The organism is Dermacoccus sp. PE3 (assembly GCF_001021715.1).
Classification (GTDB): domain Bacteria; phylum Actinomycetota; class Actinomycetes; order Actinomycetales; family Dermatophilaceae; genus Dermacoccus; species Dermacoccus abyssi.
Genome location: NZ_LDCM01000003.1, coordinates 1 through 57,671, shown reverse-complemented (window position 1 = coordinate 57,671; position 57,671 = coordinate 1). Strand labels below are relative to the sequence as shown.

The 57,671-nt window shown below is 68.5% G+C and carries 51 protein-coding genes, 1 pseudogene and 1 riboswitch (1 of these 53 running past the window's edge); of the genes and pseudogenes, 15 read left to right on the top strand and 37 right to left on the bottom strand.

Annotated elements, in window-relative coordinates:
• From AA983_RS08150 to shbA, 8 genes are all read right to left on the bottom strand, one after another.
• On the bottom strand, positions 1-270 hold the 5' portion of the coding sequence (locus tag AA983_RS08150) for a DUF3817 domain-containing protein (RefSeq protein WP_047311793.1). The gene continues 87 nt to the left of window position 1, outside the view; only the first 270 of its 357 coding nucleotides appear in the window; the start codon lies at positions 268-270; its stop codon lies off the left edge, out of view.
• A complete protein-coding gene (locus AA983_RS08145) occupies positions 267-1,118 on the bottom strand; it encodes an SURF1 family protein (protein ID WP_052946999.1) in 852 nt (283 codons plus the stop codon). Before AA983_RS08145 ends, AA983_RS08150 begins: the two co-directional genes overlap by 4 nt.
• Positions 1,119-1,148: 30 nt before the next feature.
• The gene (locus tag AA983_RS08140; protein ID WP_047311792.1) at positions 1,149-2,870 is read right to left on the bottom strand and encodes a GMC family oxidoreductase; all 1,722 of its coding nucleotides are present in this window, start codon (positions 2,868-2,870) and stop codon (positions 1,149-1,151) included.
• Positions 2,867-4,441: a succinic semialdehyde dehydrogenase gene (locus AA983_RS08135; protein ID WP_047311791.1), complete on the bottom strand. Its 1,575-nt coding sequence runs from the start codon at positions 4,439-4,441 to the stop codon at positions 2,867-2,869. The genes AA983_RS08140 and AA983_RS08135 overlap by 4 nt, the downstream gene beginning before the upstream one ends.
• A gap of 138 nt (positions 4,442-4,579) precedes the next feature.
• Entirely contained in the window at positions 4,580-5,701 is a 1,122-nt protein-coding gene (locus AA983_RS08130) for a GuaB3 family IMP dehydrogenase-related protein (RefSeq protein WP_047311790.1), read from the bottom strand.
• A 185-nt stretch (positions 5,702-5,886) separates the two neighbouring features.
• Positions 5,887-7,410 carry an IMP dehydrogenase gene (guaB, locus tag AA983_RS08125; RefSeq protein WP_047311789.1) on the bottom strand — a complete coding sequence of 508 codons (1,524 nt, stop codon included), beginning with the start codon at positions 7,408-7,410 and terminating at the stop codon, positions 5,887-5,889.
• A 66-nt stretch (positions 7,411-7,476) separates the two neighbouring features.
• The gene (locus tag AA983_RS08120; RefSeq protein WP_156170301.1) at positions 7,477-8,712 is read right to left on the bottom strand and encodes a hypothetical protein; all 1,236 of its coding nucleotides are present in this window, start codon (positions 8,710-8,712) and stop codon (positions 7,477-7,479) included.
• A 5-nt stretch (positions 8,713-8,717) separates the two neighbouring features.
• Entirely contained in the window at positions 8,718-9,293 is a 576-nt protein-coding gene (gene shbA / locus AA983_RS08115) for an RNA polymerase sigma factor ShbA (protein WP_225910837.1), read from the bottom strand.
• A 194-nt stretch (positions 9,294-9,487) separates the two neighbouring features.
• On the opposite strand from shbA, the gene AA983_RS08110 reads away from it, so the two are divergent.
• Entirely contained in the window at positions 9,488-9,709 is a 222-nt protein-coding gene (locus AA983_RS08110) for an RNA-binding S4 domain-containing protein (protein ID WP_047311787.1), read from the top strand.
• A gap of 278 nt (positions 9,710-9,987) precedes the next feature.
• On the opposite strand, the gene groL is transcribed toward AA983_RS08110, so the two are convergent.
• Complete coding sequence (gene groL, locus AA983_RS08105; protein ID WP_047311786.1) at positions 9,988-11,598, bottom strand: chaperonin GroEL; 1,611 nt, start codon at positions 11,596-11,598, stop codon at positions 9,988-9,990.
• Positions 11,599-11,742: 144 nt separating this feature from the next.
• Positions 11,743-12,036 (bottom strand): co-chaperone GroES, encoded by a 294-nt coding sequence (gene groES / locus AA983_RS08100; protein WP_047311785.1) that lies wholly within the window; start codon positions 12,034-12,036, stop codon positions 11,743-11,745.
• A gap of 287 nt (positions 12,037-12,323) precedes the next feature.
• On the opposite strand from groES, the gene AA983_RS08095 reads away from it, so the two are divergent.
• Positions 12,324-13,601: a THUMP-like domain-containing protein gene (locus AA983_RS08095; RefSeq protein WP_047311784.1), complete on the top strand. Its 1,278-nt coding sequence runs from the start codon at positions 12,324-12,326 to the stop codon at positions 13,599-13,601.
• A gap of 98 nt (positions 13,602-13,699) precedes the next feature.
• Here the strand turns inward: AA983_RS08095 and AA983_RS08090 are convergent, their stop codons facing one another.
• The 8 genes from AA983_RS08090 to AA983_RS08055 form a co-directional block, all read right to left on the bottom strand.
• Positions 13,700-15,448 carry a glycoside hydrolase family 3 protein gene (locus AA983_RS08090; protein ID WP_052946998.1) on the bottom strand — a complete coding sequence of 583 codons (1,749 nt, stop codon included), beginning with the start codon at positions 15,446-15,448 and terminating at the stop codon, positions 13,700-13,702.
• Positions 15,445-16,503: a tRNA (adenosine(37)-N6)-threonylcarbamoyltransferase complex transferase subunit TsaD gene (gene tsaD, locus AA983_RS08085; protein ID WP_047311783.1), complete on the bottom strand. Its 1,059-nt coding sequence runs from the start codon at positions 16,501-16,503 to the stop codon at positions 15,445-15,447. The genes AA983_RS08090 and tsaD overlap by 4 nt, the downstream gene beginning before the upstream one ends.
• Positions 16,500-16,997 carry a ribosomal protein S18-alanine N-acetyltransferase gene (gene rimI, locus AA983_RS08080; RefSeq protein ID WP_047311782.1) on the bottom strand — a complete coding sequence of 166 codons (498 nt, stop codon included), beginning with the start codon at positions 16,995-16,997 and terminating at the stop codon, positions 16,500-16,502. The genes tsaD and rimI overlap by 4 nt, the downstream gene beginning before the upstream one ends.
• On the bottom strand, positions 16,994-17,677 hold the full coding sequence (tsaB, locus tag AA983_RS08075) for a tRNA (adenosine(37)-N6)-threonylcarbamoyltransferase complex dimerization subunit type 1 TsaB (RefSeq protein WP_047311781.1): 684 nt from the start codon (positions 17,675-17,677) through the stop codon (positions 16,994-16,996). Before tsaB ends, rimI begins: the two co-directional genes overlap by 4 nt.
• A gap of 77 nt (positions 17,678-17,754) precedes the next feature.
• Positions 17,755-18,240 carry a tRNA (adenosine(37)-N6)-threonylcarbamoyltransferase complex ATPase subunit type 1 TsaE gene (gene tsaE / locus AA983_RS08070; RefSeq protein WP_047311780.1) on the bottom strand — a complete coding sequence of 162 codons (486 nt, stop codon included), beginning with the start codon at positions 18,238-18,240 and terminating at the stop codon, positions 17,755-17,757.
• Positions 18,237-19,451: an alanine racemase gene (gene alr / locus AA983_RS08065; protein ID WP_082128802.1), complete on the bottom strand. Its 1,215-nt coding sequence runs from the start codon at positions 19,449-19,451 to the stop codon at positions 18,237-18,239. Before alr ends, tsaE begins: the two co-directional genes overlap by 4 nt.
• Before the next feature lie 17 nt (positions 19,452-19,468).
• Entirely contained in the window at positions 19,469-21,151 is a 1,683-nt protein-coding gene (locus AA983_RS08060) for a bifunctional ADP-dependent NAD(P)H-hydrate dehydratase/NAD(P)H-hydrate epimerase (RefSeq protein WP_052946997.1), read from the bottom strand.
• Between the two features lies 1 nt (position 21,152).
• On the bottom strand, positions 21,153-21,503 hold the full coding sequence (locus AA983_RS08055; protein ID WP_047311779.1) for a holo-ACP synthase: 351 nt from the start codon (positions 21,501-21,503) through the stop codon (positions 21,153-21,155).
• Positions 21,504-21,632: 129 nt separating this feature from the next.
• On the opposite strand from AA983_RS08055, the gene AA983_RS15185 reads away from it, so the two are divergent.
• The gene (locus tag AA983_RS15185) at positions 21,633-22,349 is read left to right on the top strand and encodes a DUF2510 domain-containing protein (RefSeq protein ID WP_082128801.1); all 717 of its coding nucleotides are present in this window, start codon (positions 21,633-21,635) and stop codon (positions 22,347-22,349) included.
• Between the two features lie 92 nt (positions 22,350-22,441).
• Here the strand turns inward: AA983_RS15185 and AA983_RS08045 are convergent, their stop codons facing one another.
• Together AA983_RS08045 and glmS are read right to left on the bottom strand one after the other, a co-directional pair.
• Complete coding sequence (locus AA983_RS08045) at positions 22,442-23,977, bottom strand: HNH endonuclease signature motif containing protein (protein WP_047311778.1); 1,536 nt, start codon at positions 23,975-23,977, stop codon at positions 22,442-22,444.
• A gap of 810 nt (positions 23,978-24,787) precedes the next feature.
• Positions 24,788-26,641, bottom strand: coding sequence for a glutamine--fructose-6-phosphate transaminase (isomerizing) (gene glmS / locus AA983_RS08040; protein WP_047311777.1), 1,854 nt, complete (start codon positions 26,639-26,641; stop codon positions 24,788-24,790).
• A 124-nt stretch (positions 26,642-26,765) separates the two neighbouring features.
• On the opposite strand from glmS, the gene coaA reads away from it, so the two are divergent.
• Positions 26,766-27,728: a type I pantothenate kinase gene (gene coaA, locus AA983_RS08035; protein WP_047311776.1), complete on the top strand. Its 963-nt coding sequence runs from the start codon at positions 26,766-26,768 to the stop codon at positions 27,726-27,728.
• A gap of 81 nt (positions 27,729-27,809) precedes the next feature.
• Here coaA and AA983_RS08030 read toward each other — a convergent pair whose 3' ends face one another.
• From AA983_RS08030 to mca, 5 genes are all read right to left on the bottom strand, one after another.
• Positions 27,810-28,235, bottom strand: coding sequence for a hypothetical protein (locus AA983_RS08030; protein ID WP_047311775.1), 426 nt, complete (start codon positions 28,233-28,235; stop codon positions 27,810-27,812).
• Positions 28,236-28,406: 171 nt separating this feature from the next.
• Positions 28,407-29,834 carry a PhoH family protein gene (locus tag AA983_RS08025; protein ID WP_082128799.1) on the bottom strand — a complete coding sequence of 476 codons (1,428 nt, stop codon included), beginning with the start codon at positions 29,832-29,834 and terminating at the stop codon, positions 28,407-28,409.
• A 154-nt stretch (positions 29,835-29,988) separates the two neighbouring features.
• A complete protein-coding gene (locus AA983_RS08020; RefSeq protein WP_047312139.1) occupies positions 29,989-30,750 on the bottom strand; it encodes an isoprenyl transferase in 762 nt (253 codons plus the stop codon).
• A gap of 120 nt (positions 30,751-30,870) precedes the next feature.
• Positions 30,871-31,104, bottom strand: coding sequence for a hypothetical protein (locus AA983_RS08015; RefSeq protein ID WP_047311774.1), 234 nt, complete (start codon positions 31,102-31,104; stop codon positions 30,871-30,873).
• Positions 31,104-32,048 (bottom strand): mycothiol conjugate amidase Mca, encoded by a 945-nt coding sequence (gene mca, locus AA983_RS08010; protein ID WP_231579569.1) that lies wholly within the window; start codon positions 32,046-32,048, stop codon positions 31,104-31,106. The genes AA983_RS08015 and mca overlap by 1 nt, the downstream gene beginning before the upstream one ends.
• A gap of 98 nt (positions 32,049-32,146) precedes the next feature.
• Here mca and AA983_RS08005 point away from each other — a divergent pair, with 98 nt between their 5' ends.
• Both AA983_RS08005 and greA read left to right on the top strand, forming a co-directional pair.
• On the top strand, positions 32,147-32,536 hold the full coding sequence (locus tag AA983_RS08005; protein ID WP_047311772.1) for a DUF4307 domain-containing protein: 390 nt from the start codon (positions 32,147-32,149) through the stop codon (positions 32,534-32,536).
• 179 nt (positions 32,537-32,715) lie between these two features.
• Positions 32,716-33,210: a transcription elongation factor GreA gene (gene greA / locus AA983_RS08000; RefSeq protein WP_047311771.1), complete on the top strand. Its 495-nt coding sequence runs from the start codon at positions 32,716-32,718 to the stop codon at positions 33,208-33,210.
• A 77-nt stretch (positions 33,211-33,287) separates the two neighbouring features.
• Here the strand turns inward: greA and AA983_RS07995 are convergent, their stop codons facing one another.
• From AA983_RS07995 to AA983_RS07960, 8 genes are all read right to left on the bottom strand, one after another.
• Complete coding sequence (locus tag AA983_RS07995) at positions 33,288-34,094, bottom strand: ABC transporter permease (RefSeq protein WP_338084030.1); 807 nt, start codon at positions 34,092-34,094, stop codon at positions 33,288-33,290.
• A gap of 11 nt (positions 34,095-34,105) precedes the next feature.
• Positions 34,106-35,092 carry an ATP-binding cassette domain-containing protein gene (locus AA983_RS07990; RefSeq protein ID WP_047311769.1) on the bottom strand — a complete coding sequence of 329 codons (987 nt, stop codon included), beginning with the start codon at positions 35,090-35,092 and terminating at the stop codon, positions 34,106-34,108.
• A gap of 109 nt (positions 35,093-35,201) precedes the next feature.
• On the bottom strand, positions 35,202-35,546 hold the full coding sequence (locus tag AA983_RS07985; protein WP_047311768.1) for a hypothetical protein: 345 nt from the start codon (positions 35,544-35,546) through the stop codon (positions 35,202-35,204).
• Positions 35,543-36,733, bottom strand: a complete 1,191-nt coding sequence (locus tag AA983_RS07980) for a cystathionine gamma-synthase (protein ID WP_047311767.1) — start codon at positions 36,731-36,733, stop codon at positions 35,543-35,545. The genes AA983_RS07985 and AA983_RS07980 overlap by 4 nt, the downstream gene beginning before the upstream one ends.
• A gap of 84 nt (positions 36,734-36,817) precedes the next feature.
• Complete coding sequence (locus AA983_RS07975; protein ID WP_047311766.1) at positions 36,818-37,771, bottom strand: nucleoside hydrolase; 954 nt, start codon at positions 37,769-37,771, stop codon at positions 36,818-36,820.
• Positions 37,768-39,228 (bottom strand): MFS transporter, encoded by a 1,461-nt coding sequence (locus AA983_RS07970; RefSeq protein ID WP_047311765.1) that lies wholly within the window; start codon positions 39,226-39,228, stop codon positions 37,768-37,770. Before AA983_RS07970 ends, AA983_RS07975 begins: the two co-directional genes overlap by 4 nt.
• Positions 39,225-40,136 carry a carbohydrate kinase family protein gene (locus tag AA983_RS07965; protein ID WP_047311764.1) on the bottom strand — a complete coding sequence of 304 codons (912 nt, stop codon included), beginning with the start codon at positions 40,134-40,136 and terminating at the stop codon, positions 39,225-39,227. Before AA983_RS07965 ends, AA983_RS07970 begins: the two co-directional genes overlap by 4 nt.
• A gap of 2 nt (positions 40,137-40,138) precedes the next feature.
• Entirely contained in the window at positions 40,139-41,047 is a 909-nt protein-coding gene (locus tag AA983_RS07960) for a pseudouridine-5'-phosphate glycosidase (RefSeq protein WP_047311763.1), read from the bottom strand.
• Between the two features lie 101 nt (positions 41,048-41,148).
• On the opposite strand from AA983_RS07960, the gene AA983_RS07955 reads away from it, so the two are divergent.
• Together AA983_RS07955 and AA983_RS07950 are read left to right on the top strand one after the other, a co-directional pair.
• Entirely contained in the window at positions 41,149-42,063 is a 915-nt protein-coding gene (locus AA983_RS07955) for a LysR family transcriptional regulator (protein WP_047311762.1), read from the top strand.
• A gap of 43 nt (positions 42,064-42,106) precedes the next feature.
• On the top strand, positions 42,107-42,997 hold the full coding sequence (locus AA983_RS07950; RefSeq protein WP_156170299.1) for a ribokinase: 891 nt from the start codon (positions 42,107-42,109) through the stop codon (positions 42,995-42,997).
• A 92-nt stretch (positions 42,998-43,089) separates the two neighbouring features.
• On the opposite strand, the gene AA983_RS07945 is transcribed toward AA983_RS07950, so the two are convergent.
• Positions 43,090-46,149 (bottom strand): glycine--tRNA ligase, encoded by a 3,060-nt coding sequence (locus tag AA983_RS07945; RefSeq protein ID WP_369798775.1) that lies wholly within the window; start codon positions 46,147-46,149, stop codon positions 43,090-43,092.
• A 71-nt stretch (positions 46,150-46,220) separates the two neighbouring features.
• On the bottom strand, positions 46,221-47,252 hold the full coding sequence (locus AA983_RS14815; RefSeq protein ID WP_052946994.1) for a GNAT family N-acetyltransferase: 1,032 nt from the start codon (positions 47,250-47,252) through the stop codon (positions 46,221-46,223).
• Here AA983_RS14815 and AA983_RS16005 point away from each other — a divergent pair.
• From AA983_RS16005 to AA983_RS07910, 7 genes and pseudogenes are all read left to right on the top strand, one after another.
• A pseudogene (locus tag AA983_RS16005) lies at positions 47,236-47,640 on the top strand (acyl-CoA thioesterase); the annotation flags it as partial. The gene AA983_RS14815 and the pseudogene AA983_RS16005 overlap by 17 nt on opposite strands.
• Before the next feature lie 253 nt (positions 47,641-47,893).
• Positions 47,894-48,121, top strand: a complete 228-nt coding sequence (locus AA983_RS16000; protein ID WP_322613497.1) for a hotdog domain-containing protein — start codon at positions 47,894-47,896, stop codon at positions 48,119-48,121.
• The gene (locus AA983_RS15995; protein ID WP_322613496.1) at positions 48,102-48,269 is read left to right on the top strand and encodes a hypothetical protein; all 168 of its coding nucleotides are present in this window, start codon (positions 48,102-48,104) and stop codon (positions 48,267-48,269) included. Before AA983_RS16000 ends, AA983_RS15995 begins: the two co-directional genes overlap by 20 nt.
• A 91-nt stretch (positions 48,270-48,360) precedes the next feature.
• A complete protein-coding gene (msrA, locus tag AA983_RS07930; protein WP_047311759.1) occupies positions 48,361-49,014 on the top strand; it encodes a peptide-methionine (S)-S-oxide reductase MsrA in 654 nt (217 codons plus the stop codon).
• Positions 49,015-49,243: 229 nt separating this feature from the next.
• A riboswitch (SAM riboswitch) is annotated at positions 49,244-49,355 on the top strand.
• Positions 49,356-49,575: 220 nt separating this feature from the next.
• Positions 49,576-50,541: a MetQ/NlpA family ABC transporter substrate-binding protein gene (locus tag AA983_RS07920; protein WP_047311757.1), complete on the top strand. Its 966-nt coding sequence runs from the start codon at positions 49,576-49,578 to the stop codon at positions 50,539-50,541.
• Between the two features lie 44 nt (positions 50,542-50,585).
• Positions 50,586-51,599 carry a methionine ABC transporter ATP-binding protein gene (locus tag AA983_RS07915; protein ID WP_165357993.1) on the top strand — a complete coding sequence of 338 codons (1,014 nt, stop codon included), beginning with the start codon at positions 50,586-50,588 and terminating at the stop codon, positions 51,597-51,599.
• A complete protein-coding gene (locus AA983_RS07910; protein WP_047311755.1) occupies positions 51,596-52,273 on the top strand; it encodes a methionine ABC transporter permease in 678 nt (225 codons plus the stop codon). Before AA983_RS07915 ends, AA983_RS07910 begins: the two co-directional genes overlap by 4 nt.
• Positions 52,274-52,351: 78 nt before the next feature.
• On the opposite strand, the gene AA983_RS07905 is transcribed toward AA983_RS07910, so the two are convergent.
• Complete coding sequence (locus tag AA983_RS07905) at positions 52,352-54,043, bottom strand: alpha/beta fold hydrolase (protein ID WP_047311754.1); 1,692 nt, start codon at positions 54,041-54,043, stop codon at positions 52,352-52,354.
• Between the two features lie 165 nt (positions 54,044-54,208).
• On the bottom strand, positions 54,209-57,604 hold the full coding sequence (gene lysX, locus AA983_RS07900) for a bifunctional lysylphosphatidylglycerol synthetase/lysine--tRNA ligase LysX (RefSeq protein WP_231579567.1): 3,396 nt from the start codon (positions 57,602-57,604) through the stop codon (positions 54,209-54,211).
• Positions 57,605-57,671 lie beyond the last annotated feature (67 nt).

The window sequence follows — 57,671 nt, the reverse complement described above, 5'->3', positions numbered from 1 at the left end:
GACGAGGACCATCTTGCCGAGACCCCAGCGCATCTTGAACCCGAGGTTCGCCGTCGCCGCGACGTAGACGAGGAAGAGCAGGCCGTGCGGCTGCGGCCACCACGCGAGCGCGTCGTTGTGGAACCCGTAGTGCAGCACCATCTCGAGCACGAGCACGAGCAGGCCGATGCCGACGATGAACGCGGCGATCTTGAAGAACTTCAGGGCCGAGCGGGCCTGGTTCACGTCGATCGTGGGCTTACCTGCAGCAGCGGGCTTCTGGTCGGTCATCGGTCGTCCTTTCGCTCGCCCGTAGGGGGCGTCGTCACGTCGGAAGGGGAGTCGTCTTCGCTGGGAGTTGTGTGATGCTGCTCGTTGTTCTCGTCAACACGGCTCTCGTCGGCGGCGATCTCGAGGTGGTGCTCGTCGCGCACGAGCTTGACCCACATGAAGACCGCGAAGACGGCGAACACCCACCACTGGATGGCATAGGCTGCGTTGCGCCACTCGATGTGCGTCGTGCGCGGCACGGGCGGCGGGATGTGCTCTGGGGTGGTTTCCCCCGCCTTCACCCGCGTCGCGGGCTGTTGGTCCGTGGAGAAGATGAAGGCGTTGTAGACGCGACCGTCCCACTTGTTGAGCAGCAGACCCATGTCGATCGTGCCGATCTGGCCGGGCGGAAGAGCGTCCATCGTCGACACCGACTCACCGGGCGCCAGCGCGCCCTCGACGGTCACGGTGCCCGACGGCGGTTTCGGGATGTTCGTCGTCTTGTCGACGAAGCCGCGCACGATGGGCAGCCGTGCTCCGGTGCTGTCGACGACGAGGGGTGTCATGACCCACCAGCCGTGCTTGCCCTCGAGCACACGGCCCGCGACGAGCTCGGTCTTGCTCGCGTCGTAACGGCCCGTGACGGTGATGGGCTGCAACGACGTCGAGTTGTCGAACGGCGTCTGCGGCTTGATCACCGCGTCGAGCGGCTCACGCGTGCGCTGCGAAGCCTCTTCGAGCACCTTCTGGTTGGCCTCGTTGTTGGCCGTCCCCCACTGCCACTTGCCGAGCCAGATGAACGCGGCAACGAGCACGAGCATGAGCGAGAACAGCCGCACGAAACGGGGTTTCATCGCGGTCTGGAGCACCCCACCAGGGTACGCGCCGACGCGCGGTGCCTACGTCGCGGGTGTCCGTGCCACCGTCGGCATGCCGAGGACTACGGGCTGTCCGGGCACCCGGTTCGGCTCGCGTTCGAGCCGGACGTACGCCTCGCCCTGAGCCGGACGCTCGTCGCGCTCGCCCTTGGCCGGCCACAGCGAAAAGGCACGCTCGGCCTGAGCCGTGATGGTGAGCGACGGGTTGACGCCGAGGTTCGCGGAGACGGCCGTACCGTCGACGATCGACATCGTGGGGTAGCCGTGCACGCGCTGGTAGGCGTCGATGACGCCGGTCTCCGGGCCGTCGCTGATCGGGGCGCCGCCGAGGAAGTGCGCCGTCATGGGCACGTCGAACAGTTCGTTCCACGTGCCACCCGCGATGGCCTCCTTGCCGCTGACCCGCTCGAGACGGTCCGCCATGCCGCGGATGGCCTTGTGGCCGCCCGGAATCCACGTCGGGTTCGGCTCACCGTGGCCCTGACGGGAGGTGAGCTTCCACCCGCGGCGCGTCTTCTTCGGGGAGACGATGAGCGAGTTGTCGACCGTCTGCATAACGAGCGCGATGATGGTGCGCTCGCTCCAGCCCTTGGGGACGACGGCCTTGGTGAGCATGACCGGGCGGCGCGCGAACTGCTTGACGAACTCGACGACGCGGTTGCCCACGTCACCGGGAATGAGCAGCGTGGAGAACAGGCCCATGGCGTTCGAGCCGCGCCCGTAGCGCACGTTCTCGACGTGGGTGGTTTCGTCGACGTGGAAGCTCGACGTGATGGCCACGCCGTGTGTGAGGTCGACGCCCTCGGGCAGCTGCGTGGCGGCGGCACCGCCGAGCTCCTCGGAGTTGGTGCGGGTGAGGTGACCAAGCGTGCGCGACAGGCGCGGAAGCTTGCCGTCGGCCTGCAGCGAGTGCAGGAGGCTCTGCGTGCCCCACGTGCCGGCTGCCATGACGACGTGCTGCGCCGTCACCGTGCGACGGTTCTTGCGCACCCAGGCGCCGGTGGCCTCCGTCGTGATGCGCCAGCCCTCATCACCGTTCGGGCCGAGCGGCTCGAGGTCGACGACTGTACGCATCGGCTCGATGCGCGCACCGGAGCGTTCGGCGAGGGGCAGGTAGTTCTTCGCGAGGGTGTTCTTCGCACCGACGCGGCAGCCGACCATGCAGTTGCCGCACTCGGTGCACCCGGTGCGCTCCGGGCCCTCTCCCCCGAAGTACGGGTCGGCGACACGCTTTCCGGACTCCCCGAAGAACACGCCGACGGGCGTCTTGCGGAACGTCTCGCTCACGCCGAGTTCTGCGGCGACATCGCGCATGAGCTGCTCGACCGGCCCCTCGCACGGGTTGGACTCGACGACGCCGAGCATCTTCTTCGCCGTCTCGTAGTGCGGCATGAGTTCTGCGGACCAGTCGGTGATGTGGGACCACTGCTTGTCGGCGAAGAACGGCTGCGGCGGCACGTAGAGCGTGTTGGCGTAGTTGAGGCTCCCGCCGCCCACACCGGCCCCGGCGAGGATGACGGCGTCAGGGATCTTGTGGATGCGCTGCACGCCGTAGCACTTGAGCGCGGGCGCCCACAGGTAGTTGCGCACGTCCCAGCTCGAGGTGGCGAAGTCCTCGTCCTCACGGCGCGGGCCGGCCTCGTAGACGAGGACGTCGTAGTTCTTCTCGGCCAACCGCAGGGCGGCGACGGAGCCGCCGAACCCCGAGCCGATGACGACGACGTCGTGATCGAAGCCGCTCATGCGACACCTCCTCGCTTCATGAGGCGCATGCCCACCGTCATCACCTTGGCAAACTGCTTCTGCGACATGCCCTTCGGCACCCCGAAGCCCTGGACGTGCTGCACCGTGACGTTCTGGATGTCGGTGTACTTGCGGATGCCCTCGGCCCCGTGACGGCGGCCGACGCCGGAGGACTTCATGCCGCCCATCGGCGCACCGTTGCTCGCGTACGCAGACGCGTAACCCTCGTTGACGTTGACGGTGCCGGACTGGATACGGGCGGCGATGGCGCGGCCACGCTTGACGTCCTTGGTCCAGACGGACGCGTTGAGGCCGTACTCGCTGTCGTTGGCGAAGGCGACGGCCTCGTCGTCGTTCGCGACCCGGTAGACCGACACGAGCGGGCCGAAGGTCTCGTCGCGTCGGCAGCTCATGCCTTCGGCAACGCCGTCGAGCACGGTGGGTTCGTAGACGAAGGGCCCGACGTCGGGGCGCGCCTTGCCGCCCGCGAGCACCGTGGCGCCCTTGGAGACAGCATCCGCGACGTGCTCCTCGACGCGCTCCAACTGCTGCGCGGAGATGAGGCTGCCCATGTCGGCTCCCCAGCCCACCTCGGTGCTGAGCTTCATCGCCTTGACACGGGCGAGGAACAGGCGGAGGAACTCGTCGGCGATGGCCTCGTGGAGCACGAGGCGCTCGATCGAGATGCACAGCTGGCCCGCGCTGGAGAACACCGCGCGCTGGGCGCCCTCGGCGGCGCGCTTGAGGTCGGCGTCCTCGGCGACGTACATCGCGTTCTTCCCGCCGAGCTCGAGCGACGCCCCGATGAGGCGCTCACCGGCGTCGCGTGCGACCTGACGCCCGACGTTCGTCGAGCCCGTGTACATGACGTAGTCCGCACGCTCGAGGACCGCGCCGCCGACGGTGGGGCCGTCGCCCAGAACGATCTGGAGGAGCCCCTCGGGCAGACCGGCCTCGTCGATGAGCTCGACGATCTTGAGGCAGGTGAGAGACGCCTTCTCGTCAGGACGAAGGACGACGGCGTTGCCGGCAGCGAGGGCGGGCAGGGCGTCGGTGATCGTCATCGACAGCGGGTAGTTCCACGGCGCGACGACGCCGACGACGCCCTTGGGGCGGTAGCCCGTGCGGGCCTGCGTCAGCACCGGCATGGCGCCCGCACCCTTGCGCTCGGCGAGATAGCTCGGTGCCTTCTTCGCGTAGTGGCGGCACACACCGGCGGTGTCGAGAATCTCCTCGAAGGCCTGGATGCGGGCCTTGCCCGAGTCGAGCTGGATGAGGTCGAGCATCTCGCTCTGGTGCTCGAGCACGAGGTCGTGCAGGCGTTCCAGGAACTCCACGCGCTCCTTGACGGGCGTCGCGGCCCACGCGGGCTGAGCCGCACGCGCCGCCTCGTAGGCGCGCTCGACGTCGGCGACGCTCGACTCGGGCAGCGACGCGACAACCTCACCGGTGAGAGGCGTCGTGCGCTCACGCTGGGGCGCGTCGGCGGCAGCAGTGACGCGGTGGCTCATGCGCTTCGCCACGTCCTGCGCAACGCGGACGGCGGGCGAAGATGCGGTCTGAGAAGTCATGGATCCACCCTAGGACGGGCCACCGACAACGTCCTTACTTTGAAGTAAGTCAGTGGCTGTCGTCCCAGGATGCGAGGCACCGCGGGCATGACGGAGGGGCTCGACCTGCCGGTCGAGCCCCTCCGTCGTGAGTGTGCCTCAGGAACGCTGGTACGGCGCGACGACGACCTCGACGCGCTGGAACTCCTTGAGGTCGGAGTAGCCGGTGGTGGCCATGGCGCGCTTGAGGGCACCCACGATGTTGGTGGTGCCGTCGGCGCCGCGGCCGGGGCCGTTGAGGATCTCCTCGAGGCTCGCCACTGTGCCCACCTCGACGCGCTCACCGCGCGGCAGCTGGCTGTGGTGCGCCTCCGGGCCCCAGTGGAATCCGCGACCGGGCGCCTCGGTGGCGCGAGCCAGCGCGGCACCGAGCATCACGGCGTCCGCACCGCAGGCGACGGCCTTGACGATGTCACCGGAGGTGCCGACGCCGCCGTCGGCGATGACGTGGACGTAGCGGCCACCGGACTCGTCGAGGTAGTCGCGACGGGCTGCGGCGACGTCGGAGAGTGCCGTGGCCATGGGCGCGTGGATGCCGAGCGTGCGACGCGTGGTGTGGGCCGCGCCGCCGCCGAAACCGACGAGCACGCCGGCCGCACCGGTGCGCATGAGGTGCAGCGCTGCGGTGTACGTGCCCGCACCACCGACGATGACGGGAACGTCGAGTTCGTAGATGAAGCGCTTGAGGTTGAGCGGCTCGGCGTCGCCGGAGACGTGCTCGGCGGAGACCGTGGTGCCGCGGATGACGAAGACGTCGACGCCGGCCTCGACGACGGTGCGCCAGTGCTCCTGGGTGCGCTGCGGCGTGAGGGCGCCGGCGACGGTGACGCCGGCGTCACGGATCTCCTTGAGGCGGTCGCGGATGAGCTCGGGCTTGATCGGCTCGTCGTAGATCTCGCGCATGCGGGCGACGGCTTCGGCCGGGTCGACCGTGGCGATGGAGGCGAGTTGCGTCTCCGGGTCCTCGTAGCGCGTCCACAGGCCCTCGAGGTCGAGCACGGGCAGACCGCCGAGGCGGCCGAACTCGATGGCGGTGGCGGGCGACATCACGGAGTCCATCGGCGCTGCCATGACGGGCAGGTCGAAGTGGTAGGCGTCGATCTGCCACGACGTCGACACCTCGCGGGGGTCACGCGTGCGGCGCGACGGCACGACGGCGATGTCGTCGAGTGAATACGCGCGACGGCCGCGCTTGCCCTTGCCGATCTCGATCTCAGTCACCCACCCAGCCTACCTGCGGGCGCCCGCTTCCCCACAAGCGCGGAATGTCGCGCAAGTGAGGACCAACCGCGCACGTCTCTTCCCATTCGTGCGAGATCTCGCGCATGTGGGTATGCCCGCCTCAACACACGAGCGCCTCACCTTCGTCGTGAAGGTGAGGCGCTCGAAAGTGGGCCGAGGCGTCGTCAGCGGATCGAGTAGTTCGGCGCTTCGACGATGCCCTGGACGTCGTGGGGGTGCGACTCCTTGAGGCCGGCCGCGGTGATGCGGACGAACTGGCCGCGCTCCTGCAGCTCGGGGATCGTGGAGCCACCGACGTAGAACATCGACTGGTGGAGGCCACCGACGAGCTGACGCACCGCGTTGCTCACCGGACCCTTGTACGACACGCGACCCTCGATGCCCTCGGGCACGAGCTGGTCGTCGCTGATGACGTCGGCCTGGAAGTAGCGGTCCTTGGAGTACGACTTCTTGCCGCGCGAGCTCATCGCACCGAGCGAACCCATGCCGCGGTAGGCCTTGAACTGCTTGCCGTTGATGAGCACAACCTCGCCCGGCGACTCCTCCGTCCCGGCGAGCAGCGAGCCGACCATGACGCAGGACGCACCGGCGACGAGGGCCTTGGCGATGTCACCGGAGTACTGCAGGCCGCCGTCACCGATGACCGGCACACCGGCGGGGCCGCAGGCCTGGGCGGCCTCGTGGATCGCGGTGACCTGCGGAACACCGATACCCGCGACGATGCGCGTCGTGCAGATCGAGCCCGGCCCGACGCCCACTTTGACGGCGTCGACACCGGCGTCGACGAGCGCCTGGGCGCCCGCGCGGGTGGCAACGTTGCCGCCGATGATCTGGACGTTCTTCGTGGCCGGGTCGGCCTTGAGCTTGCGGATCATGTCGAGCAGGAGGCGCGCGTGGCCGTGCGCCGTGTCGACGATGAGCACGTCGACGCCGGCGTCGATGAGCGTCGTCGCGCGCTCCCACGCCTCACCGAAGTACCCGACGGCGGCACCGACCATGAGGCGACCGTCGGCGTCCTTCGAGGCGTTCGGGAACTGCTCGGACTTCACGAAGTCCTTGACCGTGATGAGCGCGGCGAGGCGACCGTCGCGATCGACGAGCGGCAGACGCTCACGCTTGTGCTGACGCAGCAGCGCCGTGGCGTCCTCGTTCGAGATGTCGACGGGCGCGGTGATGAGCTGCGTCGTCATGACGTCGCGCACCTTCGTGCCGGCCCACTCGGCGACGGGCGTGAAGCGCAGGTCGCGGTTGGTGATGATGCCGATGAGCTTGTTGTCGCCCTCGACGACCGGCAGACCGGAGACGCGGTACTCGCCGCAGATGGCGTCGAGCTCTTCGAGCGTGGCGTCGGGGCCGATCGTCACGGGGTTGGTGATACGGCCCGTCTGAGTGCGCTTGACGAGGTCGACCTGGTAGGCCTGATCCTCGATCGACAGGTTGCGGTGCAGCACGCCCATGCCGCCCTCGCGGGCCATGGCGATGGCCATGCGTGCTTCGGTGACGGTGTCCATCGCTGCAGACACGAGAGGGATGTTGAGCTTGATCTCGCGCGTCAGCTGCGCGGTGGTGTCGACCTCCGAGGGGATGACATCGGTCTCCCCGGGAAGGAGAAGGACGTCGTCGTAGGTGAGACCGAGCGTCGCGAATTTCGGGGGAATCTCAGTGCCGTTGTCAGAGCCGAAAGCCATTCACCGATTCTAGGTCACGCGCACGCGTGCCCAGCGCCGCGCGCTCAGCGTTGTGCGCATTCTCACCTAGCGCGTCGGCGTGGCGGTTTCGTTCGGCACCGGCTCCGCCGTAGCGCTCGGCTCGAGAGGCGTTGGGGACGCCTCGATCGACGGCCTCGGCATGAGGTACCTGAACCGGTTGCGCGTCTTCTTCTCCGCCTTCGTCAGCGCACCGCTGCCGGAGGAGGCCTTGTGTGAGCCGCGCGTCGACCTCGGGGAAACGCTCGAGGTGGGGCGAGGGGTCGGCTTCGTCGTGGAGGACGAGCCCGAGGAACTCGAGGAGCCCGATATGCCTGTCGAACCCGAGGGACCGGTGCTCGGCGACGTCGTCGACGAACCTGGGGTGGACGGCGTGCTCGGCTTCGTGGTCGTCGGCGGCTGCGTGGACGACGGCGAGGGCGGCGTCGTCGGACGCTGCGGACGCGTCGCGCTCGGCGCCTGCGTCGGTCGGGCGCCCGTGTTGGGCCGGTACGTCGGTGTCGAGGGGCGCTGACGATCGATTCGGGGCGCGGCGACGACCGAGCGGTCGAGACCGGTACGGCGCTCCTCGACCCGAGGCCAGGAGTCGCTCGGCGCCGTTTCCTTCGCTGCGGCGGACGTGCGGGGCCGCTCAGCGCCCTCGGCGTGGCCTTCCGTGCGATGAGGCAGCGCCTCAACACGCTTCTTCGCGGGCTTCTGCGGCACTGCGGGTGCATCGGTCGCCGTGGCGCGCGGCACCTCATCGGCCAGCACGGAGGGATTGTGGGCCTTCGTCGAACTGAGCGTCAAGGAGTCGAGGGACGGCAGGCGTCCCCAACCGACAGCGGCGGCGACACCGGACAGGGACAGCACGAGACCCGCTGCAGCGGCCGTGGCGCCGGTTCGCACGCGGGCAGCCGGGGCCAGGCCCCACCATCCGCGGCCGAGAGCAGCAGCCACTCGGCCGTCGCCCGAGGCGCTGTACGTGCCGCCGCGCCGGCGCGGCGCGGCCGTGAGAGATCCGGGCTCGACGGACTCGGCCTCATTGGGCACCGAGTAGGCGGCGCGAGCCGCCCGCGTGACGCGTCGGGGCTCGACCGTGAACGTGGCCTCGGCCTCGTCGTCGATGTCCTGCGCCCAGGCGGCGAGCATGTGAGCGACATCGTCCGACTCGTAGGTGCCGGCGTCGATGTTCGTGTCGGCGTTGGACTCGTCCGCGTCGAAAAGGCGTGCGCCGAGGACGTCGAGGAGTTCGTCGTCGCGGGCGATCTCGAAGAGGTTCGTGTCGCGGGATGCGTCGTTCACGTGGCTCACCTCAACTCCTGGCCGGAGGCGTCGTGCAGCTTGCGCAGCTTCGCGAGCGCGCGGTGCTGGGCGACGCGCACGGCGCCGGCCGTCATGCCGAGGCTGCGGGCGGTCTCCTCGGCGGAGAGGCCGACGGCGACGCGGAGCGTCAGGATTTCGCGGTGCTGTTCGGACAGGCCGCCCATGAGCATCGAGAGGCGCTTGGCGGTGTCGCCGCTGACGGCCATTTCCTCGGGGCCGGTCGACAGGTCGACGCCCTCGGGGATCTCGTCGGTGGGCACAGCCGCGCGGAAGGCGCCTCGCTGCACGTCGGCCACCTTGCGCGAGCAGATGGAGTAGACGAAGGCCTCGAAAGGGACGCCGCGCTCGACGTAGCGCGGAAGCGCCTGCAGGACAGCCACGCACACCTCCTGAGCGGCGTCGGCGGCGAGTTCACGCGAGGCGCTGAAAGCGCCGAGACGGGCTGACGCGTAGCGCAACGCCATCCGGTGAACGTCGTCGAGGAGTTGGTGTCGTGCTGCCGGATCGTTGTCCTGAGCGGCAGCCACGAGGTCGCGCATCGGCGCTTCCTCGGATGACATCGGGGTGGACGGTAGGTTCGTTACACGCGCTCGGGCATGGGACACCTGGGGCCAGGAGGCCCCTCCCATGTATCCACCTTCGAGCGCCATGGCCTACTCCCGTCACGGATGTGCGCGGTTCACGGTCAGCGGTTGCGGCCCCCACGGTAACCACACCACGGGGTGCACGGCGAGTTCGGTGCGAGAATGTGGCCATGAGCTCACCCGTAGACGTTCCGATTCGCGACGAAGCCATCAAGCTCGGTCAGCTGCTCAAGTTGGCCAACCTCGTGGAGGACGGCGCCGAGGCGCGCATCGTCATCATTGAGGGCCTCGTGACGGTCGACGGCGAGGTCGACACGCGCCGTAGCGCCCAGATTCCGGTCGGCGCCGTGGTGTGCCTCGAGGACGAGTGCGTGCGCGTCACCCGGCGCTGACAGCCGAACACAGGCGCCTCCGCATCGCCATGTAACCAGGGCCACTCGCAAAGCCGCGACCCTCTCCCTAAACGAAACCGGGCCACGCGCAAAGCCGCAACCCCTCGCTCAACGCACCCACGTTGGAAGCAGACCGCGCAGAAAGACGCCCCTCCCGCGAGCTTGCGCGTGGGAGGGGCGTCTTTCAAGCCCCGAAGCGCTGTCGCACCGAGCGCGCGGGGTTCCGGGCGAGCCTGCGAGCCCGGAACCCCGCGCGCCGGAAGACGGCGCGATGGAGATCAGTGCGTGTGGCCGTGACCTGCCGCGGGTGCCTCTTCGTCTTCCTTCTTCTCGACGACGAGGGTGTCGGTCGTGAGAACCATGGAGGCGATGGAGGCGGCGTTGGTCAGTGCGGAGCGCGTGACCTTGACCGGGTCGATGATGCCGGCTTCGACGAGGTCGATGTAGTCGCCCGTGGCGGCGTCGAGGCCCTGGCCGACGGGCAGTTCGCGCACCTTGGAGACGGCGACGTAGCCCTCGAGGCCGGCGTTCTCGGCGATCCAGCGCAGCGGCTCGGCGATGGCCTTGCCGACGAGCGTGGCGCCGGTGGCCTCATCACCTTTGAGCTGGAGGGAGTCGAGCGCGGAGGCGGCGTGGATGACGGCGGAGCCACCACCGGCGACGATGCCTTCCTCGATGGCCGCGCGCGTGGCCGCGATGGCGTCCTCGATGCGGTGCTTCTTCTCCTTCATCTCGACCTCGGTGTGGGCACCGACGCCGATGACGCAGACGCCGCCGGCGAGCTTCGCAAGGCGCTCCTGGAGCTTCTCGCGGTCCCAGTCGGAGTCCGTGCGCTCGATCTCGGCCTTGAGCTCCTTGACGCGGCCCTCGACTGCATCGCCCTGGCCGGCGCCGTCGATGATCGTCGTGGAGTCCTTCGTCACCTGGATGCGGCGAGCCTGGCCGAGGACGTCGAGGTCGGCGGCCTCGAGCTTGAGGCCGACCTCCTCGGCGATGACCTGGCCGCCGGTGAGGATGGCGATGTCCTGCAGCATGGCCTTGCGGCGGTCACCGAAGCCGGGGGCCTTGACGGCGACGACGTTGAACGTGCCGCGGATCTTGTTGACGACGAGCGTCGAGAGGGCTTCGCCCTCGATGTCCTCGGCGATGATGAGCAGCGGCTTGCCGGACTGGACGACCTTCTCGAGGACGGGCAGGAGGTCCTGCACGTTCGAGATCTTGCCCTGGTTGATGAGGATGTAGGCGTCCTCGAGGACGGCCTCCATGCGCTCGGGGTCGGTGACGAAGTACGGCGAGAGGTAGCCCTTGTCGAACTGCATGCCCTCGGTGTACTCGAGCTTCGTCTCGGCGGTGGAGGACTCCTCGACCGTGATGACGCCGTCCTTGCCGACCTTGTCGAACGCCTCACCGATGAGGCCACCGATGGTGGCGTCCTGGGCGGAGAGCGAAGCGACCTTGGCGTAGTCGTCCTTGCCGTCGACCGGGCGCGCGTTGGCGAGCAGCTGGTCGTTGATGGCGGTGACGGCCTTGTCGATACCGCGCTTCAGACCGGCCGGGGCCGCGCCGGCGGCAACGTTGCGCAGGCCTTCCTTGACGAGGGCCTGGGCGAGAACCGTGGCGGTCGTCGTGCCGTCACCGGCGACGTCGTTCGTCTTGGTGGCGACCTCCTTGGCGAGCTGCGCGCCGAGGTTCTCGTACGGGTCTTCGAGCTCGACCTCACGGGCGATGGTGACACCGTCGTTCGTGATGGTGGGGGCGCCCCAGGACTTGTCGATGACGACGTTGCGGCCCTTCGGGCCGAGGGTCACCTTGACGGCGTTGGCGAGCGCGTCGACACCGCGCTCGAGCGACTTACGCGCGTCGTCGTTGAATTCGAGGGTCTTGGCCATGATTCAACCTCTCTGGTTGATGCCGCGCGAGGCGGCGTGGAACGGGAGCCTGCTGCGTGAGTTCACGCGCGGCTGGAGGGAGCGCAATGCCCCGGCGGGCCGACGTGGGCCACGGCCGGGGCATGCGCGCACGGAGTGGGATCGTCAGGCGACGACGGCGAGCACGTCGCGGGCGGAGAGGATGAGGAACTCCTCACCACCGAACTTGACCTCGGTGCCGCCGTACTTCGAGTAGATGACCTTGTCGCCCACGGCGACGTCGACCGGAACGCGGTTGCCGTTGTCGTCCACGCGACCCGGGCCCACGGCGATGACCTCGCCCTCCTGGGGCTTCTCCTTGGCGGTGTCCGGGATGACGAGGCCGGACGCGGTGGTCTGCTCGGCCTCGACGGACTTGACGACGATGCGGTCTTCCAGCGGCTTGATGTTCACCGACACGGTGGCACCTTCCTTGTTGCGACGGTCCGCTCGCGCGGACGTGACGGATGCTTGTCCACCCCTGCCCACGCCACGTGGCGTGGCATGACAGCGCGCAGTGCCGCCTCGCCGTCGCGGGGGTCGAGGTGACGTGCTCGCTGGCACTTACCCAGGGGTGAGTGCTAACTCCGAATTTATTGCTCGGTTAGCACTCGGTCAAGCCGAGTGCCAGGTGGAGGGTCGGCGTTCGCTCAGGGCGCACAGGCGGGGCGGCTCTTGGTTGGAAGTTCGCCTGAAAGAATGAGCCCATGGATGCCGCCGCCGCGCACGCTCTCATGTCCGACGAGGGTCGTGAACTGCTCGCATCGCTGCCGCCCTACGACGAGAAGAACGCCGTCGCGCTCACCTCCCGATTGCGGGATCGGGGCTACTCCCCCGAACTCGTCGCCGCGGCGCTGACGCAGAGCCGATTGCGGGCGAAGGCCGTCATGAAGTTCGGCGCGAATGCCGAGCGGATGTTCTTCACCCCGGACGCCCTCGAGCAGGCCACTCGCTCGGCCGTGGCGGCTCTGCACGCCGAGCGTCTGCGGTCGTCCGGCGCCTCACGCGTGGTCGACGGCGGGTGTGGCATCGGCGCGGACGCCGTCGGTTTTGCTCGTGCCGGCCTCGACGTCATTGCCGTGGAAGCCGACCCGACGACGGCCGAACTCGCTCGCCACAACCTGGCGCCCTACCCCGCCTCACGCGTGGAGACGGGGTTGCTCGAAGACCTCGCACCCGAACTCCGCCGGGAAGCCCCGGACGCCGCGTGGTGGTTCGACCCTGCCCGGCGCATCCCGGGCGTTGCCGACATCCACGGCCGAACCAAGCGAACCTTCTCCCTGGCCGCGCTCTCGCCCGACTGGGAACTCGTCCAGCAACTCGCCGCTGATGCCCCGGCTGCCGGCGCCAAACTCTCCCCCGGCTTCGCGCACGGCGACATCCCGCCCGACTGCGAGGCGGAGTTCGTCTCGTACGCCGGCGACCTCGTCGAAGCGACGCTTTGGTGGGGCCAGGCCGTTCGCGACGAAGGCACGACGGCGACGATCGTGCGGCCGACCGACAAGCGCGCCGACGGTTCCGCCAACGCAGACAGCAGCGGCGACAGCGTCGAGCTTCGCCACGTCACGAGGCCCGACGCTGCCGACGCCTCGGGGGCCCTCGCGCGTCGCGCCGACCTCGGCGCCTTCTTCTACGAGGCCGACAAAGCGTTGACGCGTAGCGGTCTCGTCGGCGCGTTGCTCAACGCCGTCGACGGGCGCGAGTTCACGGCCGGGTACGGGTACGTCACCGCCGACGCGCTCACCGACATCGGTCTTCTCGGTCGCGCATACCGGGTGCTCGACGCCGTTCCGCTGCACGTCAAAACACTCCGCTCCTACCTGCGCACGCACGACGTCGGACGCCTCACGATCAAGAAGCGCGACGTCGACCTCGACGCCGACGCCCTGCGTCGCCAACTGAAGCTCAAGGGCTCCCGGGCCATGACAGTCGTGCTCGTCAACCTCGACGGCGAGCGTGCTGCCCTCGTCGTGGAGCCTGCCTGACCTGACCTGCCACAGGTCGCACCTGGACGACCGCCGCTGCCCCCGAACTGAACCCGCCCCCTGACTCAAGGGGCTGGAGCTTCAAACAGCGCGCGAAGTCACGAACAGGCCGAGTCGCCCACCTTGTTGTCACCGACGGCAACCGGCAGCGTGCCGCCCGCCTTGGCCTTGCCCGCAAGGATGTCCGCGAGCGCCGCGAACGTCGACGGCGTGTTGCCGTACGTCGCGAGACCGACGGCTCCGGCCGGTCGCGAGGCGAGGACGTACGGGGTGTCGAGCGCGACCTGAACGCCGGCCTTCGTCGAGGAACCGGCACCCGAACCACCAGCGGAATCGGCTTCCGAGCCGCCGTCGGCCGACGCCTTACCTGCGTTGTACGACCCACCGGCGATGAGCGAGACGCGTGTGCCGGACGAGCCGACCGTGATGCCGCGGGCCGTGAGGGCCTTCGTCAGTTCCGCGCGGTCGGAGGTCGATCCGCCGTCGAGGCGGACGCTCTTGCCGACGAGCGGCTTGTCGCATGAGCCACCGAGCTGGGTGATCGACTCTCGCGCGAACTGCTCGGCGTCCTTGCCGTGCGCGCCGACGACGTTCGTCGCCGGAGCCTTGACCTGCTGGTGCCGCGTCGTCGCGACGATACGGGCAGCCGATTCCACGAGCCGTTCGCGCGTCAGCTCACCCGAGGCCACGGCCTTCTCGATGGCTGCGACCGACGCGGTGGCGTTGGCCGGCATGAGCACGACGTCGGCGCCCGCCTTGAGCGCGGAAACGGCTGCGGCACCGCCCTTGTCGAACTTCTTCACGATGGCGCCCATGTTCATGCCGTCGGTGACGACGAGGCCCTTGAAGCCGAGCTTGTCGCGCAGTTCGCCCGCGAGCACCTTGTTGGACAGGGTCGAGGGCACGTTCGGGTCGATGTCCTTGAGCACGATGTGCGCGGTCATGACGGCGGGCGCCCCCGCCTTCACGGCGTTGGCGAACGGCACCCAGTCGCGCTTGGTGAGCGCCGAGACCGGCTGCGACTGCACCGCGTAGTCGACGTGGGTGTCCGTCGTCACCGAGCCGTGGCCCGGGAAGTGCTTGATGACCGGCACGAGACCGGCCTCCTGGAAGCCCTTGACCTGCCCGTTCACCGCGCGCGAGACGCGCTGCGGGTCGCTGCCCGGCGAGCGGACGGCGATCGTCGGATCCTGCGGGCCGACCGTGACGTCCGCGTCGGGGGCGAACACCATCGTCACGCCGAGGGCTCGTAACTCCTGGCCCTGGCCCTTGGCGATCTTCGCGGCGAGTTCGGCGTCATCCGCGGCGCCGTACGCCATACCGCCGGGCAGCTGCGTGACGGGCGCCTTGATGCGCGCGACGGGGCCGCCCTCCTGGTCGATGCCGATGACGGCGGGCCACGAGCGTCCCGTGTCCTTCATCGCCTGCTGCGCGGCAGAGGTGATGGCGGGCAGGCCCGCCGTGACATCCTGCGGCACGTTGTCGCCCATGATGATGACGCCGCCGAGGCCGTCCTTGCGGATCGCTTCCGCCGCGGCGTCGCGCTGAGAACCCGGGTAGTACCCGACGATGACCTGCCCCGCGAGCTGCTTCGTCGTGAGCTTCTCGACGTCCCTCTTCGCCTGGGCGAGTTCGGCCTGTGTCGGCAGTCCGACGTCGGCGCTCGTCCGGTTTTGGCCCTGGGAGGAGCTGCCGGACCCGCTCTTCGAGGAGCTCGAAGCGCCGGTCGAGGGCTTGTCTCCGCCGGGCGAGCCACCGCTGCATCCGGCGAGGGCGAGCGCGCCCGTGGCGGCGAGCGCCGTCAGGCGCACCCGAAGCGTGGTCGTGGCAGACATCGTGGTCGTCATCCCATCACCTGTCCGATCGGCATCGAGGAGTCAGCGGGCACATCGAGCGCGGACGGCTCGATGCCCTTCGCGACGAGGTGTGCCCCGAGCGTGGCCACCATGGCGCCGTTGTCGGTGCACAGGCTGAGTTTCGGCACGCGGATGGCGATGCCGGCCTTGCCGCAGCGTTCTTCGAGCAGCGCACGCAGACGGGAGTTGGCCGAGACGCCGCCGCCGACCATGAGGTTGTTGCACTCGTAGTCGCGGCAGGCCATGACCGCCTTCTTCGTGATGATGTCGACGACGGCTTCCTGGAAGGACGCGGCGACGTCGGCGACAGGTACCGGCTCCCCGGCGGCTTCGCGGGTGGCGACCCAGCGCGTCACGGACGTCTTGAGGCCGGAGAAGCTGAAGTCGTAACGGTGCTTCTGGAGGTCCTTCTTCGTCGAGAGCCCGCGTGGGAACGCGATGGCCTTCGGGTCTCCGCCCTGGGCTGCCCTGTCGATGTTCGGGCCGCCCGGGTAGGGCAGGCCGAGCACGCGGGCGACCTTGTCGAACGCTTCGCCGCACGCGTCGTCGATCGTGTTGCCGAGGCTGCGCACGTCGGTGGCGATGTCCGGCACGTAGAGCAGGTTCGTGTGCCCGCCGGAGACGAGCAGACCCATGGTCGGCTCGGGCAGCGGGCCGTGGTCGAGGATGTCCACGGCCACGTGCGCGGCGAGGTGGTTGACGCCGTACAGCGGCTTGTCGAGGGCCACGGAGAGGGCCTTCGCGGCGGCGACACCGACCATGAGCGCGCCGGCGAGGCCGGGCCCGACGGTGACGGCGATGGCGTCGACGTCGGTGAGCTTCACTCCGGCGGTGTCGCACGCGCGACGCAGTGAGGGCAGCATCGCCTCAAGGTGGGCGCGGCTCGCGATCTCGGGCACGACGCCGCCGAAGCGGACGTGCAGATCCATGCTGCTCGCCACCTCGTTGGCGAGCAGGGTGGTGCCGCGCACGATGCCGATGCCCGTCTCGTCGCACGAGCTCTCGATGCCGAGAACCAGCGGCTCCCGAGTCGTGGTGATGCTCATGAGGTCTCCAGGAGTTTGCGCATGATGACGGCGTCGACGTCACCGGGTTGGTAGTAGCGGCGGCGCAGAGTGAGGCGCTCGAAGCCGGATCGTTCGTAGAGGCCGAGGGCGGGCTCGTTGTCGGCGCGCACCTCGAGCAGGAGAGCCTCGGCGCCGGTCGCCGCCGCGGCGTCGACAAGGTGGGTGAGCAAGCGTTTTCCGACGCCTGTGCCGCGGGCCGCATGGGTGACGGCGATCGTCATGACGTCGACCGCGCTGCCGCCCGCGTCGAGGCCGGCGTAGCCCAGCACGGTCTCGTTCGCGTCCTCGTTACCTGCGACGGCGACGACGTACTGGCGACGCGGGCGCTCGGCGAACTCGGCCCACCACGTCGGTTCGCTCCACGCGTCGTGATCGAAGAGTTCGGCGTCGAGACGCGCGAGGGTCTCGATGTCCCGCCAGGTCGCGTCGCGCAGGCGGACGCTCGCCGGGGCGTCGGTGGTCGTGGCGTTCACTTGCCGAGGACCCGGGCGTTGGGCGCGGCCGCGGCGGGTACGGCGTCCGGGCGACGTAGGTAGAGCGGCTCGGTGGTCAGCAGGCGCTCCCCCGCCATGACGCGTTCGATGGCGAGCGCGGCGATGTCGGCGGCGTCGACGTCTAGGAGGTCCTCGTGGCCGCCGGTGGCGTCCTGCAGGTGGTCGCTGTACAGCTGGGCTCCGCGACCGATCGCGGGGATGTCTCCGACGTGCTCGGCGACGACGGCTGCCTTGTCGACGGCCGGTTCACCCGGCGCGATGCGGTCGGCGTCGAGGTCGTAGCGGGCCCAGTAGACCTCCTTGCGGCGCGCGTCCGTGGCGACGAGCAGCGGGCCCGTCATGCCGGAACGTCGGGCGCGGTACGCGAGGGCGTCGAGGGAGCACAGACCGCCGACCGGAAGGTCGAGGGCGTACGCGAACGTCATGGCCGTCATGATGCCGACGCGCAGACCGGTGAACGGGCCGGGGCCGACACCGACGGCGACGCGGGAGAGGTCGGCGGGTGCGACACCGACGTCACGCATCATGGCGTCGATGGCCGGAGCGAGGATCTCGGTGTGCCGACGCGCGTCGATCGTCGAGGTGCGCGCCACAACCTTTTCGGCGTCGTGGAGCGCGGCCGTGACGGCCGAGGTGGAGGTGTCGATCGCGAGAAGCACCGACCCAGCTTATCGAGGCCCGGCAACTGCGCCGATCACGCGCGGCTCAACGGCGGTGCCGTGCGGCGTTGCGTGCGTCAGTCGAGTCCCAGTTCGGAGGCGAGGTCGATGTCTGCCCAGCGTTCCCCGGCCGTCTCGATCGTCGCGGTGCGGTCGTCGAGGCCCGTCAACGTGAGGTGAAGGCGATCGTCGGAGAGCGCCTCGGCCATGCCGGCGCCCCATTCGATGACGGTGACGGCGTCGTCGAGCGAGGTGTCGAGGTCGAGGTCGTCGAGTTCGCCGAAGCCGCCGAGGCGGTAGGCGTCGACGTGGACGAGTGCCGGGCCGTCACCGAGCGAGGGGTGTTCGCGGGCGATGACGAACGTCGGGCTCGTGACGTCACCGCGCACACCGAGCGCTTCGCCGAGAGCGCGCGTGGTCGTCGTCTTCCCGGCCCCGAGGTCGCCCGTCATGACGATGACGTCTCCGCGGCGCACGATACGGGCGAGTGCCCGTCCGAGGTCGGCGGTGGCTTCGGCGTCGGGCAGGTAGCGGGTGCCGCGCAGGCGTAGGTCGTCGCTCATCGGGTGAGTTCCTCGCTCAGGTCACCGCAGTAGATGCGTGGCAGGCGGGTGCTCATGCGCGTGACGATTTCGTAGCTGATGGTGTCGGCGGCGTCGGCCCATTCCTGCGCGGTGGGCCCGGGTGTCCCGTCGGCCGCACGTCCGAAGAGAACGGCTTCGTCGCCGGGTTGGACTGCGGCGTCACCCATGTCGACGACGAACTGGTCCATGCACACGCGGCCGGCGATGTGGCCGATCGTGCCGTTCACCATGACCGGAGCCTTGTTCGACCCGTGGCGCGGCACGCCGTCGGCGTACCCCGCGGGAATGTCGGCAAGGGTCGTTTCCGCATCTGTGACGTAGGTGTGGCCGTAACTGACGCCCTGGCCTGCGGGGACGCGCTTCGTCACGGCGACGTGGGCCGTCACCGACATGGCGGGGTCGAGGCCGAGCTCCTGCGGCGTGGCGAGGTCGGGTGCGGGCGAGAGCCCGTAGAGCGCGAGCCCGACGCGCACGAGGTCGAAGCGCGACTCGGGCACGAAGATCGCGCCGGCGGAGTTCGCCATGTGCCGCACCTCAAGGTGAAATCCGGCGTCGTCACAGTCCTTTTCGGCGGCGCGGAAGCGGTCGATCTGGGCGGCGACCTCGGGGTGGCGCGGTTCGTCGGAGCGGACGAAGTGGGTGAACAGGCCGACCACCTCGACGAAGCCCCTCCCCCGCGCCTCGCGGGCGGCGGCCACGAGCTCGGGCCACTGGTCGCCGTACGCGCCGTTGCGGGCCATGCCGGTGTCGACCTTGAGGTGGACGCGGGCCGCGCGCCCTGCGGCCTCGGCGGCTATCGCGACGTCGCGCACCATGGCTGCCGACGAGACCCCGAGGTCGATGTCGCGGCGGATCGCCGTTTCGAAGTCGGAGCCGGGCGCGAGCAGCCAGCACAGCACGCGGGCTTCGATGCCGGCGTCGCGTAGCGCGGTGGCTTCGTGGAGTTGCGCCACTCCCAGCCAGGTCGCTCCCCCACGCAGCGCGGCGCGGGCCGTCGGCACGAGCCCGTGGCCGTAGGCATCACCCTTGACGACAGCCATGAGCTGCGCGTCACCCACTCGCGCCTTGAGCGTGGTGGCGTTGCGCACGATGGCGTCGAGGTCGACGACGACGCGGGCCTGCGCACCTTCGAAGGCGAGCCAAGCGGGGTGGTCGGACGGCGTCGGGGCGTCGGCGGCGGGCACGTTCATAGCGACTCAGTCTCTCACTAGCGCGGGAAGCGTCCCGCACGGCGTTCCTCGTGCACCCGCCGCTGTTCGGCGACCAGCTCTGAGGCGACGCGTCCCAGCGACGTGGCGACATCGAGGGCGCGGACGGGGCCGTCCGGGTTGGCGAGGTGCGCCGCGCGTCCGTGGGTGTACGCGGCGAGTGCGGCGGCGCTCCTGGGCTCGAGACCGGCCGCGAGCAGGACGCCGAGGAGCGCGGCGAGCACGTCGCCCGTTCCGGCGGTGGCGAGCCAGTGCGGGGCGCGGTTCTCGATGGTGACCGGGCCTTCGCCGGGCGAGGCGATGACGGTGACGCCGCCCTTGAGCAGGACGGTCGCGCCCGTCTCGTTGGCGGCACGGCGAGCCCACGTGACGGGGTCGGCTTCGACTGTCGAGCGTTCGACGTCGATGTCGCGCGACTGCAGGAGCGTCGCGAGCTCGCCGGCGTGGGGGGTGATGACGGTCCGGGCCCCTTCCGGGCGGACACCGGGCTCGAACCAGGTGAGCGCTCCCGCGTCGATGACGACGGGTTCCTCGGAGCGCAGCGCGGCCATGACGGAGTCGTAGCGGTCGCTCTCGTGCTCGCGTTCACTCGGCCCGTCGATTCCGGAGCCCACGACCCACGCCTGCACGCGACCACTGCCGTGCACGACCTCCGGCGCCGCTGCCGTGACGGCGTCCTCTGCGCGACGCGGGCCGACGTAGCGCACCATGCCTGCTCCGGCCGTTACCGCCGCGACGGCACCGAGCACCGCAGCTCCCGGGAACGCGTCACTGCCGGTCGCGAGACCTACCACTCCGCGCGTGTACTTGTGATCGCGCGGGCCGGGTACGGGCCACAAGTGCGCCAGGTGCGTACCGGACAGTCGCATGGCTTCCTGTTCGCCAAGAGGGAGGTGGATGCCGATGTCGACCACCTCAACGCGTCCGTTCGCGGCGGGTGCCAGCATGAGCGAGGTCTTGGGCTCGCCGAAGGTGACGGTGATGTCGGCACGGAATCCTGGGGTGGGGCAGTCGACGGCCACCACGAATGCCTGGATCGGAATGAGGTCGGCGAGTTCCTGCCAGGTCGAAGCGCGCCCGGGATCGGCGCCGATTCCGAGGATGCCGTCGACGACGAGGTCGGCGTGCGCGAGCGCATGGGCGTTCTCACGGCCGCCGCCCTCGGGCTCCGCACCGCTGTGGGAGGCGGACTCGTACCGGGCCACGTCGACGCCCGCTGCACGCGCTGCGGCGACGCCCTCGACGTGTGCCTTGTCGGCGACAAGGAGAGCCAGACACTCGATGCCGTCAACTGCGAGGTCGCGGGCAGCGTACAACGCGTCACCACCGTTGTTTCCGGGCCCAACCAGGACCACGACCCGCGGCGACGTCACGCCCCGCCGTTCGAGTTCGGCAACTTCACGGCTGACGATGTCTGCGAGCCCACTCGCGGCTCGCTGCATCAGAGCGCCGTTGGTGAAGTCGTCGCCCGTGGCTTCCTCAGCAGCGCGTACGGCGTCAACCGACCATGCTGCTCGAATGCCGCCGTCGAGGTCGTCCCGCCAGGCAGCAGCGGCACCATCCGCGTCCTGAACCTCCCCCGCGCTGTCGTCACGCCGACCGCCATCGTTCGGGCTCAGCCGTCCCGATCCGTCTGGCGTAGACGCGAGGGTGTTCTCGTGGCGAAGCTCGTCATCCGCCATGTCAGCCCTCCGCGATGCAGACAGCGGAGGCGATGCCGCCGTCGTGGGTGAGCGAGAGGTGGAGCGCGTCGACGTCGAGCGCGCTCATGCGAGCTTGCACGGTGCCGCCGGTGCGGAAGTAGGGCTGGCCGTCGCTGTTCTTGTCGACCTCGGCGTCCTGCCAGCTCATTCCGGGCGGCGCGCCGAGCGCCTTGCTGAGCGCTTCCTTCGCTGCGAAGCGTGCGGCCAATGAGCGGATCGGCAGGTCGCGCTCGCTTGGCGTGAACAGCCGGTCACGCATCTGCGGGGTGTCTGCGAGTTTCTGCGCGAACCGGTCAATTTCGACGACGTCGATTCCCACTCCAACGATCATTTCGCCAGTCAACCACGTCGGCCCTGCCGTGCGATGGAGGCCTTTCCCCTCTCGTTGGAATCCAAGCGCCTACTCGCAGGTAACATGTTGGGTTGGCGCTCGCTCGGCGTCGCTCTCGAGAGGAATTGAATGTCAGACAACATGTTCTCCGCCGGCTGGTATCCAGACCCGGAGAATGCCCAGCAGCAGCGCTACTGGGACGGCTACGCGTGGACCTCGCACACGGCGCCTAACGGCACCACACCCAACCAGACGCAGCCGCTACCCGTGGCACGCCAGACGAACACCTTCCCTCGCGCTATGGAGGCGGCCCCCGCCAAGACGCCGTTCTGGAAGAAGAAGTGGGTCATGATCGGCGCCGGTGCGTTCGCAGCACTCGTCCTGATCGGTAGCCTCGCGCCGAAGGACGACCAGAACACCGCCGCGGCCACACAGCCGAGCACGTCGTCCACGACGTCGGCGGCACCGAGTACGACGCAGCCCACCACCGCATCCGTGGCTGCGCCCGCGTCTACCTCGTCCACCTCGTCAGCATCGGCGCAGGAAACGAGTGAGACCTCGACGCCCTCGGGCTCGACCAGTGAAAGCTCAACCACCACGATGGCTCCGTTCATCATGCCGAGCGAGGTCGGCAAGGGCCTTCAGGCTGCACAGGACCACATCCAGAGCGTCTCAGGTGACCCGTTCTATATCTCCCTGTCCGATGACGCTCTCGCGCTTGGGCGCCCCCAGATCAACGACTCGAACTGGCACGTCTGCTCTCAGTCTCCGGCGCCCGGAAGCACTGTGACGAGCGACTTGGAGGTCACGTTCACGGTGGCCAAGCTGGACGAAGCGTGCCCGTGAGCTGCAACCAGGACGCCATCGCCCGGCCGATGAGCTGACTGATCTCGACGAGGGGCGCCGCCTGAAGGTGGCGCCCCTTTGTCAATTGCGCTTCAGGCCGCTGGAGCGGCGAAGACTGCCGGCTGCGGCAGCGTCGGGCCGCTGGGGAGAGTCAGCCAACGGTGGCCGGTGGGCGACTCCCAGAGGCACTCGCCGTCCGCCTGCATGACGACCGCGAAGCCGCCGAACGTCTTGGCGCGGTGGTGGTGACGGCACAGGCACTGGAGGTTGGCCGGGCTCGTCGCGCCACCTTCGGCGAAGGGAATCACGTGGTCGACGTCTGTGACGTCGGCCGGGCGGGTGCAGTACGGGAAGCGGCAGTGCCCGTCACGCGTCTTCACCGTGCGCTCGACCAGCGTCGTCGGTCGGTACGAATCGGTCACCGTCGCCAGCGTTGTGACGCGCTCGCCGTCGACGGCCACGAATTCAGAGACGAACTTCGTGCCGACTGCCCCGGCCAGCGCACGAACCGTGGCCGCATCGACGATTCCGACTCCGGGCACCTCCACGTCGCCGAAGGGCATGCGAACGTCGTCGCCGAACCACGCTGCCGCGTTCTTGCGGGCAGAGTTCTCCCCGGAGCATCCGGTAGAGCCGTGCGCGCGAGCGAGAACAGACCGCGACGACAGAGGTTCAGCGGGCGATGACGTCGGTGGGCGCACGGGGACGCGCAGGTGCAATGTCGTGGTGACGGTGGCCTGACCGAGGAGGAGGTCGACGAAGGCGTCGGTGCGGGATGGACCGGCGAAGAGCCCGTGGCCGGCTCCGTCACCACTTCTCGGCGCGTTGTCGCGCAGGAACTGCGCCCTCGCGTCGATGGCGGCTCGCACCGTTGCGGCATCGACCGAGTCGAGCACGACACGCATTTCGGTGAGCTGGTCGAACTCGAGGTGCGGGGAGAACCACACGCCCATCTCGCGGCGCTGTTCAACGGGATCAACGGGCCGCGCCAGACCGAGTGACCGCAGGAGGCGCTTCGTCTGCCGGCGGGCGCCTTCGACCGTCATCGTCGGGATACTGCCGGCCGCAAGAAGGCGGTTCACTTCGTCGAGATCGGGAGCCTCGACATGTTCGAGCTCGGACGCGATCGCGGCAACCGTGGCGAAGCGAACCTCACCGCGAAGGGCCGATCGAAGCAGTTCGGGGTGCCTGCAACGCAGCTGCGCGGCGTCATCGGCCATGGCGCCTGCTGCACCGGAACTCATGCCGAGGGCCGGTCCGAAGCTGTCGCCGGCGAATTCCCCCGGAGCGAGCGGGTACGACACGTCGCGCAGGTGCTCGAACTCCAGCGCCTCGACCTGCCGCACTGCTTCGGCGTGCTCGGCGGCCATGACGCGCACGAGTGCATCAGCGGAACGAGAAATCGTGAGGACCGCAGCGGCCGCACCTTCGAGCTGGCGAGCCGTCTCCACCGACTCGGTGATGCGCTCGTCCAGCGACGCGCCGATCTCGGGCAGATCGAGCAGCGGCGAAACGCTCACGAGGGCTTGCTCGACCACAGCTTCGGTGAGCACCGTCCATGCAGCGAGCAACCGCTCGCGAGGCATGCGAGACACCGCGTCGGCGGTTATCTCGAGGTGCTGTTCCATGAACTCATTTTAGTACACTTGTTCGAACAGATGTAGGGGGCACTCCCCACAATTTCGCGGTCCGCCCAGACATTCCGCGACGCGCACCGTCAGCTCCGTGGGCACCAGGCTCAGCGTCCGGATCACGGAGCCGGCGTCGACCCGGGGCGCGCGGACGCGCAGGAGCAACACACGCAAAATGACTTCCCAAATGCGCGAGACATCGCACAAGTGGGGAAGCCCGAGCCGAATACGTCCCGACTTGCGCGACAAACCGCCCAAGTAGGAACCAAGCAAACGGGGGCCAGTGCGCGTCCATAACAAGCACACGAACGGTGACCAAAAGACAGGCGACCCAAGCACCAGCGACGTGCCCCAAGAAGGCCAGCGGACACGTCTCCCGGCACCCCAGCCGACCACATCCACGCCCGAAGAAGTCCGCTGACGGTAGCCCGGCAGCGCCGCCCCCGACAGTGGCTGTTCCCCACAAGCGCGAAACGTCGCGCAAGTGGGTACCCCCCGAGCCGAATACGTCCCCACTTGCGCGACCAACCGCCCGAGTAGGAACCAGGCCAACGAAGACGACGCGCGCACCAAGCGCCCATGGCCGGTGACCAAAAGACAGGCAACCCAAGCACCAGCGACGTGCCCCAAGAAGGCGAGCGGACACGTCTCCAGGCACCCAAGCCAGCACCATCCATCTCGCCAACTTCGCCGTCCCGCCCATGGGCATGGCAGGCGATCACGCCGCCCATCCCCCACACCCAAACCCCACATAACGAAAACCGCGCCGCCCCACAGGGTCGACGCGGTTTTCAGCGAAACTGAAGGTCACTCCACGGTGACGGACTTCGCGAGGTTACGCGGTTGGTCGACATCGAGGCCCTTAGCCGTCGAGAGCTCCAGCGAGAACACCTGCAGCGGCACGATGGCGAGCAGCGGTGCGAGCAGCGGAGCCGACTTCGGGATGCGGATGACCTCGTCGGCGAACGGCACGACAGCCTCGTCGCCCTCTTCGGCGATGACGAGGGTGCGAGCGCCGCGAGCGCGGATCTCCTGGATGTTGGAGACAACCTTGCCGTGCAGACCGTGCGGGGTGTCAGGGCCGGGCACGACGATGAACACGGGCTGGCCGGCGTCGATCAGCGCGATCGGGCCGTGCTTGAGCTCACCGGCGGCGAAGCCTTCGGCGTGGATGTAGGCAAGCTCCTTGAGCTTGAGCGCGCCCTCCATGGCGATCGGGTAGCCGACGTTACGGCCGAGGAAGAGCACCGAGCGGGTGTCGGCCATGAAGCGGGCGATCTCGCGCACGCGGTCGAGGTGGCCGAGAAGCTCGTCGATCTTGGCCGGCATCTCTTGCAGTTCGGCCATGACCTTCTTTGCGTCGTCGGCGTACGTGCCGCCGCGCAGCTGCGCGAGGTACAGGCCGAGCACGTAGCAGGCGGTGATCTGCGCGAGGAAGGCCTTCGTCGACGCGACGGCGATCTCCGGGCCGGCGTGCGTGTAGAGCACGGCGTCGGACTCTCGCGGAATGGTCGCACCGTGCGTGTTGCAGATGCTCAGCGTGTTCGCGCCCAGGTCACGGGCGTGCTTGACGGCCATGAGCGTGTCCATCGTCTCGCCCGACTGCGAGATCGAGACGACGAGCGTGCGCTCGGAAACGATCGGGTCGCAGTAGCGGAACTCGTGCGCGAGCGCGACCTCGACGGGGATGCGCGTCCAGTGCTCGAGGGCGTACTTGGCGACCATGCCGGCGTACGCGGCGGTGCCGCAGGCGACGATGGTGATGCGATCGATGTTCTTGAGCTCGTCCTCGGAGATGCGGATCTCGTCGAGGGCGAGGCGACCTTCGGAGTCGGTGCGTCCGAGCAGCGTGTCGCGCACGGCGTCGGGCTGGTCGAAGATCTCCTTCTCCATGAAGGTGTCGAAGCCGCCCTTCTCGGCGGACGCGGCGTCCCAGTCGACGTGGAAGGTGTTGCCCTGAGCTGCGGAGCCGTCGAAGTTCACGACCTCGACGTTCTGCGGCGTGATGACGACGACCTGGTCCTGGTCGACCTCCATGGCCTCCTTCGTGTAGCCGATGAAGGCGGCGACGTCGGAGCCGAGGAAGTTCTCGCCCTCACCGAGGCCGATGACGAGCGGCGAGTTGCGGCGCGCGGCGACGACCTGGTCGGCGTTGTCGGCGTGCACGGCCAGGAGCGTGAAGGCACCCTCGAGGCGGTTGACGACCTCGAGCATCGCGGCCTTCAGGTCACCCTTGTACGCCTTCGCGAGCAGGTGCGCGACGACCTCGGTGTCCGTCTCGGACGTGAACTCGACGCCGTCGGCGAGCAGCTCGTTACGCAGGGGGTGGAAGTTCTCGATGATGCCGTTGTGGATGAGGGCGAGCTTGCCGTCCGCGCCACCGCGGTGGGGGTGGGCGTTCGCGTCGGTGGGGCCACCGTGCGTGGCCCAGCGCGTGTGCCCGATACCGGTCGACGACTCGGGCAGCGGGTTCGCCTCGAGTTCGGCCTGCAGGTTGGCCAGCTTGCCGGCCTTCTTCGCCGTCGAGACGTGGTCACCGGTCACGAGCGCGATGCCGGCCGAGTCGTATCCGCGGTACTCCAGGCGCGCGAGACCCTCCATGACGACGGTCTGGGCGCGCTCGTCGACGCGCGGGCCGACGTATCCAACGATTCCACACATGCGCGACAGCCTACTCGGGGCGTCGGCCCCGGCACGAATACGCGGGAACGCGCGGCGCGACCCGCCGGGCTGCGTTGTGCCGCACCGGCTCCCCGCCACGCCCCGGCTACGGCACAATGACGGGGTGAGTCGCCCGCATCTGCCTCCTCTTCCGAGCCCGTACGTCGAACTGACCCGTGAGGACTGGGCCCGACTGCACGACTCGCGCCCCATCGACCTCACGTCCGACGACGTGCGTCGCCTCTCGGGTCTCGGCGAGCGGATCGACCTCGCGGAGGTCGAGGACGTCTACCTGCCCCTTTCCCGCCTCGTGAACTTTTACGCAGGCGCGACGAAGAGCCTGCACCGCATCACGAGCGACTTCCTCGACGAGCGCCCCGCCAAGACGCCGTTCATCATCGGCGTGGCCGGTTCGGTGGCCGTGGGCAAGTCGACGACGGCGCGCGTTCTGCGCGAACTCCTCGCCCGCTGGCCCGACACCCCGCGCGTCGAACTCCTCACGACAGACGGTTTCCTCTTCCCCAACGCCGAGCTGGAACGCCGCGGCATCATGGATCGCAAGGGCTTTCCCGAGAGCTACGACCGCCGCGCGCTCGTGCGCTTCGTCGCCGAGGTGAAGGGCGGCAAGGCCGAGGTCGAGGCTCCGGTCTACAGCCACCTCGTCTACGACATCGTGCCGGACGAGAAGGTCGTCGTCCGTCAGCCCGACATCCTCATCGTCGAGGGCCTCAACGTTCTCCAGCCGCCGATCCCGACGCCCGGACAACCGTCGCGTTCGACGCTCACGGTCTCCGACTTCTTCGACTTCAGCGTCTTCGTCGATGCCCGCGAGAGCGACATCCGTCAGTGGTACGTCGACCGCTTCCTGCGTCTGCGCAGCACGGCCTTCGCCGACCCGGACTCCTACTTCCACCGCTACGCCGAGCTGAGCGACGAAGAGGCCGTCGACCGTGCCACCGCGATCTGGGAGAGCATCAACCTGCCCAACCTCCTCGCCAACGTCCAGCCGTCGAAGCACCGCGCCACCGCCATTCTGCGCAAGGGCGCCGACCATCACGTCGAGAGCGTCAAACTGCGCAAGCTCTGACACAACCTGGCTCCGGAGCGCCGGCGCCAGGCAACGACGAAGGCCCCGACTCGCGCGAGTCGGGGCCTTCGTCGGGGGATGTCAGCGGCGAACGGCGGAGCGTCCGTCACCGTCGAGGTCGTGTTCGTCGACGAAGTTGCGGTCTCCCTCGGCGAACTCGTCGTCAGATTGGTCTTGCGCGTCGCGCTCGGCCTCGTCGAAGTCGTCATCGAGGTCGTCGAGCGTGTCGTAGTCGTCGCGGTCGTCGAACTCGGGGTTCGCGCGCCGGTCGAGGGCCCACAGGCCGATCCAGACCCCGGCGAAGATCGCGGCGACCAAGAGGCCACCGAGCACCGCGCCCCCGAGGCCGGAGAGAATCTGCGAGCCGACGCTCGTACCCGATCCGTCGCTGAACTCGGGCGCAGCACCGGCGCCCGAGCGAGCACCGGCGATGATGGCGAGCACGGTGGCCAGGAACGCGACCACCCAATAGACGACCGCGAATCCCTTGCGGTGGATCAAACGCACAGTGAGCCTTCCTCAACATCGAGTCGGCGGCGCGTCGTCCCCGTCACGCACCGTCCGGCCACACACCCCCAGGGCGCGCGACGCAGTTCACGGTACAGATTCCATCCCGTCGGATGCTATTTGCCACACCGCCGACTTCGAGCGGCTCACAGGACGTGCATCATCCGGCCGTCAGGAGGCGAGGACGTCCGTGACGAGCGCGGCGATCGGGCTGCGCTCCGAACGTGTCAGCGTCACGTGCGCGAACAGCGAGTGCCCCTTGAGCTTCTCGACGACGGCCGCAACCCCGTCGTGACGGCCAACGCGCAGGTTGTCGCGCTGCGCGACGTCGTGCGTCAGGACGACGCGCGAGTTCTGCCCCATGCGCGACAGGACCGTGAGCAAGACGTTCCGCTCGAGCGATTGAGCCTCGTCGACGATGACGAACGCGTCGTGCAACGAGCGCCCACGAATGTGGGTGAGCGGCAGCACCTCGAGGAGGTCGCGGGCGATGACCTCGTCGAGAACCTCCTTGCTCACGACGGCGCCGAGAGTGTCGAACACGGCCTGCGCCCACGGGCCCATCTTCTCGTTCTCGCTGCCGGGCAGGTAGCCGAGCTCCTGGCCGCCGACGGCGAACAGCGGGCGGAACACGATGATCTTGCGGTGCGCGCGACGCTCCATGACGGCCTCCAGCGCGGCGCACAGCGCGAGCGCGCTCTTACCCGTGCCGGCCTTGCCGCCGAGGCTGACGATGCCGACGTCGAGGTCGCCCAGAACGTCGATGGCGATGCGCTGCTCGGCCGAGCGGCCGTGCAGGCCGAACAGGTCTCGGTCACCGCGCACGAGCTTGAGCACACCGCCGGGCATGACGCGGCCGAGCGCGGACGATGACCCGCCGGCGCTCGTCAGCACGACGCCCGTGTTGAGCGGCAGGTCCTCGATGTCCTCGAGCGCGAGGCGACCGGATTCGAAGAGGCGATCCACGTCGTCGGCACTCACGGTGCGCTCGACGATGCCCGTCCAGCCGGAGTCGGGCACGCCGTCGGCGCGGTACTCGTCGGCGTCGAGCCCCACGGCAGAGGCCTTGATGCGCATGGGCAGGTCCTTGCTCACGACCGTCACATCGTGGCCTTCGGCCGCGAAGTTCGCCGCCACCGCGAGGATGCGCGAGTCGTTGTCGCCGAGGCGGAAGCCGGCAGGCAGCGCCGACGGGTCGGTGTGGTTGAGCTCGACGCGCAGCGTGCCACCGTTGCCGACGGGCACCGGGTGGTCGAGGCGCCCGTGCGTCACGCGCATGTCGTCGAGCAACCGCAGGCACTCGCGGGCGTAGTAGCCGAGTTCGGGGTGGTGGCGCTTGGCCTCCAGTTCGGTGATGACGACGACCGGCAGCACGACGTGATGTTCCTCGAAGCGCAGCACGGCCCGCGGGTCGGAGAGCAACACCGAGGTGTCGAGCACGTACGTCTTCGTCGCCGTATCGGCCCGTCCGTCGCCGTCACGCGGGGCCGTTTCGGCGTCCTTCGTCGTGATGTCGCGCTCGAGAAGGTGGCCATCGAGAAGTTGGCTATTGAGGACGCCCGTGGCGCCCCCGTTCGTGCTGGAGTACGCCAGAGTCATCGTCGATCCTCGGGTCCCTCGTCGGTGCGCCCCGCCGTCGGTAGGGCTGCAAGAGGCGTTCTCGCCCCTCCGTTGCGACGCTAACGACACCGGTGTCGTTCCGGGTGTTCGTCACCCGTCGCAGGGGTGAACCTTGGATGAACCGGGCCGCCGGTCAGCCGCCGAAGCGACGCTCGCGCTCGGCGTAGGCGCGCACCGCGCGCAGGAAGTCGACGCGGCGGAAATCAGGCCAGAAGGCCTCGCAGAAGTAGAACTCCGAATGGGCGCTCTGCCACAGGAGGAACCCGCCGAGGCGCTGCTCGCCGGACGTGCGGATGACGAGGTCGGGGTCGGGCTGGCCCTTCGTGTAGAGGTAGTCGCCGACGTTCTCGATCGTGAGGCGATCGGCGAGCGACTCGAGCGACTCCCCGCGCTCGGCGGCGTCGAGGAGCATCGCGCGGAACGCGTCGACGATCTCCTGTCGTCCGCCGTAGCCGACGGCGATGTTGACGACGAGACCTTCGGCGTCGGTCGTCTTCTCGACGGCGGCCTGAAGCCGGGCACGCGTTGCGTCGGGCAGCAGCCCGAGCGCACCGACGAGGTTGAGGCGCCGACCGGACGCGGCGAGACCGTCGACGACGTCCTCGATGATCTCGAGCAGCGGCCCCAGTTCGACCTCGCTGCGCTTGAGGTTGTCGGTCGACAGGAGCCAGAGCGTCACGACCTCGATGCCGAGTTCGTCGCACCACGTGAGCAACGGCTCGATGTTGTCCGCCCCGGCGCGATGGCCGTGCTCGGTGTTCTCGCCACGCAGTTTCGCCCACCGACGGTTGCCGTCGAGCATGAGTCCGACGTGACGCGGGAGGCGCTCACCGGGGAGCCCCTTGACGAGCTGACGTTCGTAGGCGGTGTAGAGCACGTCACCGGGACCGCGCACCGGGCTCACCTCCGTTGACTCGTCATGGCTGCAATCGGGTCGAACATACCAACGTTTGACGGGTGTTCCCCGTGCGTCGGTTCCATGCGGGCGGGGAAACCCACGCGACGAACGCAGGCGTCAGTGGCGCGCGCTACCGATGGGGTCGTCGTCCTCCGGCGTCACGGGGCTCTCCTCGGAACGCGCCCCCGCCGTCCGCGTGTTCTCGGACACCTGCTCGCGCTGTTGGAACGTCATCTTCCGCAGGTGCGCATTCATGCTGCGGAAGAGGAACCAGCAGGCCAGGGCCAGGCCGAACAGGACGAGGAAGCCCCAGATCCCTGCGGTGACCTCGACGCTCTCGTTGCCGCCCATCAGCTTTCCTTCCGCTCTACGACATCGTCCACGACCATCTTCGCAGGTGGGGTTGCGGTGGCCATCGCGTCGGCCTCCTCAGGGGTGCCGAGCCCGGCGAACAGGTCGTTCTCGTCCGCGGCCACGGGCACGGCCGACAGGGCGATGTCCCAGTCCTCCATCGGCCAGGCCGTTGTCTGCTCGTCTGCGCTGAGCGCGAAGAACTGACCGTCGGGGTCGATCTGCGTGGCGTGCGCGAGCAGTGCCTTGGTGCGCACGTCGAACCACTTCGAGGCGTCGACGCGCGTCGTGATGCGGCCCTCGGGGCGGTCGGCGCGGCGCTCCAACCACGCGGGGTACGGCGACTCGCGCCCCGCCGTGACGAGCACGTCGTGGTAGGCCTCGAGCTTGGCGCGGGAGAACGTTCGGTCGTAGTAGACCTTGAGCGGCTGCCACGGCTCTCCCGCGTGCGGGTACGCCTCCGGGTCACCGGCGGCACGCACCGCCGAGATGGTGACGAGGTGGGTCATGATGTGGTCGGGGTGCGGGTAGCCGCCGTTCTCGTCGTACGTCGTGACGACGTGCGGGCGGAACTCACGGATGACGCGCACGAGCGCCTCGGTCGTGACGTCGAGCGGCTCGAGAGCGAAGCATCCGGGCGGAAGCGGCGGTAGCGGGTCGCCCTCGGGCAGACCGGAGTCGACGAAGCCGAGCCACGTGTGCTCGTACCCGACGACGTCGCGTGAGGCCGCCATCTCCTGGCGACGCAGGTCGACGAGGTCGCTCTTGACCCGCGGGTCGTCGGCCAGGCGCGGGTTGAGCACGTCGCCGCGCTCTCCCCCGGTGCAGGTGACGACGTGGACGCGGTTTCCCTCGGCCAGGTAGCGCGCCATCGTCGCCGAGCCCTTGCTCGCCTCGTCGTCCGGGTGAGCGTGCACCGCCATGAGGCGGAATCCGCTGGTCACGTCGTACCTCGTATCGTGTGGGTGACATCTGAGCTCGCCTGCCCCGGCCAACCTGCCGGGACGGAGCGTGCGTCGCCCATTGTTGCAAAGGAGCAGCGGTGTCCCCTGCACGCCCACAGGCCGAACAACGCAAGTGGTGGATCATCGGCATCATCGGTGTGATCCTCATGTCCGTGTTCGCGGCCTGGTTCGGCATCAGTGCCTCGTCGAACACGGTGAGGGCCAACCAGGCCGGGTTCAAGGTCATCTCCGACGACCGCATCGAGGTGCGTTGGGACGTCATCCCGAGCGAACGCAACCGTGCCATCACGTGCACGATCATTGCGCTCAACGACAAGCGGGACGTGCTGGGTACCAAGCAGGTGGAGCTCAAGCCCAGCCCCTACCGCTCGACGCGGTACTCGGACGTGCTGCGCACCACGTCGCGCGCCGTCTCGGGAACGGTCAAGGAGTGCCACTACACGGGGGAACGCCCGCCGGCGCAGTGACGTTCGCGCCGCCGCCACGCGGATGCGCCATCTCGTGCCACGTGGCGGGCGGTGTTAAAATGGTGGTTTGATCCCGGGCCGAGACGCGCGCCGCAGTACGCGGTAGCCGCCGTCTCGGCCTTCATTTCACGCCCGCGCCGAGCGCGCGTGGACCTGATGCACACAGCAAGGAGAACACCGTGAGCGAGACCACCACGTCGTCGAGCTTCCTCACGCAGGACGCGTTCGATCGTCTGTCGGCCGAGCTCGAGCACCTTTCGGGCCCGGGCCGCTCCGAGATCGCCAAGCGCATCGAGGCTGCCCGCGAAGAGGGCGACCTCAAGGAGAACGGCGGCTACCACGCGGCGAAGGAGGAGCAGGGCAAGATGGAGGCCCGCATCCGCCAGCTCGAGTCGCTGCTGCGCAACGCCACCGTGGGTGAGGCTCCCGCCGACGACGGCATCGTCGAGCCGGGCATGGTCGTCACGGTCGAGATGTTCGGTGACAAGGAGACGTTCCTCCTCGGCAGCCGCGAGATCGCCGGCGACGCCGCCGACATCGACGTCTACAGCGAGCAGTCGCCCATGGGCGCCGCGATCAACGGCAAGAAGAAGGGTGACGAGGTCACTTACGACGCGCCGAACGGCAAGTCCATCGCCGTCAAGATCATCGACGCGAAGCCGTACGCCGGCTGACACTGCGTCACCGCGACGAAGGAGGCGAGCACCCGATCGGGTGCTCGCCTCCTTCGTCGTCGTGGCGGTACTGCTGCCTACTTCGCCACGGCCCGCGCGTAGATGCGGGTAGCGAGTGGCACGAAGATTGCGAGAACCACGAGTACCCAGGCCAGTGTGTAGATCTCTGCGTGCTGCAGCGCCCACGTGTACTCGATCTTCTCGCGCATGGCCGCCGAGTCACCGCCCATGGCGCCGAGGTTGCCGAAGCGTTCGCGGGCGGCGTGCGTGATGGTGGAGACCGGGTTCCAGCCAGCGAACCACTTGAGTGCGCTCGGCATGTTCTCGGCCGGCACGAACGTGTTGGCGATGAAGGTGAGCGGGAAGATCACCATGAACGCGGCGTTGTTGACGATCTCCGGCGCCTTCACCTTGAGGCCGATGCACGCCATGATCCACGAGATCGCGTAGCTGAACAGGAGCATAAGCGCGTAGGCGATGAGCGCGTCGAGCACGCTTCCGCGGATGCGCCACCCGATGACGAGGCCCGTCAGGGACATGACGACGAGCACGATGACGTTGTTGACCACGTCGCTCAGGGTGCGCCCCACGAGCACCGACGACGGGTGCATCGGCAGCGTCCGGAAGCGGTCGATGACGCCCTTCTGCATGTCGTCGGCGAGGCCGGCACCTGTGATCGTGGCGCCGAAGACGATGGTCTGGGCGAAGATACCGGCCATCATGAACTCGCGGTAGCCGTCGGCGTTCGGTCCGGCGAGCGAACCGAAGACGTAACCGAAGAGCAACACGAACATGATCGGCTGCATCGTCGAGAACACGAGCAGGTCGGGAACCCGCTTGATCTTGATGAGGTTGCGACGCATGACGGTGAGTGCGTCGGACACGAGGTGACCCATCAGTGCTCACCCCCTTCGCTCGCGGCGTCGGCTTCGTCCTCGGACTCCGCGACCGAGTGGCCGGTGAGCGAGAGGAAGGCGTCGTCGAGGGTGGGGCGACGCACGGCGATGTCCGCCACCTCGATGCCGGCCTCGTCGAGGTCGCGCACGAGTGCGACGAGGGCGCGAGTGCCGGATTCGACCGGTACGACGAGCTCGCGGCCGCCTTCCGGAGCGGCCACCTCGCCGGAGCCGTGACGCGCCATGAACTCCCGGGTGCGGGCGACGTCGTCCTTCTCGCGAAGGTGCACTTCGAGGCGCTCTCCCCCGACCTCGTTCTTGAGGTCGTCGGCCGTTCCGCGCGCGATGACGTGCCCGCCGTCGACGACGACGATCGAGTCCGCGAGACGGTCGGCTTCCTCGAGGTACTGGGTCGTCAGGAGCAGGCTCGTGCCGCCGGAGACGAGTTCCTCGATGACCTCCCACATCTCGCCGCGACTGCGCGGGTCGAGGCCGGTCGTCGGCTCGTCGAGGAAGATGACCGGCGGGCGGGCGACGAGCGCTCCGGCGAGGTCGAGGCGGCGGCGCATGCCGCCCGAGTACGTCTTGGCCGGGCGGTTGGCCGCTTCCTCCAGGCGGAATTGGGCGAGCAACTCCTTGGCCCGGGTCTTCGACGCCTTCCCACCGAGGTGGTAGAGGCGGCCGATCATGTCGAGGTTCTCGAAGCCGGTGAGGTATTCGTCGACGGCCGCGTACTGGCCGGAGACGCCGATGCGGCGACGCACTTCGTCGGCTTGCTTCACGACGTCGGCTCCGGCAACACGCGCATGGCCGCCGTCGGGGCGGATGAGCGTCGTGAGCATGCGCACGGTTGTCGTCTTACCGGCACCGTTCGGGCCAAGGACACCGAGCACGGTGCCCTCGGGAACCGTGAGGCTGACATCGGCCACCGCTACGGACTGACCGAACTTCTTGACGAGGCCCTCGGCCTCCACCGCGTGAGGCACGGGTGTCTCCGTTCGTCGAGGCGCCCGGGATACGAGCGCCTGCCCCATGGTCTCAGGGCATCGAGCCTTCTGGCCAACCCTTTTGGGTGAACGGGCATCCAGTTCGACGTCAGACGCTGCCCGAACTCAACTGTGCGACAACACTGACGGCGAGGAACGCCGCGATGACCACACAGATCCAGCCCCAGACCCATGCGGCCTGGTCGGGCTTGGGGCCACGAAGCTCCGAGCGAGGCCCGTTCGGGCCGAGGTACGGCGCGATGTCGCCTGGCACCTCGCGTCGTTCCTGGTCGAACGGGCCGCCGTGCGTGCGCGCCCACCACTCCTCCGCGCGGGTGAGCGCAGCGTCGCGCACGGCCCACTCGCGCCGTGCGACCGCTGAATGGTGCAGCAGTCGCACGGCGAGAAAGAGGGCCATCGCCAGGAGGACGAGGCGGATGACGACGCCGGTCATCGCGTGCTGTCGAGCGCCTGACGCAGGTCGGCGACGAGGTCGTCCTCGTCTTCGATGCCGACGGACAGGCGGATGAGGGCCGGAGGCACCTCGAGCGCGGTGCCCGCAACGCTCGCGTGCGTCATCTTGCCCGGGTGCTCGATGAGCGACTCGACACCGCCGAGGCTTTCGCCGAGGGTGAAGATCTTCGTCGCGTCGCACACCTCGAGCGCACGCTCCATGCCGCCGGCGACCTCTAAGCTCACCATGCCGCCGAAACGCTTCATCTGCTTCGCGGCGACCTCGTGGCCGGGGTGCTCGGCCAGGCCCGGGTAATAGATCTTCGTGACGTCGTCGCGCGCCGAGAGGAACTCGACGACCTTCTCCGCGTTGTCGCAGTGGCGCTCCATGCGCACGGAGAGAGTCTTGAGGCCACGCAGCGTGAGCCAGGCGTCGAACGGGCCGGCGATGGCGCCGAGCGCGTTCTGGTTGAACCGGATCATGGCCGCCACCTCGGCGTACTCCTCGACCGCGACGTTGTCACCGACGACGACGGCGCCGCCGACAACGTCGGAGTGGCCACCGGCGTACTTCGTCGTCGAGTGGACGACGATGTCGGCGCCGAGGGCGAGCGGCTGCTGGAGGTAGCTCGAGGCGAAGGTGTTGTCGACGACGAGCAGCGCTCCGCGCTCGTGCGCGACGGCGGCGATGGCCGTGATGTCGGCGATGCCGAGGAGCGGGTTGGTGGGCGTCTCGACCCAGACGAGCTTCGTCTTGTCCGTCATCGCGGCGGCGACGGTCTGAGGGTCGGCGATGGGAGCGGTGGAGTAGTCGACGCCCCAGTGCTGCGTCACCTTGTCGACGAGGCGGAACGTGCCGCCGTAGGCGTCGGTGGGGATGACCATGTGGTCGCCGGGGCGCAGAACAGCGCGCAGCACGGCGTCGGAGCCGGCGAGGCCCGAGGCGAACGCGTAGCCGTGCGTACCGCCCTCGAGAGCCGCGATGCATTCCTCGAGCGCGGTGCGGGTGGGGTTGGCCGACCGGCTGTACTCGTAGCCCTCACGCAGACCTCCGACACCGTCCTGCTTGTACGTAGAGGTCTGGTAGATCGCGGGGACGACGGCCCCGGTGCGCGGATCGGGCTCCTGCCCTGCGTGGATGGCGCGGGTGGTAAACCCCAGGGTCTCGAGATCGTTGTCGTGCGTCATGGCCTCAGCCTAGTGGCGAGCACTGACAACCGCGTCATGCAGAAGGTCGCCGCAGGCGCATGCCCGCGGCGACCTTCCAGCCGATCACTCTGCGTCGCTCAGAGCCCGGATCGCGTCCTCGACGAGACCCCAGAAGCGGTCGGCGTCGAGCGTCGTCGCCACCTGGGTGTGCGTACCCTCCGGCGCGGGCCCGCGCAGGTCGACGACGGTCATGCCCACCGTGTGCTCGCCCCGTAGCTCCACCGCGATCGGCGCCCTTCTGGTCTGCACGATCGTCGGATCGATGAGGTAGGCGATCGTGCAGGGATCGTGAACGGGCGGGTCGTCGAAGGCCTGCGACTCCTTGTACGCCTTGCGGAAGAACCCCATGAGCCCGACGAAGAAGTCGCTCAGCGGCGAACCGATGGCGCCGACGCGCGCCTCGACCTCCGCCGTCGCGAGCGCCTGGTGCGTGAGGTCGAGCCCCACCATCGTCACCGGCCACGGCTCGTCGAAGACGATGGCCGCGGCCTGCGGGTCGACCCAGATGTTGAACTCGGCTGCTGCCGTCCAGTTGGCCTCGGGAAAGCCGCCGCCCATGACGACGACCTCGGCCACCCGCTCGACGATGCGCGGCTCGAGTCGCACCGCGAGCGCCAGGTTGGTCAACGGGCCGGTGCCGACGAGGGTGACCTCCCCCGGTTTCGCCGCCATGACCGCATCGACGATGGCAACGGCCGCGTGACCGTCGCGCAGAGCCGCGCCGGGTTCGGGCAACTCGACGCCGTCGAGGCCCGACTCGCCGTGGATCTCCGGAGCCGACTCGACCCTGTGCACGAGCGGGCGGGAAGCCCCCTGGTACACCGGGACGTCCTCTCGCCTGCACATCGCCAGCACGCTCTGTGCGTTGCGGGTGACCTTGTCGATCGTCTGGTTGCCTCCGACCGTCGTGATGGCAAGCACCTCGATGGCGGGGTTGCCGAGCGCCAGCATCATCGCGACGGCGTCGTCGTGGCCGGGGTCGCAGTCGAGCACGATCCTGCGCGGTGCGCTCGTCATGACGTCACCTCCTGACCGGCCGTCGGGGCCGATCCTTCATCGTCGAAGTGTTCGGCGTTCGTCGGCTTGGGGATGAGGACGGACGCGAGCAGTGCCAGGACGAGCACGAGAGCGCCCGTCAGCATCCCGCCGCGATAACCCGCTGCCGCACCGCTACCGTCCGAGAGCCACGTGTTGACCGCGAAGAGCAGAGCGAAACTGAGCCCGGCGCCGATGTTGAACGCCCCCGAGTTCATGCCCGGCAGGTAGCCGGTGTTGTCCTTCGGGCTGAGCACGACGCCGAGACCGTTGAGCATGATGTTCGTCATGCCCGCGTAGCTGATACCGATCCACGTCGAGACGATGAACAGCAACCACGATGCCGGGTTCGACACGGCGAGCACTGCGACCCCGACTCCGACGATCGTGATGACGATGCCGGCGCGCAACACCGCGAGGTAACCGAACCTCGACGCCAGCTTGCCGGCGATCGGGCCCATGAGCAGACCGGCCAGAGCGTACGGCGTCAGGGTGATCCACGAGACGCTGTCCGCGTCGATGCCGCCGAAGCCCTTGGCCTGGGCGAGGTTGGGCACGAGGCCGTTCATCACGGCGAAGACACCCGTCATCGTGAGCACCGTGGTGAGCAGGAGACCCCACGTGCGCCGCTCCTTGAGGTAATGGGTCGACACCAGCGGAGCCGCCGTCGTCGATTCCACGCGCCAGAAGATGACGAACGCCAGGATGCCGACGACCATCAGCACGGCGAACAGCGTCCAGTTGGCCGCCGACAGCTTGCCGAGCTCGTTGAACGCGATGAGAACGGCTCCCAGCGAGATGACCAGCGGCGCCGCACCCTTCCAGTCCATCGGATGCCGGTCCTCGACGTTGCGGCTGTCGCCGACTCCCGCCACGACGCAGACGAACGCGACGACACAGACCACGGCCATCGTCCAGAACACCGCGTGGAAACCGAAGGCGGAGGCGAGCCATCCTCCTGCGAGGGCGTCGACGCCGGCGATACCGCCGTTGACCGAGGCGAGCACCGCCATCCAGAAGGCGTAGCGCTTGTCGTCAGAGATCTCCGCGCGCAGCATGATGAGCGCCATCGGAACGATGGGCCCGGAGGCACCCTGGATCACTCGTGCCACGAGAAGCACGTCGACGGAGGTGGCCACTGCGGCGAGGACGGAGCCGACGCCCGTCACCGCGAGCAGGCCCAGCATGATGCGCTTGCGGCCGATGAGGTCGCCCCAGCGCGGCATGATGAGCGAGAACAGTGCAGCGGCGGTGAAGAAGGCCGTCTGGGTGACGCCGATCTGCGCGGCCCTGGTGTCGAGTTCCTTCTCCATCGTCGCGAGGACCGGCGACAGCATGGAGGCGTTGAGCTGGAACGCGACGATCGCGGCCAGCAGCGCCATGACGACGCCGAAGGTGCCAGAGGCCGATGTCCGGCGCTGCGTCGAGGTGTCGGTCATGACGCTCCTTCTGCGGTGTTCGGCGAATCCCAGTCCGGCTCGGTGGCGCCCGGGCTCGTGAGCACCCTGCGGCTCAACGCGTGCGCGGCCTGGACGTTGGCGACCGGGTCCACCCCGTCGTTGATGACGCTGGCGAGGAATCCGGCGTTGAAGGCGTCACCGGCACCGGTGAGGTCACGGATGTTCTCCACGGGTTCCACGTCCACCTCGGCAACGTGACGAGGGCCGACGAAGACCTGCGTCGCCTCGCCGCCGTTGCGCGAGAGCAGCATGACGTCGCCCAGTTCGGCGAGCAGCCTTCCCGGCTGTTGGCCGTTCGCGAGCCCCAGCCGACGGGACTCGTCCTGGTTCGCCGAGATGAAGTCCGGGGCGATCTGCTTGAGCAGACGCACGAACTCCTCGTCCCCGAGACGTTCGATCGTGTAGACGCTCGAGACGTCGAAGGAGACCCGCCCGCCGTTGTCGTGAACGCGCCGCGCCGCCTCGACGACCGAGTTGCGGGCCGGTTCGACCTCCAGCGAGTAGGCAGTGAGGTGCAGCAGGTCGATGCCGTCGAGCCACGACGGGTCGACGCTCTCCAACATGCCGCTCGCCGCACGCGAGGGAAACATGTTCCGCTCGCCTGCTTCGTCGATCTGGAGCACGATCATCCCCGTCGTGCCACGCACCTGCATCTTGGTCTCGACGCCGCGCTCCTCGAGCGCACGCGTGACCGCGACGCCCGCGAGATCCTCACCGACACACCCGATGAACCGGGTGGGCACCCGCGAACCGGCGAAGGCGGCGACGTTCGATGCGGAGCCGCCTCGCTGCATGAAGATGTCCGACGCGGTGTCGGTCGCGTGGCGGACCGGCTCCTTCTGCCAGACGACGATGTCCTGAACGATGTCTCCGATGACGCCCAGCATCGTCACTCCACCATCGCTGCGGCCACCTGGGTCGCGAGCTTGATGTTGTTGCGGTAGAGCGCGACGTTGGCGTCGAGGCTGCGGTCGTTCGTCGCGCGACGGATGTAGTCGAGCAGGTACGGCGTGGATGCCTGACCGGAGATGCCGTCCTTCTCCGCATCGGCCCAGGCCTGCTCGAGGATCGCGTCGAGGCCCTCGGGGTCGAGCTGCTCGTCAACGGGGACCGGGTTGGCGAGGTTGATGCCGGACGTCATGCCGAGGGCCCGCTGCTCGCGCAGCATGGCGGCGACCTCCTGCGGCGAGTCGACGCGCTGGTTGAGGGTGTAACCCGACTCCTGGACGTAGAAGCCCGGGTAGCTGTTCGTGCGGTAGCCGACGACCGGGACGCTCAGCGTCTCGAAGCGCTCGAGGGTGGCTGCGATGTCGAGGATCGCCTTGGCCCCTGAGGAGACGAGGACGAAGGACGTGCGCGACATCGCGACGAGGTCAGCGGATTCATCGAATGTCTTCTCGGCGCCGTGGTGCACGCCGCCGAGGCCACCCGTCGCGAAGACGTCGATACCGGCGCGGTTGGCCAGGTAGGCGGTGGCCGCGATGGTGGTTCCCGCGCTCAGCCCCTTGACCTTGGCATAGGCGAGTTCACGGATGGACGCCTTGAGAAGGCCGTCCTCCTTCGACAGTTCGGTGACCTCGTCCTCGCTCAGGCCGACGACGCTCTCACCGTGGAAGACGCCGATGGTGGCAGGCACGGCGCCTGCGTCACGCACGATGGCCTCGCCCTCCAGCGCGACCTCCAGGTTGCGCGGACGAGGCAGGCCGTGGGTGAAGATCGTCGACTCGAGGGCTACCACGGGGCGACCCTCTGCGAGTGCGTCGCGGACCTCTGTGCTGATTCGGATGGGTTCGGTCATGGCTTCCTCCTGGGGCAATGTGATGTCGGTTACGTTCGACCATAGGGAGATTCGTCGGGGGTTCCCAGGCTCAGATCGGCATAGGCCTATAGCCTGAGGCTATGGATCTGCGGGTCACGCTCAAGCAGCTCGAAGCCTTCGAGGCCGTCGCAACGCAAGGCACCTTCGGGCGGGCAGCGGACGCTCTGGGGCGGGCACAGCCGACCGTCAGCAAGGAGGTGCGCGCGCTCGAACGCACCCTGGGGACCGAGCTCGTCATCCGACAGGAAGGGCCGACACGGTTGTCACCCGAAGGCGTCGAGTTGCTCGAACGAGCCCGCGCGGCCCTGACCGCAACTGCCCTCTTCGAGCGCACGGCCCGCGACCTGGGCGAACGCGCCGCGTCGCACCTCACCGTCGCCTGCTCCCCCAGCATCGCGAACCGGCTCATGCCTCATCTCCTCCAGCGGCTCGAGACCGAGGGGCCGAAGCTCACGGTGCTCGAGATCGGGACCGGACAGGTCGAACAGGCCGTGGCCACGGGAGAAGCGGACCTCGGGCTCGCGCACTTCGCGCGAGCGCCGCAAGGGTGCCGACGCATCCACCTCGGCGACGACCCCCTGGTTCTCGTCGGGCATCCCGATCTGCTCGGTGACCTGCGGACGACGCAGGACCTCGCCTCACTCGACGAGACGCCTCTGCTCATGTGGCCCCGGGAGAACCATCCCGCGTACTTCGACGCGATCATGACCGGCCTGTTGCGACGCGGGCTCGAACCGCACACGCTCCTGCAGGCGACCGACCGACTCTCCGGCTCCCACGGCTACCTGCTCGGTCAAGGACGTGCGGTCGCCGTCGTCCCCGTCGACGCGGCGGAGAGTCTCGATCCGCAGCTGTTGAGCCTTCCGCTCGGGGAGGGTGCGGACGTCCCGTTCGACGCCGTCATCCCCCACCCGCCCAAGGCCGTAGTCGATCTCGTGCTCGCCACCTGCCGGCGCATCCACGCCGAACTGCGCGGCGGAGGCGAACAAGGCTGATGCATAGGGTGGGCAAAGTGCGACAACCTGAAGGGACCCCATCGTGGCCACCGTCCTCGTCATCGGCTCGACCAACGTCGACCTCGCCGTTCAGGTGGAACGGCATCCGCTGCCCGGCGAGACCCTCGCCGCCCGCTCGATGCACTCCTCCCCGGGCGGCAAGGGCGCGAACCAGGCTCTCGCGGCACGCCTCAATGGGGCGGACGTGATGTTCGCAGGCAAGGTCGGTACGGACCCCTACGCCGATGAAGCCCTCGAACTCCTTCGCGCGGCCGATGTCGATCTCGCACTCACCGACGCCGTCGACGGGACAACCGGAATGGCCTTCATCACGATCGACGATGCCGGGGAGAACAGCATCGTCATCGTTCCCGGTGCCAACGGAGGCTGGGACGTGGCCGACGTCGACCGGCTTCGCGACACCATCGACGGGGCCAAAGTCGTGCTGTGCCAGGGAGAGATCCCTGCTCACGTCGTCGACGCCGTCGCGGAGACCTGCGAGGCGATTGCGACACGCTTCGTGCTCAACCTCGCGCCCGTCATCAACGTTTCGCCGACGACGATCCGGCGTGCCGACCCGCTCGTCGTCAACGAGCACGAGGCCAGACTCGCCGCTGGCATCCTGGATCTCGGCTCCACCGATGACGACGACGCCCTTCTGCGCGCCATCGTCGCCGCGGGGGTGCCGTCCGTCGTCATGACACGCGGAGCCGCCAGCACCTTGGTGGCCACGGCCGAGGGCCTCGACGAGGTACCGTCGCGCCCCGTGGAGGCGGTGGACACCACGGGTGCAGGCGACGCGTTCACCGGAGCCTTCGTGGCCCGATTCGCCCACGGGATGACGATGGAGGATGCCGCTCAGGTGGCAGCCGCATTCGCCGCCGACACCGTGACCCGTCGCGGCGCGCAGGAGTCCTACCGAACCCTCGGCTGAGATAGCGGCTCACCGCGCGCAACGGAGAACGGTGGCCGGTGACGCCTTCGGTCACCGGCCACCGTTCGCCGTGAAGTGCTACGCGGTCAGAATCAGGCGTCGAGCGCCCTGTCGAGCTCCTTGTAGTCGATGCCGGCAGGTGCCTTGGCGACGACCGTCTGCAGCATGCCGAGTCGTGCAGCCTTGAGCTTCTCGTCGTCAGCCATGACGAGCACCTCGTCGAAGAACGTGTTCAGCTTGTCGGTGAGACCGCTTGCCGCAGCGAACCATTCGGTGAGCGAACCGCGGGAGTTGTCGGCCAGGTCGGCCACGAGCGGAGCGACAACCCTCTCTGCGTCGTCGGTGAGAACCGACGCGTCGAAGGAGGCGTCGGTGCCCGCAGGAACGATGCGCGTGATGCGCTGCGTCACCTGCACGAGAGCCGCGAACGCCTCGTCTCCCGAGAGCGTCTGGATGTCGGCGAGGTAGGCCTCCGCCGCACCCGGCGTGCCGGCCGACGGAGCCACCGCTGCAACGAGCGGCGCGGGGACGCCCTCGTCACGCAGCTGCTGGCCGAAGCGGCCCTCGACGAACTCGGCTGCCGACGCGAGCGCTTCGCCGGAGACCTCGACGCCCTGCTCGCGCAGGCGCGCCGCTGCGGCTTCGAGCCCGGAAGCCACGCTCACGGTGGCCACCGTCGGCACGCCGCGCAGGATCGAGACGACACCGAGCGCGGCGCGGCGTAGCGCGAAGGGGTCGGACGAACCGGTCGGCTTCGCGCCGATGGCGAACATCGCAGTGAGCAGGTCGAAGCGGTCGGCGAGGGCGAGCAGTGCACCCGGCGTCGAGACCGGCAGCGAGTCACCGGCCGAACGGGGCTTCTCCATCTCGAAGAGTGCCTCCGCGACGGCCGGGGTCTCCCCTGCCTTGAGCGCGTACTCGCGCGCCATCGTGCCCGCGAGCGACGAGAGTTCGACGACCATCTGCGTCGACAGGTCGAACTTGGCGAGTTCGCCTGCGCGCGTCAGCGTCGTCTTGTCGTCGCCCGACAGCTCCACATGGCCGGCGAGCGCCTGAGCCACGTCGCGGATGCGATCCGCGCGCTGGGCGAAGGAGCCGAGACGGTTCTCGAACGTCAGGGAGTCGATGTTCCGACGGAAGTCGTCGAGGCCCACCTTGAGGTCGGCGTCCCAGAAGAAGGCCGCGTCCTCGTAGCGGGCGCGCAGCACCGACTCGTTGCCGGCGCGCACGACGTCGTCGTCGATCGCCCCGTTGGCCATCGTGACGAAATACGGCATGAGCTTGCCCGACTCGTCGCGCACCGGCAGGTAACGCTGGTGCTTGCGCATGACGGTGGTGAGGATCTGCTCGGGCAGGTCGAGGTAACGCTCCTCGAAGGTGCCGAGCACGCCGCGCGGCTCCTCGACGAGGTTCGTGATCTCGTCGACGAGACCGGCCTCGCCCTCGATGTCGATCGTGCCGCCCACGGAGCGAGCGAGTTCCAGCGCGCCGTCGACGACGGCCTGGCGCCGCGCGTCGATGTCGAGGAGGAAGCCGGCGCCCTCGAGCGTGCTGACGAGATCCTCGGCCGAGGCGATGTCGACGTGCGGCTGCGCAGCGGTGCGCTGCAGGTACGTGGTGCGACCCGCCGTGAGAAGACCGGCCGTCGCGGGGACGACAGCAGTGCCCCACAGCGCCACGAGCCAACGGATCGGGCGGCTGAAGGTGAGCTCCGGGTCGTTCCACTTCATGTTCTTGTCGCTGCGCAGGCCCGCGACGACGTCAGTGACGATCGCGCCGAGCACCTCGAGCACACCGCGACCGGTCTGCGTCTGCTTGACGGCGACGTGCTCCGCGCCGTCGAACTCAGCGGTGACGACGTCATCGACGGAGACGCCCTTGCCGCGGGCGAACCCTTCGAGCGCCTTCGTGGGCTTGCCGTCGGCGTCGTAGGCGGCCGCGACCTTGGGCCCCTTGGCGAGCGTCTCGGCGTCCGGCTCGTGCGCGCTGACGCCGGGCACCGTGACAACGATGCGGCGCGGCGTGCCGACGACGCTGAGGTCACCGTGCTCGAGGCGGGTGGCCGCGAGCGCCGTCGTGACGGCCTCCTTCACCGCGGGGAGGGTGGCGTCGACGACGTGCGGCGGCATCTCCTCGACGCCAATCTCGAACGCGAACGTCTGAGCGTCGTCGCCGAGGTCCGTCGCCGACTCGGCCTTCTGGGCCGGCTGCGTGACGTTCGGCGCCGTCACCGCTGCAGCAGCGATCTCGTTGACGCGCGACGTGGCGACGCCCTCCTTGAGCAGCGGGAAGCCGAGCTCCTCGCGGCGTTCGGTCCACAGAGCACCGGCCTCGCGGGCGAGGCGGCGCATGAGCGAGAACGAGCGAGCGCGCTCGGTGGTCGACACGGCGCCACGCGAGTCGAGGATGTTGAACGCGTGCGAGCTCTTGAGCACGTACGTCCACGCCGGCACGGGCAGGCGGGCGTCGATCATGCGCTGCGCTTCGTCCGTGTAGTTCTTGAAGAAGGTGTGCGCAGTCTCGACGTCGGCGTCGTCGAGGTAGTAGCGCGACATCTCGTACTCGTTCTGCGCGAAGACCTCGCCGTAGGAGATGCCCTCGGCGTACGCCATGTCCTTGAAGTGCGTGACGCCCTGGAGCGCCATGAGGATGCGCTCCATGCCGTAGGTGAGTTCGACGGAGATCGGCTCGAGGTTCTGGCCCACGACCTGCTGGAAGTAGGTGAACTGCGTGACCTCCATGCCGTCGAGCCAGACCTCCCACCCGAGGCCCCACGCGCCGATGGCGGGCTGCTGCCAGTTGTCCTCGACGAAGCGCACGTCGTGCGCGTCGAGGTCGATGCCAAGCGCCTGCAGGGAGCCGAGGTAGAGCTCCTGCGGGTTGCCCGGGTCGGGCTTGAGGATGACCTGGAACTGCGTGTGCGTCTGCAGACGGTTGGGGTTCTCGCCGTAGCGGCTGTCGTCGGGGCGCACGGAGGGTTCGACGTACGCGACGTGCCACGGCTCGGGCCCGAGGACGCGCATGACCGTGGCGGGGTTCATCGTTCCCGCCCCGACCTCGGTGTTGTAGGGCTGGACCACCATGCAACCGCGGTCGGTCCAGTACTTCTGCAACGTCAACAGGGCATCTTGCATCGTCAGTACATCGGTCACACGCCCAAGGTTACCGAGTGCCGCGTGTCACCCGCGCCACCGTTCGTCCACGGGAGCCGGTGCCTTGTCGCTCAGGCGTCGTGTGCAGCGTCACCCGGAGCCGAATCGAGCACCTTCTGCCACTCGACCAACGTCCCCTCTCGCTCGTAGCCGAGTTCACGGTTGATGCGCAGCATGTGCTCGTTGGTCTCGTCGTTCCAGGTGCGTTGCACGGTGACGCCGGGCGCGGCCTGGGGCAGAGCCAAGGACACGGCAGCCTTCACGCGGTAGCCGAGCCGATGGCCCCGGTGGGCTTTCGCGACGAGGGTGTCGTCCTGGTAGGCGATCCACGGTGTTTCCGCGGGCACCGAAACGTGCGTGAACGCGGCTATCTCACCGGTTTCCTCGTGCCAGGCCACGGCCTCGACGACGACGCGCCCGCGACGTTCGTCCTCGTCGAACATCGCGGTGACGCGCTCGGGGGTCCAGTTCTCCGGCTCGATGGCGAGGTCGCCGAGAGGTGTGTCGGTCGACATCATTCCGGCGAGGCGCGCCCGTTCCGGCAGCCAGTCTTCGGGAAGCCGACCGACGACGGTCTCGATGCGGTAGCCGTCGTTCATCTCGATGACGCGGCGCATCTCGGCCCCGATGTCGGCGCTCACGGGGAGCCGCTGCCCGTTACGCACGCACGTCTGCGCTTCCGCATAGCCCGCTGCTTCGAAGAAGGCGGCCTCGTCGTTGGCGGCACCGACCGGCGTCTGCGTTTCGATCATGAGCGTGGTGCGCCCGGCCTCTCGGCAGACACGTTCGACCTCGTCGACGAGACGGTGCTTGAGCGCCTTAGCCCGCTCGTCGAGGCAGGCGACGTCGAACCCGGCGAGATGTGGGTTGTCCTGCGTCGGCATCCCGATGGCTGCGGACCCGACGACGTCGCCGTCGTCGTCGATCGCGGCGAGCCAGACCTTCGCGTGGGCCAGGGACTCCCACATCTGTGCGAGTTCGTTCGGCGGGTAGGCAGTCGTGTCGCGCCCCCACTGGCGGCGCCCGGCCGTGACGAAGACGGTCGCCCACTCCTCGAACTGCGGGTGTTCAGGGGTGATCCGTTCGATGCGCACCGTGTTCATGCCAGTCATGGAACGCCAGCAACCGCGCGCCCGACAAGTGAATTTCCGGCGGTACCGGCCCTACGATCGACGGCATGCCCGGAACCGACGCCACATCACCCTGCGTTTCATGGCCGCACCGATGGATGCCGACGTGCGCGGGCGCGTCGGTGCCGGCCGGATGCTCGAGTGGATCGACAAGTCCGCGTACGCCTGTGCCGCGGCGTGGAGCGGGCACTACTGCGTGACGGCCTACGTCGGCAATGTGCGCTTCACCCGCCCCGTCGAGGTGGGCCACATCGTCGAGGTGCAGTCGCGTGTCGTCCACACCGGACGCACGTCGATGCACATCGTCGCGACCGTTTCGTCCGGCGACCCGCGTCAGGGCGAGCTGCGCGTCAACACACAGTGCCTGCTCATCTTCGTCGCGGTCGACGACGACCGGAAGCCCACACCTGTCCCGACGTTCACGCCGCAGGACGAGTGGGAACGCGACCAGCAGGAGCGCGCCGTCACCCTCACCGACGTGCGCACCCGCATCGAAGCCGACATGGTGAAGCAGAGTTACACGGGACGCGACGGAGTCGTGTCGCGAGACGCTGCGCTTCCTCGCGGCACCGACCACCGTCAACTGGGGCGGCAACGTGCACGGCGGCGTCGTCATGGAGTGGATCGACGAGGCGGCAACCCTCGTCGCGGAGCGCTGGAACCAGGGTTCGGCGGTGGCCGTGTACGCGGGCGGTGTGCGCTTCCACCAGCCGTTGCACGTCCGCGACCTCGTCGAGGTGCAGGCGTGGCTCATCCACACCGGCGCGAGTGCGCTCGGGCAACCCGCCCACGGGCGAACTGAACCTCACAACCGAGTGCACGATGGTGCTTGTCGGCCTTGATAACAACGGCCACAAGCGGGCCGTGCCGCCTTGGGTGCCAACGCTTTCCGAGGACGTCGCGCTCGACACGCACGCGCAGACGATGGTCGAGATCCGCGCGAGGCTGCTGCGCCCCATCCCACTCGAAGTGCCGCCGCTCGTCGACTGACGCGCGCCGTTCACGCGGTTGCTCCGCGAGTTCGGAATCCTCTCGGACACGCCTGCGTTGAACACAGCGACCCCAGTGAAAGGAACGCCCCATGTGGTTCACCCGTCAGGATTCCGCCCCGGTCGACGTCGCTGCCGTGCACGACGTTCTTGGCACGCCACTGCTCGGCGGGTGGCCGGACAAGACCGAGACGCTGTACGTCGCGATGGGATGTTTCTGGGGTGCGGAGCGCATCTTCTGGCAGATCCCGGGGGTCGTCTCGACGGCCGTCGGCTACATGGGTGGCGACCGTGAGAACCCCTCGTACGAGGACGTCTGCACGGGCACGACGGGCCACACCGAGGCCGTCCAGATCGCGTACGACCCGGAGAAGGTCTCCCCGGCCCAGCTGCTCAAGGCGTTCTGGGAGAACCATGACCCGACGACGGCCAACCGTCAGGGCAATGACATCGGCACGCAGTACCGCTCTGCGGTTTACTGGACGACGCCCGAGCAGGAGACCGCTACGCGTCGCACCGCAGAAGCGTTCCAGGGTGCGCTGACCGACGCGGGCCGCGGCGCCATCACGACGGAGATGAAGCCCGCCGACGAAGCCGGAAAGTTCTGGCCGGCCGAGGGCTACCACCAGCAGTACCTCGCGAAAAATCCAGGCGGGTACTGCAATCACGGCTACAAGGGCGTGACGTGCCCGGTCGGCGTGGCCGACCTCCCCGCGCAGACCGACGTGCTTCCGCCGAGCAAATAAGCGCGAGCTCGGGGGGTACCTCGACCCCGTGGAGTCCACGCTCCGCCCCTAGTGACTCCAGCCCACGGGGAGAGCACGGCATCAGCGCATCTCTCCACTGGGCAGACTTTCCTGCCGTTGGGTCGAGGCGGCGACTACCCAACCGCAGGAAACTCGGCCCAGCGGTGACGCAGAGTGGCCCAGATCACTTGATTTGACGGGCTTCTCGCGGCGCCTCTAATGTAATGCCGGTCAAGAGATCCGATGCAAAGCCCTGGCTGGTCGGACGGCAACCCTCACGAACGTGGCGGGGTGCTCCAGGTGATGACACGGCCGCGTCAACCGCGCGGCAAGCACGTTCCGCACCCGGAACACATCCCTTTCGAGGGCTTCGTACCGGTGCGCCCGATCCCGGGAGATCACATGCAGCACACGCATCGCCCCACCCAGGCCCCCACCGCGCGACCGCACACGCACGACGCCGCGTTCGCGCGCCCCAAGCACTGACCGCACCCATCGTCGGGCGGTCGTCGCCGCCCACCCCACCGGCGCCTCGCACGCCCCTTCGAGGAAGGCATCACCATGTCCGAGAACACCAACTCCACCACCCCCGGAGCCAGCCCCGCCGTCCAGGCCCTGCCCGAGAAGCCGAAGAGCAACGGCCCCAAGTACGCGGCCATCGGCGCAGGCGTCCTCGTCGTCGCGCTCGCCGCAGGCTTCGGCATCAAGGCCTTCACGGGTAGCGACGACGAGAAGCTGACGAAGATCACCGTCGGTACCACCGAAGCGTCCGACCCGTACTGGACCGAACTGGTCAAGGTCGGCAAGGAGAAGTACGGCCTCGACATCCAGCCGGTCAACTTCACCGACTACACGCAGGCCAACCCGGCGCTCTCCCAGGGCCAGGTCGACGTCAACCAGTTCCAGCACCTGCAGTTCCTCGCCGACTACAACGCCGCGAAGAACGACACCCTGACGCCGGTCGGCTCCACCTACATCGTGCCGCTGTCGCTGTACTCGAAGAAGCACACCACGGTGAACGAGTTCGCCGACGGCGGCAAGGTCGCCATCCCGAACGACGCGACGAACCAGGCACGCGCCCTCCTGCTCCTGCAGAGCGCCGGTCTGCTCACGCTCAAGGGCGGGGGCAACTCCCTGTCGACGCCCGCCGAGATCGACGCCGCGAAGTCGAAGGTCGGCGTCACGCCCGTCGACGCTGCCCAGACCGCAGCCGCCCTGCCCTCCGTCGAGGGCGCCGTGGTCAACAACAACTTCGCCGCCGACGCGAACCTCGACCCGAGCAAGGCGCTGTTCAAGGACGACCCCAAGGCGAAGTCCTCGGAGCCGTACATCAACGTCATCGTGGCCCGCAAGAAGGACGCCGACAACCCGACGTACGCGAAGTTCGTCCAGGCGTACCACGAGAAGTCGGTGCAGGACCTCATCTCCAAGCGCACCAAGGGAACCCAGTACGAGGTGAAGCGTTCCGTCGCGGACGTGCGCGGCATCCTCACCCGCATCGAGTCGCAGATCAAGGCCAAGAAGTGACCCCCACTCCCCCGGCCCGACCCGAGAACGCGCCGGCGGTCCGGCTGCGCGGCGTGAGCAAGACCTTCGTGCGCGGCAAGAAGAACGTCACCGCGCTGCAGGAGATCGACCTCGACGTCGCTACCGGCCGCGTCCTCGCCGTCATCGGGTTCTCCGGTGCAGGCAAGAGCACCCTCGTGCGGCTCATCAACGCGCTCGAGACCCCGACGACCGGCTCCGTCGAGGTCGACGGCGTCGATCTGGCGGGTCTGGGAGCAAAGCAGATCCGAGCTCTGCGGGCCCGCATCGGCATGGTGTTCCAGCAGTTCAATCTCATCCGCTCGCGCACGGTGTACGCCAACGTCGCCTATCCGCTTGAGGTCGCCGGTTGGGACAAGGACAAGCAGGAGGCGCGAGTCACCGAACTGCTCCACTTCGTCGGTCTGACGGAGAAGGCCTGGGCCTATCCTGACGAGCTGTCCGGCGGCCAGAAGCAGCGCGTCGGCATCGCCCGCGCCCTGGCCACGAACCCGGAGATCCTGCTCGCCGACGAGTCGACCTCCGCCCTCGACCCCGACACGACGAAGGACGTCCTGGCCCTCCTGCGCCGCGTCAACGATGAGCTCGGCGTGACGATCGTCGTCATCACGCACGAGATGGACGTCGTGCGTGAACTGGCCGACGACGTCGTGGTCCTCGAACACGGCCGCCTCGTCGAGTCCGGGCCGACCGAGCAGGTGCTCGGCGCACCGACATCGTCAGCCACGCGGCGGCTCGTCGACGCGACGCTGCGCAACGTGCCCGACGCCCGCGAGATCGCGCGGCTGCGCGAGAGGGTGAGCGGACGCCTCGTCACGGCAACCGTCCACGACTCCGCTGGATTCGGAAGGGTTCTCGCCTCCACCGGCGCCCGCGGTGTCGAACCGGAGATCGTCCACGGTGGCCTCACGCCCCTCAAGGAAGCGAACCTCACGACGTTGACCCTGGCCCTGCGCGGTGACGACGTCACCGTCACGCAGGTGCTGACCGACCTCGCCCAGGTCGCCACCGTCCACGAACTCGAGGAGGCCACGGCATGAAGGTCATCACTGCGGACACGGACTGGAGCGCACTGCGCCCCGTGCTGTGGGAGTCGGTCGGGCAGACCCTCCTCATGGTCAGCGCCACCATCGTCCTCGGCGGTCTGTTCGGGCTCGTGCTCGGCGTGCTGCTCAACACGACGCGCCGCGGCGGCATCATGGCCAACCCGACGGTTCACACGATCCTCAACGTGCTCGTCAATATCATCCGCCCGATCCCGTTCATCATCTTCGCGGCCGCGCTCGGTCCGCTGACGCTGAAGGTCACCGGCTCGACGATCGGTACCGCGTCGATGATCTTCCCGCTGACGCTCGCCGCAACGTTCGGCATCAGTCGCATCGTCGAACAGAACCTCGTGAGTGTCGACCCGGGCGTCATCGAGGCGGCTCAGGCGATGGGCGCGAGCCCGTGGCGGATCATCCGCACCGTTCTCATCCCCGAGGCGCTCGCGCCGCTCATCCTCGGGTACACCTTCGCGCTCGTCGCCGTCATCGACATGACCGCGGTCGTCGGCGCGATGGGCGGCGGCGGTCTCGGCAACTTCGCGCTGGCGTACGGCTACCAGCGCTACCAGTGGGCCGTGACGTGGGCAGCCGTCGTCATCATCATCGTGTTCGTGCAGATCGCGCAGTTCATCGGTAACGCACTGGCCCGCAAGGCTCTGCGTCACTGATCGACGCGCACGGCGAAACGCCCGAGCGGCCGGCAACCTTGGGGGTGCCGGCCGCTCGGGCGTTCAAGGGTCAGTCCGTCAGCGGGTCGACGAAGCGGCCTGCTGCAACTGGGCGCGCAGATCCTGCGGCATGCCGTGACGCTTCTTGCCGTGGCCCTTGCCGTGACCGTGGCGGCGCCCCGAGTCGGACGCCGACTCCGTCAGCGCGTTCGCCGGGCCCGGCGCCGGCTGCGGCACCGGCTCGCACTTCACGTCCGAGTGCCCCTGCCCGCGAGTGCGCTGCGGCGTCTTGCCGGACAGCAGGTAGGTGGCAATCTTGTCGTCCGTGCACGCGATACCGCTCAGCGAACCCGAGTGCGTCGTGCCGCCGACGCCCTCGATGAGCGAGCTCTTCGGGAAGCGCTTACGCACCTCGAGCGCACCGCCGTACGGCGTCGCGCCGTCCTTCGTCTCCGAGATGAGCAGGATGGGCCCGACCTTCGAGCCGTCGACGCGGGGCGCCTGGCGGTTGCTCGCCTTCACCGGCCAGCTCGTGCACGGAAGGTTGAACATCGCATTGGCCCACGTCTCGAACGGCGCCTTCTTGGCGACGCGCGTGTTGTCGGCCTTCCACTTGTTCCACGACGTGGGCCAGGCAACATCCGAGCACTGCGTGCCGAGGTAGACCGCATACCCGTTGTCCGAACCCGGGCCGGAGCCGTTCGCCTCGTCGTAGAGGTCGGTGACCGGGCCGAAGTCACCCTTGAACGCCGCGACGAGTGCCTCGGCGTCACCTTCCCAGCCGAACACGTAGTAACCGGCGTTGAGGAAGGCATCCGTCCACTCGTTCGGTCCGATCTTGCCGTCCGCCGGCGTTTTCGCGAGCTTGTCGAGCATCGCGTACCAGCGCTTCTTGATCGCCTTGCCGCTCTTACCCAGGTGGTAGGTGGCGTCGTTCTTGGCGACCCAGTCGAAGAAGGTGTCCATGTTCGCGTCGAACGCGACGTCCTGGTTGAGGTTCGCGCCGTACCAGACGTCCTTGGGGTTGACGACGCCGTCGAGCACCATGCGGCGTGTTTGCTTGGGATACATCGTCGCGTAGACCTGGCCGAGGTAGGAGCCGTAGCTGAAACCGTAGAAGTTGATCTGCTTCTCACCGAGGGCCTTGCGGATCGAGTCCATGTCACGCACGTTGTCGACGGTCTTCATGTGCGGCAACAGACGTGCGCCGTCCGCCTTCGAACAGGCCTTCGAGTAGCCCGCGGTCTTGCGAAGCCACTGACGTTCCGTGCCGGCCTTCGTCACGCGGTAGTCGGGGCGGTTGTAGCCGAAGTAGTTACCGTCGCACGCGAGGCTCGGGAGGCTGTCGCCGACGCCTCGCGGGTCGAATCCGATCCAGTCGTACGGGTCGCCGCCTCCGTTCGGCACCCACTGACCCAGGCGTGCCAACGTCAGGCCGGAACCGCCGGGGCCACCCGGGTTGACGAGCATGATGCCCTGCTTCTTCGCGTCGGGCGTCTTGTGCTTGATACGGGACACGGCGAGTTTGATCTTCGCGCCCTTCGGCTTCGCGTAGTCGAGGGGAACCGTGACGTAGCCGCACTGGGCACCCGCCTTGACGAGACTCGGCGCCTTGCATGCTCCCCATGACACCGGCGGTGGCGTGTAGCTCGACGACGCGCCGGACGTCGGCGCCTTGGACGAGGCCTGCCGGGCGCTCGCACCTGCAGGTGCAAGGCCGATGCTGACGAGACCGAAGGCTGCGGCTGCTGCGCTGAGCGACTTCTTCATGGTTCCCCTTGAATCCCTTTGCGCGACGCGTTCGTTCGCGCACTCACCCACTGATCTTGCCGCTCATAGGTCATCAATGGGTGAAAAGAACTCAAGGAATTGTCATCCACCTCATAGCTCAGTCGAGAGGAGAGAAGGTTCCCTTCGCCGAGGAGGAGGGTCCACTCAGCCCTGCGGACGGACGAACGGGAACGCGAGCGTGGCGCGGATCGGAGCCCCGAGCAGCATCATGATCGTGCGGTCGACGCCGATGCCGAGGCCACCCGTGGGCGGCATCGCGTACTCGAGCGCGCCGAGGAACGACTCGTCGAGCGACATCGCCTCGACGTCACCGGCCGCCGCCTTGAGCGACTGCTCGGTGAGGCGACGACGCTGCTCGACCGGATCGACCAGCTCGGTGTACGCCGTACCGATCTCGGCGCCGAAGGCCACGAGGTCCCAGCGTTCCGAGAGGCGCGGATCGTCACGGTGCTCCCGCGTGAGCGGCGACGTCTCGACGGGAAAGTCCGTGTAGAACGTCGGGAAGGTCGTTCGTGCCTCGACGAGTTCGTCGTACAGCTCGACGACGAGTTCGCCGGCGCCCTTCTCCCGCGGAGCATCGATGCCGTGGGCTTCGCACACCGCAGCGACGTCCTCACGTGTCGACGCGGACGTGAGCGTCACGCCGCAGGCCTTCGACACCGCCTCGTGGACGGGCACGGCGGGCCACGGTCCAGAAAGATCGACACGCTCCACGCTGCCGTCCGACATCGGTCGCAGCGCGATCTCCTCACCGTGCACCGCGCGTGCCACTGCGAGCAGGACCTCGCGCGTCAGGTGACGCATTGTTGTGTAATCGCCGTACGCGTCGTAGGCCTCGAGCGAGGTGAACTCGGGGTTGTGCGTCGCGTCGGCGCCCTCGTTGCGGAAGTTTCGGTTCAGTTCGAAGACCTTCTGCATGCCACCGACCGCGAGGCGCTTGAGATAGAGCTCCGGCGCGATGCGCAGGAACAGATCCATGCCGTAGGCGTTGATGTGTGTCTTGAACGGCCGCGCGGACGCTCCGCCGTGCACGGCTTGGAGCATCGGGGTCTCCACCTCGGTGTAGCCCAGGTCGTCGAACGCGTCACGGAACGCGCGCACCCCACGTGAGCGTGCTTGCAGCATCTCCATGGAGTCGGCGTTGACGATGAGGTCGAGCGAGCGCTGACGCACGCGAGCGTCAGGGTCGCGGAAGCCGGAGTGCAGATCGGGTACCGGGCTGAGGCATTTGGCCGCCATCTGCCACGAGTCCACGAGAACCGACAACTCGCCGCGCTTCGAGGTCACCACCTCGCCGCTGACGCTGATGATGTCGCCGAGATCGATCCAGTGGCCCCAACGGCCGAAGGCAGGCTCCGGGGTGCCGTCCCGTGTGGCCATCGCCTGAAGGCGAACGCCGTTCTCCTCGAGCACGACGAAGCTCACCCCACCGAGGTCGCGCAGAGCGCGCACTCGGCCCGTGACTGAGACTCGCTCCCCCGTTGCGGCGTCGGGCGCCAGATCGGGGTGGCGCGCCACGACGTCGGCAACGGTCGTCGTCCGCGGAACGCGGGGCGGGTAGGCCTCCACGCCTGCTTCGGCCATCTGCGTCAGCTTCGCGCGCCGGACGCGCTGCTGCTCACTGCGCCGCGGCTCGGGAACGCGCGGGGTGAGGCTCTCGGCCTCGAGCGCCTGAACCCGCTCGACGAAGTCGACCTCCGGGCGCGGCGGCTGGTGGTCGGCCGGCTTCGGCCCCACGAGCAGGCGCGGACCGAGAAGGGGCACGAAGCCCTCCGCCACGCCCATGGCCAGGGCGGCGCGCGGCACCGTCAGCTCGGGGTCGTAACAGAGATAACGCGGCACCCACTCGGGGCGGTACTTGTCGTTCGAGCGGTAGAGCGTCTCGAGCTGCCAGAAGCGAGACGCGAACGACAGCGCCTTGTCGCTCAGTCGTGTCACGGGACCGGCACCGACCTCATCGGCATCGGCGAAGACGTTGCGGAAAACCGCGAAGTTGAGCGAGATACGCCGGACGCCCAGCGCCGGCGCGGCTTCGACGAGGTGGGCGACCATGTACTCGTTGAGCCCGTTCTCTGCGGCCCGGTCACGGCGCATGACGTCGAGGGACAGTCCACGCGCACCCCACGGCACGAAGGACAGGAACCCGCGAACGGCCCCGCTCTCGTCGTGAGCCGTGATGACGACGCAGCGTCCGTCAGCGCGATCGCCGAGACGGTTGAGCGCCATGGAGAACCCACGCTCGGTCTCGTTGCCGCGCCAGGCGTACGCCAGCCGCGAGATCTCATCGAGTTCCTGGCCGGACAGCTCTTCGTGCCGGCGCACGTGTGTCGAGTAACCGGCGCGTTCGACGCGGGTGACCGCCTGGCGCACGGGACGCATCGTGCGCCCCTGAAGGGTGAATGCGTCGACGTCGATGATTGCCTCGTCGCCCAAGGACCACGCCTTAAGACCCGCGTCGACGTACGCCTGCGCGCCGTCAGCGCTCGCCGAAAGGACGGCCGGGTAGAGCCCGTGCTCAGCACACTGCTCCAGCCAGCCTTCGATCGCGCCGTTCCAGGATTCGCGTCGCCCCACGGGGTCGGCCGATGCAACGCTGACGCTTCCCTCGTTGCGGAACGTCAGCGCGGCTCGCCCGTCTGGTGCGAAGAGCGCGGACTTGTCACGACGAGTGGCGAAGTAACCGAGCGAGTCGTCCTCGCCGTGTTCGAGAAGCAGAGCACGCAGACGCAATTCGTCGTCCGCGTCCGTCAGGCCACGCACACGCCCGGAGCGCCACAGCACGAGCACGGCGAACAACAACGCGAGCGTGGACAGGACGCTGCCGATACCGAAGACCCACTGATGACCGTGGTGGCCGGCGAATCCCGGAGTATCAGGAGGAGTCCGAACACCGAAAGCGCTCCGGATTCCCCACACGACTCGTTGCCCCACGGTGTCGAGGCTGCGAGGGAAGAACAGCGTGAGTGCCACGGTCACGAGAACGGAGAAGGCCCACCCACTGAGCAGGGCGACGAGGGAGGCACGCTTCGCGCCTTCGCTGAGACGAGTCTTGAACGCACGTCGAGAAGCCAAGACGAGGGCGAAGCTCGCAACCGAGATGGCCAGCGTGACGCTGGAGACGATCGGCGATGCCTGGAAGCGTGCCCAATCTCGATAGGCCCCGTGAACGTGGAGCCGATCGAGCATGAGAAGCGACTCTGTGCGGAAGAAGATCCGCATGACGGAGTCGAAGACGGCGAGGCCCATGATGAACACGAGCGCCGTGTGAGCTGCTCGGAAGCGACGTCGTACTCCACCGGAGAGCACGAGTGTCATGCAGACCACGAAGAGTGACGGCTCACTGGGGATGTCGAACCAGCCGAGGACGTCCATGACGACGTTGAGGAATGTGTTGCGGCGAACGGGGATCGCCACGAGGGACACGAGCGCGGCAACGAGAAGCAACCGGCCGGCCCAGGTCGCAACCTCGTCCCGCCAACCCTCGTCGCGCCAACCGCGTCGGGATCTGACGCTGCTCTTGTTCCCCTGCTTCACAGCCACACGTGTGAGGGTAGCCGCCGCACAATGCAAGAAGCCTGAGACGGTCCCAGACGCGTCGCAGGAATTG

Bases quoted from the DNA above. Each gene is read 5' to 3' on its own strand.
- glmS (WP_047311777.1), bottom strand. From the start codon at position 26,641: ATGTGTGGAATCGTTGGATACGTCGGCCCGCGCGTCGACGAGCGCGCC.
- AA983_RS07970 (WP_047311765.1), bottom strand. From the start codon at position 39,228: ATGACCGACACCTCGACGCAGCGCCGGACATCGGCCTCTGGCACCTTC.
- shbA (WP_225910837.1), bottom strand. From the start codon at position 9,293: ATGTCATCCGAGGAAGCGCCGATGCGCGACCTCGTGGCTGCCGCTCAG.
- msrA (WP_047311759.1), top strand. From the start codon at position 48,361: ATGTGGTTCACCCGTCAGGATTCCGCCCCGGTCGACGTCGCTGCCGTG.
- AA983_RS14815 (WP_052946994.1), bottom strand. From the start codon at position 47,252: ATGAACACGGTGCGCATCGAACGGATCACCCCTGAACACCCGCAGTTC.
- AA983_RS07955 (WP_047311762.1), top strand. From the start codon at position 41,149: ATGGATCTGCGGGTCACGCTCAAGCAGCTCGAAGCCTTCGAGGCCGTC.
- AA983_RS07985 (WP_047311768.1), bottom strand. From the start codon at position 35,546: ATGACCGGCGTCGTCATCCGCCTCGTCCTCCTGGCGATGGCCCTCTTT.
- AA983_RS07965 (WP_047311764.1), bottom strand. From the start codon at position 40,136: ATGCTGGGCGTCATCGGAGACATCGTTCAGGACATCGTCGTCTGGCAG.
- AA983_RS15185 (WP_082128801.1), top strand. From the start codon at position 21,633: ATGTCAGACAACATGTTCTCCGCCGGCTGGTATCCAGACCCGGAGAAT.
- AA983_RS16000 (WP_322613497.1), top strand. From the start codon at position 47,894: ATGGAGTGGATCGACGAGGCGGCAACCCTCGTCGCGGAGCGCTGGAAC.
- AA983_RS07975 (WP_047311766.1), bottom strand. From the start codon at position 37,771: ATGACGAGCGCACCGCGCAGGATCGTGCTCGACTGCGACCCCGGCCAC.
- AA983_RS08015 (WP_047311774.1), bottom strand. From the start codon at position 31,104: ATGGGCGGCAACGAGAGCGTCGAGGTCACCGCAGGGATCTGGGGCTTC.
- AA983_RS07960 (WP_047311763.1), bottom strand. From the start codon at position 41,047: ATGACCGAACCCATCCGAATCAGCACAGAGGTCCGCGACGCACTCGCA.
- guaB (WP_047311789.1), bottom strand. From the start codon at position 7,410: ATGGCTTTCGGCTCTGACAACGGCACTGAGATTCCCCCGAAATTCGCG.
- AA983_RS07920 (WP_047311757.1), top strand. From the start codon at position 49,576: ATGTCCGAGAACACCAACTCCACCACCCCCGGAGCCAGCCCCGCCGTC.
- AA983_RS07980 (WP_047311767.1), bottom strand. From the start codon at position 36,733: ATGACGCACGACAACGATCTCGAGACCCTGGGGTTTACCACCCGCGCC.
- tsaE (WP_047311780.1), bottom strand. From the start codon at position 18,240: ATGAGCGACGACCTACGCCTGCGCGGCACCCGCTACCTGCCCGACGCC.
- AA983_RS15995 (WP_322613496.1), top strand. From the start codon at position 48,102: ATGGTGCTTGTCGGCCTTGATAACAACGGCCACAAGCGGGCCGTGCCG.
- AA983_RS08045 (WP_047311778.1), bottom strand. From the start codon at position 23,977: ATGGAACAGCACCTCGAGATAACCGCCGACGCGGTGTCTCGCATGCCT.
- AA983_RS08140 (WP_047311792.1), bottom strand. From the start codon at position 2,870: ATGAGCGGCTTCGATCACGACGTCGTCGTCATCGGCTCGGGGTTCGGC.
- tsaD (WP_047311783.1), bottom strand. From the start codon at position 16,503: ATGAGCATCACCACGACTCGGGAGCCGCTGGTTCTCGGCATCGAGAGC.
- AA983_RS08025 (WP_082128799.1), bottom strand. From the start codon at position 29,834: ATGACTCTGGCGTACTCCAGCACGAACGGGGGCGCCACGGGCGTCCTC.
- alr (WP_082128802.1), bottom strand. From the start codon at position 19,451: ATGAACGTGCCCGCCGCCGACGCCCCGACGCCGTCCGACCACCCCGCT.
- AA983_RS08110 (WP_047311787.1), top strand. From the start codon at position 9,488: ATGAGCTCACCCGTAGACGTTCCGATTCGCGACGAAGCCATCAAGCTC.
- AA983_RS07910 (WP_047311755.1), top strand. From the start codon at position 51,596: ATGAAGGTCATCACTGCGGACACGGACTGGAGCGCACTGCGCCCCGTG.
- AA983_RS08095 (WP_047311784.1), top strand. From the start codon at position 12,324: ATGGATGCCGCCGCCGCGCACGCTCTCATGTCCGACGAGGGTCGTGAA.
- groL (WP_047311786.1), bottom strand. From the start codon at position 11,598: ATGGCCAAGACCCTCGAATTCAACGACGACGCGCGTAAGTCGCTCGAG.
- AA983_RS08090 (WP_052946998.1), bottom strand. From the start codon at position 15,448: ATGACGACCACGATGTCTGCCACGACCACGCTTCGGGTGCGCCTGACG.
- AA983_RS08135 (WP_047311791.1), bottom strand. From the start codon at position 4,441: ATGACTTCTCAGACCGCATCTTCGCCCGCCGTCCGCGTTGCGCAGGAC.
- AA983_RS08060 (WP_052946997.1), bottom strand. From the start codon at position 21,151: ATGGCGGATGACGAGCTTCGCCACGAGAACACCCTCGCGTCTACGCCA.
- AA983_RS07905 (WP_047311754.1), bottom strand. From the start codon at position 54,043: ATGAAGAAGTCGCTCAGCGCAGCAGCCGCAGCCTTCGGTCTCGTCAGC.
- AA983_RS08055 (WP_047311779.1), bottom strand. From the start codon at position 21,503: ATGATCGTTGGAGTGGGAATCGACGTCGTCGAAATTGACCGGTTCGCG.